Here is a 56,558-nt window from a genome sequence, read left to right on the forward strand (position 1 = left end):
CGTGACGCAAAGCTATCAGTACCACACGGCGGCGAGCACTAGAACGAACGGCTAATGCATAAGTGGTTACTCGAAGGGAGAACAAATGCTTCTCGTCATCTTGATTATTCTGTTGTTGGTATTTGGTTTTGGCGGATACAGAATGGGCCCCGGTGTTGGATATTACGGCGGCGGCGGCATCAGTCTGATCCTGTTGATTCTGATTATTCTGCTTCTGTTGCGAGTGATCTGACGGGTTCACCGGCATTGCTTTGATGATGAAAGGCCAGAGTTTTAAACTCTGGCCTTTTGGTTTGGCAGGGATGCCTCACAAGTGTACGGAGGCGGGATAACCCGGCTCAGTGGCTGCAGCATCTTTTGTGAAGCAGGAGACAAGAATTATGAGAGAAGAACCAGACAGCTTGAAAACCCCCGAGATTGATCAAAAGGAGTTCCCGGGATCGCGAGAATCGGATGAACAGCGCCGAATCGACCAGATTGCGAACGAAATGGCAGAGAAAGGTAACCGTACCGAGCACAAATACGATGAGAATCTGAAAATACCGGCAACTGGACCGGGAGGAATCTCCTGATTCAGCAAAACAAACCGTATGGAACCGGTCAAGTCAAGAAACCCCGCTGTTGTGCAGCGGGGTTTCGATCGTTGAGAGAAGTGGGGACCGGCAGCATCCCGCAGCACGCGTCACATCAATTCTTCGGCTTCTTCTCCGATCCCGGGCCGGGATTGCTGGCATGCACGAGTTCGGGGGTAGACACCGCGCCGAGTGTCATTCTTTGGCGTTCGGTATCGATGCGTCGTGAGCGCCGGAATGGAGGAAGCTTCACGGATGTTCCGGTTTCGAGAGCCTTCATGATTCCCTCAAGAATGCGGACGTCTGCGAAGCCTTCCTCCGCGTCCGGTTCGGGGATTTCTCCGTTCAGAATGCACTCGGAGAAATACTTGAGTTCGCCGCCGAAGTGGTCGGTGTTCTTGAAGGTACGTTCATTCTTTTTTTCGCCAACGGTGGCGACTTGCCTGAGGCCCTGCCCGAACATGTATGCCGGATCGAGTTGAATCGTGCCCTCAGTGCCCACCGCAATGAATGAGTCAGAGGGATTGCCGTAGTAAGAGAGATTGAATTGCGCGAGCCTGTCTTGTGGGAAGCGCAAGGTGACCGCAACTGTGTCATCGAAGTCCTGCGGAAAGCCTGATTGCGGGTGACGGGTTCCGACTGCGGAAACTACTTCGGTGGGTTCGTCTTCAAATATGTAACGGGCCGCATTGACGGGGTAGGGTCCCATGTCAAAGACGGGGCCGGCAAGACTGCCGTGCTTGACGCGATGATTGTCCCGGTCCACGCGCTGCGCAAAGGTGGAAGAAAACAGATGCACCTCGCCAATCTCTCCGTCCCGAATGCGATCGATGGTGTCGAGCGTGGCGGGTTCAAAGTGGAGACGATAAGCGACCATGAGCCTGGCGTTGGAAGACGCCGCGGCATCGAGAATCTCGTTACACTTTTCAACGGAGACTTCGAGAGGCTTCTCCGTGAGCACATGGATTCCCGCTTGCAGTGCCGGAAGGATGAATTCAGAATGACGCCAATTTGGAGTGGAAAGATAGATGGCGTCGAAGGTGCCGGAGGCGATGGCATCAGGAAATTGCTCGTAGCTGAAGACTGCGCTCACACCGTATCTGTCGCCGAGTTGTTTTGCCTTGGTGGCATCCGATGTGACGAGCGCCGTGATCTCAGAATTTCCCGTGTGGTCTACTCCGGGCATCATGTCTTCCTGCGCGATATCTCCGAGGCCGACGATCGCGTAACGGACTTTGGGACCGGATTCGAGCCCTAATGCTTCTTTGATTCCCATGGATATTTCTCCTTCTTCTTTTTGGCTTCAGCGAGCGGCGCGGATGGATTGTGAGAGCGCGCCAAGAGATGTTCGCAGCTACACCTTGGTCGTGAGAGATCTGGCTGTGAGAGCGCCTAAATCAGATCGCGAAAGCAAGTTACCGAGCCTGGCAGCCCTTCTGCTTACTGGGATGCGCAGGCGGAAGTTGAAGTCGAGGGCGCGATCAAGATACACAGCCAAGCCAGAAAAGAAGTCTCACTCCTGAGCAAGTGCTGTAGAGGCGGCGGTGCAGAACCTTATTCAGGGCAGCATGGTTATTGCTCGCATTGCATAGGCTATCAACGTCGTTGCATTTCTATTTCGCACGTTTGATGCGCGGTTCTGCATTTAGACACGAATCAGAAGCTATGTTTCTATTCATCGCATTCGATTGTCGGTGCGCGAGACTGAAAGACTCAGAGAGAGAAAACTCGATTCCGCTGATCTGCTTCCTACAAAGTAGTTGATGGTCATATGCGCTTTATTGCGCCAGAGGAGGTCAATCTGTGGCAGATGCTTCGGATGTCTTGGTAGAACGCCTGATTGCATGGGGAGTCGATACCGTCTTTGGTATCCCCGGGGATGGAATCAACGGAGTATTTGAGGCGCTGCGAAAGCAGAAGGACAGGATCCGCTTTGTGCATATGCGCCATGAGGAGTCTGCAGCTTTTGCGGCGTGCGCCTATGCGAAGTTCACAGGAAGGCTGGGAGTGTGTGTGGCCACTTCGGGGCCCGGCGGCATTCATCTGCTGAATGGTCTGTATGACGCAAAGATGGATGGAGCGCCGGTGCTGGCGATCACCGGCATGCAGCACAGCGATCTGATTGGCACCTTCACGCAGCAGGATGTACAGCTCGACAAGCTGTTTATCGATGTGGCTGTGTATAACGAGCGCGTCATGAGCGGCGCTCACATGGAAAGCGTTGCGGACCTCGCGATTCGCAGCGCATTGAACGCGCGCGGTGTCTCGCACATCACGATTCCCGTTGATGTTCAGGTGCAGGATGCGAACAAAGGACGCTCTTCGCGGGATCCGCAGCATCATACGACCTCAACGCCAGCCTATTTTGATCAGTTGCCGGCACGTGTGGAACTGGAACATGCCGCTGACATTCTGAATCGCGGAAAGAAGATTGCGATCCTCGCCGGACGTGGGGCTCTGCACGCGACGAGCGAACTGGAGGAGATGGCACAGAGGCTCGGAGCGCCCGTGGTGAAAGCTTTGCTGGGCAAAGCATGCGTGCCGGATGACAGTCCTTATACGACTGGTGGTATTGGTCTGCTGGGCACCGCGCCTTCGCAGGATGTGATGGAAGATTGCGACACGCTCTTCATCGTGGGTTCTTCGTACCCTTACATTGAATTTCTGCCCAAGCCGGGCACGGTGAAATGCGTTCAAATTGACGTCGATGCGCAGAGAATCGGGCTGCGTCATCCGGCGGATGTTGGGCTGGTAGGAGATACCCGCACGTGTCTGCGCGCGCTGCTGCCTTTGCTGAAGGACCACGATGGCAGCTTTTTGAAGAAAGCACAGAAGGCCAAGGCAGATTGGCAGAAGCTGCTCGAAGAGCGTGGCACTCGCGACGACAAACCGATGAAGCCCCAGGTGATGGGCTGGGAGTTGGGCAAGCGAATCCCTGCAAATGCGATAGTTACGTCGGATTCCGGGACGATTACGACGTGGTGGGCGCGCTATGTGCCGGCGCTTCGCGGCCAGAAGCATAGCTGCTCGGGAAATCTAGCGACGATGGCCTGTGGGCTGCCGTATGCGATTGGTGCAGCGGTTGCGTATCCTGACCGGCCTGTTTACTGCATTATCGGCGATGGCGGTTTGAGCATGCTGATGGGTGAACTTATCACCGTTGCTGCTTACAAGCTCAACATCAAGATCGTAGTCATCAAGAACAATACGTTGGGGCAGATCAAGTGGGAGCAGATGGTGTTTCTGGGCAATCCAGAGTATGCGTGCGATCTGTATCCGGCTGATTTCAGCGCCATCGCCCGGGGTGCGGGACTGGACGCTATCCGCATCGAGGATGCCAAGACGTGCGGATCACAGCTCGATCTTCTAGCCAACAAAAAAGAGCCGGTCCTGATTGAAGCGGTGGTGGATCAATTTACTCCGCCGATGCCCGCCAAGATTAAGGCGTCGCAAGCGCTCAAGCTCGGGGAAGCGCTGGCGCGGGGTGAGCCGAATGCGACCAGAATTGCTCTCACGAATGCGTATGACAAGGTGAGGGAACTGGTTTAGGGAGTCGTACCCGAGGATTCTGAACACGTAACCGTAGACGGTGCAAATAGATTTGCTGCGTCCAGAAGATAGAGGATGGGGATGGGAATGCCGGAAATGCTCATTGAGAAAGTTGAGATTGCGGCATTCACCATTCCCACCGATGCGCCAGAAGCAGATGGAACTCTATCGTGGGATTCCACGACGCTCGTGCTGGCAGAGATCAGGGCTGGCGGGCAGATGGGTACGGGTTACACCTATGCTCATCCGGCAGCGGCAGCCATGGCGAAACACCTCGCAGAGACCTGCCTGGAGGGGAAGCCGGCATTCGATATTCCGGCATTACACGCAGCCATGTTTGGCAAGGTTAGGAACAATGGTCAACAGGGCCTTTGTGCCATGGCGATTTCGGCGCTCGATGTTGCTTTGTGGGATCTCAAGGCGCGCTTGCTGGATGTTTCGCTGACGCGGTTGCTGGGGCAGAGAAGAAGCTCAGTGGAGGCGTACGGCAGCGGAGGATTTACTTCATACTCGGATGCGCAACTGCGCGCGCAACTCGGCGGTTGGGCTGAGGCAGGCTTGCGCAGCGTGAAGATGAAGGTCGGGTCGGAGCCTGTCGAGGACCCGCGTCGCGTGCGAGTTGCGCGCGAGACTATCGGACCGGATACCGAGCTGTTCGTCGATGCCAATGGGGCCTATTCCGCGCGACAGGCGGTGGCCATGGCGAAGGAGTTCGCAGAGCAAGGCGTGGTTTGGTTTGAGGAGCCGATCAGTTCCGATTATCTGTTGGAGATGAGCCGCGTGCGCGCGGCAGTCGGTTCACGAATGGACATTGCTGCCGGTGAATACGGTTACGATGCTCGCTATTTTCGTCACATGCTGCATGCGGGCGCGGTGGATGTGCTGCAGATGGATGCCACCCGATGCCTGGGATTCACCGGATTTCTACAAGGCGCGGCGATTGCTGCCAGCTTTGGATGCCCCACCTCGGCTCACTGTGCGCCGAGTCTGCACATGCATGTGGGCTGCGCGGCGGAAGGGTTTCGCAATGTCGAATACTTTCATGATCACGTGCGGATAGAGCAGATGCTTTTTGATGGCTTTTTGCCGCAGAAAGACGGGCGGTTGACGCCGGATCTTTCCGCGCCTGGCATGGGGCTGACTTTCAAACACAAGGATGCAAAACAATACGCCGTCTGAGGGAGACGCATGGAAGAAGAACGGGAGGACAACAGGAGCGGACTGCGGAGTGAGAAGGAAGACCACAGTACCGCGTTAACGATGAAACAAGCGGCGAACCTGACAGAAGTAGCTCTCGAGCATATTCGTGATGGGCGCTTTCAACGCAGTCTTTGCCTGATTGCCGCTGGCACGAGTGCTGTCACCGGTCTGGAAGTGGCTTATGAGCACTACAAAGGCAGCTACAGCAATCCGGTGATGTACACGCCAGTGATTCTGAGTGGCGCGGTGAGCGCGGCTGGCGTTCTGGGTTTCTTTAACAAGTGGGCGGCGCGGACGCTGCTGCGTTGGATGTCGTTGATCACGCTCGCCGATGGAGTCATCGGCTTTTTCTTTCATGCGCGAGGCATTGCACGCAAGCCGGGAGGATGGCGATTACCGGTGACGAATATCGTCATGGGGCCGCCGATTGTAGCTCCGCTGTTGTTTGGCACCAGCGCCTATCTGGGCTTCATGGCTTCGTACCTGCGGCGTGAAGACGAAAGGCCGGGCGAGCCGGAGGACGAGGAGCAGAGCGGTCGTAACGGCTGGCGCGAGGAATTGCGCTACGGGCGTTTTCAGAGGCACCTCGCGGTCGTGACCTTTGCGTGGACGCTCTTTTGCGGCTTTGAAACACTTTACTCCCACTACAAGTCCAACTTCAGAATGCGCGTTCAGTGGAGCCCGATCATTCTGACTCCGCTGTTGCTGGCTGGGGCAGCCGGAAGCCTGAAGAGTGAGCGCATCGCCAAGACACTGCTGCCCGCTGCCTCAGCGCTCGCCATGGCGGATGGTTTGATTGGGAGCTTCTATCACGTACGAGGTATCGGCGGCAGGCCTGGCGGCTGGAAGAAGCCGGTGTACAACATCCTGCACGGGCCGCCCATTTTTGCGCCGATGCTGTTTGCCGCGTGCGGATTTCTCGGAATGATGGCCAGCCTTTTACGCAGGGAGAATCGATGACAACGAAACGATCTTTTCCATTTGACTCCGTCCGGGGACGTGAAATTAAAGAGCTGTCACAGCCCGGGTATTACAACGGTTTCAGTGCTCTCGATCAGAAGGAATATTGGGACGAGGCCACGTTGCAAGTGGTGCAAAAGCGTGTAGAGCTGTCGGACCCCATCCGCTTCTTCAATGAAAAAGAGGCTGCCACCATGCAGGCCATTGTGGATCGCCTGGTGCCGCAGGATGACCGTGCGGAGGACCGAACGATTCCTGTTTTGCCGGTGATTGACGGACGGCTCTTCAAGAATCGCCTCAATGGTTTTCGTTACGAAGACATGCCGCCTGATCAGGAAGCCTACCTGAGAGGTGTGCAGGCCATCGATGAGATGGCAATGGGCCGCTACGGGGTCTCTTTTGTGGATGCGTCGGTGCACCAGCAGGAATTACTGCTCAAGTCGCTGCGCGATCAGAAGCCTGATCCCGATCACCACGTGTGGCAGACGATGCCGGTGGGGCGGTTCTGGTCGATGCTGCTTGAGGATTGCGTCACGGCCTACTATGCGCATCCTTGGGCATGGGATGAGATTGGCTTTGGGGGGCCTTCGTATCCGCGCGGCTATATGCGTCTTGAAAATGGTCTGCCAGAACCGTGGGAGAAAGATGAGCGGCGCTATGAATGGAACGCACCCGCGGATTCGGTTTCAGAACTGGAGTTGCCGGGCAACAAGACCTTATCTGGAAACGGAGGCGGACAGTAGAGATGGTATTCTTCAAATCTGAAATGCAGGATGGAAAGCACCGTCTTGGGCCCATGCAATCCATTGAGGTGCCGATGAAGCAGTTCGGCGAAGACGAGACAGTGGATTATTGCATCGTCGGCGTAGGTTCGGCGGGCGGCGTGTTGTTGCAGCGCCTGGCGCGCGCGGGTTTCAAGGTCGTGGGCCTTGAAGCCGGCCCTTTCTGGAATACAGAGAGGGATTGGGTAAGCGACGAGGAGGGTTCGCACGAGCTTTACTGGAACGATCTTCGCATCACCGGAGGCCAGGACCCGCTGGCGCTGGGCTCGAACAACAGCGGCAAGGGCGTGGGCGGCGGCTCGGTGCATTGGGCGGCCTTTACGCCGCGCTTTCATCCATCTGATTTTCGTGTGTACTCAGACGATGGCGTGGGCGCGGATTGGCCCATGTGCTACGAGGATCTGAAGCCCTACTATGAACTGCTCGAACGCGAGATGCCCGTGGCTGGGCCGGCGTACTTTCCATGGGGCGATCCGCACGGCTATACATATTCCCCGCATCCGTCTGGCGGAGTGAGCGATGTGCTGGTACGCGGATGCACCGAGTTGGGGATTCGGACGGTTGCGGGAGGGCCAGTGGCCATTCTGTCTTCGTCGCATGGGGATCGGCCGCACTGCATCTATCGCGGATTTTGTCTGCAGGGCTGCAAGGTGGGGGCCAAGGCCAGCACGCTCATCACGCATGTGCCGGACGCAATCGAACATGGCGCGGAGATTCGCTCATTGTGCATGGCCTCACGCGTGGTGATGCGCGACGATGGACGCGTTGCAGGCGTCGAATACCTGGATCGAAAAGGCAAGCAGCATATGGTGAAGGCGCGCGCCGTGATCGTGGCTGGATACGCGATCGAGACGCCACGGTTGCTGATGAACTCAGCGTGCCCAGGTCATGCGCAAGGACTTGCTAATTCGAGTGGAACACTGGGACGCTACCTGATGGCGCAAGCCGGCAATGTGGTTGCGGGACGATTCGAGCAATTGATTCGCATGTATAAGGCGCCGCCGGCGAATGCACTGACAGAGGAGTTTTACGAGACGGACCCGAAGCGCGGGTTTGCGCGTGGGTTTGCCATTCAGACAGTGGCACCCATGCCCGTCGCCTTTGCCAAGCACATGATGAACGCTCTGGGAGCGTGGGGCTGGGGCATGCGCCGCGTGATGATGGACTACAACCACTGGGCGGCCTTTGGCGTGCTTGGTGAGATATTGCCCTGGGATGACAACCGCGTGGAACTTGCGGAGGCGAAGGACCAGTATGGTTTGCCGGTGGCCAAGGTGACCTTTAACCTGCATGACAATGACAAGAAGCTGATTGAGTTTGCAAAAAACAAGGCCATGGATGTCATGAAGGCGGCGGGTGCGGATCTGGTGGTGCAGGAGGCGCGCTACGCCCACTTGGTGGGCGGTGCGCGCATGGGCGATAATCCGGCGACTTCTGTCGTGGATAAATTCGGGCGCACGCACGATATCCCGAACCTGTTTATTTGCGACGGCAGTATTCTGCCCACGCAGGGATCGGCAAATCCCGGACTGACGATTCAGGCGTTGGCGGCCCGCACGGCGGATTACCTGATTCGGGAAGGGGAAGATATCTTCTTCACCAACCGGCGCAATATGGAAGAGCCTCACACGAGACACGATCTGAGTCCAAAATACACGGCGATGCGGGGCAATCCGCGGATTACGTAGCGAATACGGTTACATAAATGCGCTTCGATAATTAGGGCCGCGGTGTTTTGAGATGCCGTGGCCCCATTGCATGAAGGAAGAAAGTGTTAGCGGCGATTTCTACATTTGCGGCTATGATGCTGGAAGCATGGTCAGAAAGTCCGCCTCAAAATCCAGAAGTCCCCGGCGTGAGAGCTGGTGGCGAACCACTTTGCGGTGGGTTGTCGCGACTGTGGTTTGTCTCTGGTTGCTGGCGGCGCTGATGCTGGTGGCGGCCAAATGGATCAATCCGCCCACGACGGCTGTGCATATGGAGCGAAGAGTCGAGGCCTGGGTTCATCATCGGCCCTATCGTCTGCGTTATGAATATGAGCCGCTCAGCCGCATTTCACCGAATCTGCAGCATGCGGTCATTGCGGCCGAAGATGCGCGCTTTTACCAGCACCACGGATTTGATTGGCATGCGATGGAGTCCGCGGCCCAGCATGATATGGATGGGGGACGGCTGCGCGGCGGCTCCACGCTCGATCAGCAATTGGTGAAGAATCTATTCTTCGGAACAGGCCGCTCGATTGTGCGCAAGGTTGCGGAAGCATCTCTCGTTCCGGTGGCGGAACTGGTGCTGGGCAAGCGCCGCATTCTGGAGTTGTATCTGAATGAAGTGGAGTGGGGGCCAGGCGTCTACGGTGCGCAGGCGGCGTGCGTGTACTACGACCACACCACAGCGCGCAGCGTGAGCCGTGATGAGGCTGCCAGACTGGCCGCGATCCTGCCGGCTCCGCTCAAGTGGAAGCCGCAACGAATGAACTGGTACAGCGCGATTATTCTGAAGCGGATGCGGCAGATGGGCTGGTAACGGGGAAGAAAAGCTGATGCCCAGCGTATATCCGAAATGGAGAAATGAAAGGCCGGCTTCCGCCGGCCTTCTGTCTTTATATGAGTTAATTCTTTTCGCCCGAGTTCAGCTTAGGCAGCTCCGAGCCGTGGCTGAGGGTGATCAGCCCGGACTTGGCATAGGTCAGCAGCTTCTCTCGCGTGTCTGTGATATCAAGATTGCGCATGGTGAGCTGGCCGATGCGATCGCGCGGCGAGAAGGTGCTTTCACCTTTCTCCATGGTGAGGCGCTCGGGCTTGAAGGTCAGGTTAGGCGAGTCGGTGTTGAGAATGGAATAGTCATTGCCGCGCCGCAACTCGAGCGTGACCTCGCCGGTGATGGGGCGCGCGACCCAGCGCTGTGCGCTCTCGCGCAGCATGATAGCCTGCGAGTCAAACCAGCGGCCCTGGTAGAGCAGGCGGCCCAGCTTGCGGCCGTTTTCGTGGTATTGCTCGATGGTGTCTTCATTGTGAATGCCGGTGATCAGGCGTTCATATGCGGCAAAGAGCAGGGCCATGCCCGGAGCCTCATAAATGCCGCGGCTCTTGGCCTCGATGATGCGGTTCTCGATCTGGTCGCTCATGCCGAGGCCATGGCGTCCGCCGATGCGGTTGGCCTCAAGCATCAGCTCAACCGGATCGGCATAGGTGGTGCCGTTGAGCGCTACGGGGAAGCCCTCTTCAAAGCGCACCGTGACCTCCTCGGCCTTGACGGCTACATCGTCACGCCAGAAGGCCACGCCCATGATGGGCTGCACAATGCGAATGGAAGAGGAGAGTAGCTCAAGGTCTTTGGCCTCGTGCGTGGCGCCGAGAATGTTCGAGTCTGTGGAGTAGGCCTTCTCGGCTGACATTTTGTAGTCGAAGCCGCTCTTCTGCAGGAACTCTGACATTTCGGCGCGGCCGCCCAACTCATCAATAAAGGCGGAGTCGAGCCAGGGCTTGTAGACCTTCAGGTCAGGATTGACGAGTAATCCGTAGCGATAAAAGCGCTCGATGTCATTGCCCTTGAAGGTAGAGCCATCTCCCCAGATGTTGACGTCATCTTCCTTCATGGCGGTCACCAGCATGGTGCCGGTCACGGCGCGGCCAATGGGCGTGGTATTGAAATAGGTGACGCCCGCCGTGGTGATGTGGAATGCGCCCGACTGCAGGGCGGCGATGCCTTCGCGCACCAGCGGTTCGCGGCAATCGATGAGGCGGGCGATTTCTGCACCGTATTCGAGAGCCTTGCGAGGAATCGCCTCGTAATCGGTCTCGTCGGGCTGGCCGAGGTTTGCCGTGTAGGCGTAGGGAAGCGCGCCCTTCTGCTTCATCCAGTGCAATGCGGCGGAAGTGTCGAGACCGCCAGAGAAAGCAATGCCGACCTTTTGGCCGGTGGGCAGGTGTTCCAGAATCACAGACATGGTGCGGCTAACCTCAAGTGGAGCAGGAGTGGAGTTCCTCATTGATTTTACGGCAGCGGCTCCTTAAGAATGCCAGCCGCGCCCGGTGTGTTGTGCATGCAACCGTATATTGAAATCATGCTGACTCTTGCTTGCCGCTCCCTGTCGAAAGCTCTGTTGCCACTTGCGCTCTCTGCCTGCCTGACCTCGGCCGGGCTGGCTGCGCCTATTTCGGTACATCCGGTGACGCAGCCGCCAGTGCTGCATCCTTTGGCAATGCAGACGGGCGGGCGCATGCTCATCACACCTGAGGCCAATGCGGCTGAGTTTGGGGGTGAGCAATACACATCGCAGTGGCCGGGCAGCTATTTTCGCGCGGCTTTCAAAGGCAGAGATGTGTATTTTCGTGTGGGCAAGGCGCATGAGATTTTGCACATCCGGGTGGATGGGCAAAAGGTGGGCATGCTGGTGAAGCCGGTGCCGGGCGTTTATGAAATAGACGGGTTGAGCGATGGACCCCACACGGTGGGGGTCTACGTCGCCACTGAAAGCCAGTCTGGGCCAAACACCTTTGATGGATTCGCGATTCCCGCAGGTGAGAAAGGGCTGCGCGTGCCGCGACAGAAGCGCCAGATCGAGTTCATTGGCGACTCCTACACGGTGGGGTACGGGAATCTTTCCCCCACGCGCACCTGCACCACGCAGCAGGTGTGGGCCCGCACGGATGATACGCAGGCCTTCGGTCCTCGGGTGGCCAGGCACTATCACGCGGCTTATCAGGTGAATGCGATCTCAGGGCGCGGCGTGGTGCGCAATTACAACGGCTTTGCCGCTGACACGGTTCCCGAAGCGTATCCGTACACTCTGTTCAACAAGCAGCAGCGGTATGAAAACCCTGCATGGAAGCCGCAGGTGATCGTGGTTGGGCTTGGCACCAATGACTTCACCACGAAGCTGCATGCCGGCGAGCCGTGGAAGACGCGCGCCGCGCTGCATGCGGACTATGAAGCTACGTATGCGAAGTTTCTGCAGTCGTTGCGCGCCCGTCATCCCCACGCGCTCATGATCGTCTGGGCCGCCGATGTTGCCAAAGGAGAAGTCGCTGCTCAGGCCAGCAAGGTGGTCGATCACCTGCAGGGGCAGGGAGACAAGCGCATTGTCTTTGCGGAGATTCGTGGACTCCAGTTCCATGCGTGCGATTCGCATCCGACGCTGCAGGATGACAAGGCGATCGCAGCGAGGCTCATCCAGGTGATTGACGCGCGCAAGGGCGTCTGGCGGCGTTGATGTAAGCCTCAATTTTGATGCGTTGGCTTCGGCTTCAGGGCAGCCGCGGTTTGAGGCGGAGGATCACCTTGCGTTTGCCACGTCTTCTTCCTGCGCTGTCAGCAAGGGCAACACCATCTTCAGAATCACCGGAGCGATCTTCTCGGCCGGGGGATGCTTCGGCGTTTGAAACCACTCCCTGGCGGCGCTGTAGATTGCGGCGCTGGCGGCGGTGGCGCGCATCTGCTCGTCCATGGAAAGGGCCCGCGCCGGGCGGGGCGAGGCTGCTGCGGCGCCCGCCATGCCGGCAGCCAGCACGCGGCGAATGGCTGTGGTAATCGCCTCGTCCACCAGGGGCGCAAAAGCGCTCTGCTTGTTGCAGCGGCCTTCGGCATGACCCTGTACCAGAAAATCGCAGGCCGCCAGAATGATTGCGAGGGCCGCCGAAGGGCAGGTGCCGTCAAAGCTCACATTGCGCTCGGCGAGCAGTTGATGAAAGCCCCCGGCGATGGTCGCCCTCAGCAGGTCGTATTTGTCGGTGTAGTGGTCATAGAAGGTGGCGCGATTGACGGTGGCGGCTTCGGCAATGTCCTGCACAGCGATCTCATCGAAGGCGCGGCTCTGCATCAGCGTAAGCAGCGCGGATTGAAGCATTTGCCGCGTGCGCCGGATGCGTGGATCGCGAACTTCGCAGTCAGAAGCAGGCATGGTCTCTCTTGAGATTAGAGGGGAATGGAGGAAAAAAGAATCTCCTGAATGCGAAGGGTCGTCTACTGAATACGACATATGTCGTTTAACCATCTTATGTTGTTTAGGAGTTTTCGCCTTGTTGACCCTGCTTCGTCTGGATTCGAGTCCGCTGGAAACCTCTGTCAGCCGCGCGCTGACGGACGAATTTGTCGCCGCCTGGAAAGCTGCCCACCCTGATGGGGTGGTGATTGTGCGCGATCTGACGCTGGCTCCGCCGCCGCCGGTCGACGCCGTGTGGATCGGCGCCTGCTTCACTCCGCCGCCGCAGCGCACTGCCGAGCAGAACGACAGGCTCGCGCTTTCGGATGCATTCCTGGAGGAACTGGAGCGCGCCGACGAATATGCGATTGGCGTGGCCATGCATAACTTTTCCATTCCCGCGGTGCTCAAGCTGTGGATCGATCAGGTGGTTCGCGTGGGACGCACCTTTGCCTACTCTGATGGCCGGCCGCAGGGCTTGCTTCAGGGGAAAAAGGCGACCATACTGGCGGCGACCGGTGGAGTCTACTCCGCAGGCACGCCGGCGGAGGGAATGAATTTTCTCGATCCCTACTTGAAAACGGTTCTGGGCTTTCTGGGAGTGCGGGACATCCAGGTGGTCACGGCGGGCGGCACATCGCAGCTACGCAATCCGGATGTGGACCGGGAGGCTTTTCTTGAGCCCGTTCTGCAACGGGTTCGCGAGACGGCCGCCTGAGAGAAGAGCAAGGAGAGAAATAATGAAAGTAATTTCACTGATTGCGCGCATTCTGCTGGGCCTGATGTTTACGGTCTTTGGCCTCAATGGCTTTCTGCACTTTCTGCCGATGGCGATGCCGAAGGGCGTGGCCGGGCAATATATGGGAGTGTTGTTTGTGTCGCACTACCTGGTGGCCGTGTTTGCCGTTCAATTGATCGGTGGCCTTCTGCTGCTGGCGAACCGTTTTGTGCCTCTGGCGCTGACGATTCTGGGTGCGGAGCTGGTCAACATTCTGCTCTTTCACGTGCTGATGGAGCCCTCGGGCCTGCCCATCGCGCTCTTTGCCACGCTGCTCTGGTTCATTACGTTCTTCAGTGTGCGTCAGGCTTTCGCCGGCATCTTCTGGATGAAGGTTCCGGAGCATTCACAGCTATAAGCAGGCTGTTTGTATTACCGCGCTCTGCTCAGGCCGGTGGGGCGCGGCACAGCTCATTTGCCATCCGCACCTCAGGCGGCGTATTGTGGCGGTCAATCGATTTATTTGAGGTGTACGATGCATCGTTTGCCGCGGGCTTTGCCGCGTTTGCTGCTGCGTGGGAGCGCTTCCGCTCTCCTGTTGTGTGGATGTTTTCTGCCCGGTTTCATGCCGCGAGCACAGGCGCAGACAGCCAGTGCGAATGCGCCGCTTCCGATTCCGTCTCCCACGGCTGAGCACCAGAACTTCAAGGTCGCCGTCTACATTCCGGTCAACATTGTTGAGAAGATGCAGGACCCGCATTACCTGGAAAGCACCTGGAAGACCATCTCCAGCCACGTCAAGGTGGACAAGGTCTATATCGAGACCTACCGCAGCCGCAATATCGCGAGCGCGGCCAACCTTGAGCAGGTGAAGAAGTTTTTTCGCGATCATGGTGTGGAGATTGCCGGCGGCATCGCTTTCTCTGACCGCGACAATGGGCAGTTCAAGTCCTTCTGCTATACCAACCCGGCCGACCGTGCGTATGTGAAGCGCGTTTCCGAGTTCACGGCAAAGCACTTCAACCACATCATTCTTGACGACTTCTTCTTCAACAACACCAAGACGCCCTCTGACATCGCGGCGACGGGCAATCAGAGCTGGTCACAGTTCCGTCTGCACCTCATGGATGAGGTCTCGCGCGATCTGGTGGCGGGTGCGGCCAAATCCGTGAACCCAAATGCGCAGGTGGTCATCAAGTTCCCCAACTGGTATCCGGACTTTCACGGCAACGGCTATGACCTCAAGAATGAGCCGAAGATCTTCAGCGGCATCTACACCGGCACGGAGACGCGCGACCCTGTCATCACGGACCAGAACCTGCAGCAGTATGAGAGCTACGAGATCATCCGTTACTTTGACAACGTAGACCCGGGCCACAATGGCGGCGGATGGGTGGATACGTTCTCGATTCGGTATGTGGACCGCTACCCGGAAGAGCTTTGGGACACGATGCTGGCCAAGGCTCCGCAGATCATGCTCTTTGAGTACTCGAATCTGCTGCTGCCTGCCAAGCCTGGCGACCGCGACGCGTGGGCCAATCTGCCCACGAGCTTTGACTACAACAAGCTTTATCCGAATGCCGCGCAGAATCCGCCGGACTTTGCGGCTGTCGCAGGCGATGCGCTGGCTGAGATCGACCCGCTGGTGGGCAAGCTGGGGACGCCGGTGGGCATTGATCTCTACCGGCCCTACTACTCCACGGGCGAGAAGTTTCTAGAGGAGTACTTCGGCATGATCGGCCTTCCGGTCAACGTGGTGCCGGCGTTTCCCAAGGGCGCAAAGATGCTGTTACTGACCAAGTCCGCGCAGGCTGACCCTGACATTGTGAGCGAGATTAAGTCGAACCTGATGGCGGGTGGCGATGTCGTCATCACCTCAGGGCTGCTGAAGGCGTTGCAGCATCGTGGTATTGAGAGCATCGCGGAGTTGAGCACCACCAGCCGCAAGCTGATGATCGATCACTACTGGGGCAACTTTGGCGCGGGCAATGGCGCCGCGCTGGGCGCGACTCCTGGGCAGCGCGAGGTGCTGGTGCCGGCGGTGGACTATGAGACCAACGACGCATGGCCGGTGGTGCGTGGCACTGCGAACGGCCTGGGCGCGCCGCTGCTGCTGATGGATCATTACGGCCACGGCAACCTCTTCGTGCTGACCATCCCGGACGACTTCAACGATCTCTATAACCTGCCGCAGCCCGTGCTTACCTCGATCAAGAGCTACATCATGCAGGATTTTCCTGTGCAGATGAACGCCCCGAGCCAGGTGAGCCTGTTTGCCTATAACAACGGCACCTTTGTGGTGGAGTCTTACCGCAACCACCCCGTCAAGGTGACCCTCTCGGTGCTGGGCAAGGGCAAGCAGCTTGAAAACCTGCTCACTGGCAAGGTGCTGCAGGGCGAGGGAAGCACGCACCGGCACATCTTCCAGATGCCCGGCAACCCGGTGCGCACCAGCTTTACCGTGACGGTGGAGCCGCACAGCTATGTGGGATTCAAAACAGAGTAGCGCACGCGGTCACTGAGAAAGAGCAGATAGCCCGGTATGGCCCGCAGTGGAAGCGGGCCTGCCGGGCTTTTCTCTGCCTGCGCACAGCGCGAAGGGCGCTAACTCAAGTGCCGGATGGCATCCCAGATGTAGTAGCTGAGAATGCCGGCGCCCATGAGGCAGGTGATGGCGGTGGTCAGGTAAACGTACGGGTTGAGCCTGCGGGCCCGGGCAAACATCAGATCCTGCTCCTGCTGCGCATGCTCGGCATTCGCATCGAGGTGGATCTGATCCTCTTCATTGCTCAGCAGCGTGGAACGGTACATGAGCAGCGCGACCAGGATAGTGGCGATTCCGGCCCATACGATCCACAGGATTGGCATCATGTGCATACAACACCTCGTGTTCGGTAGTCGAGCCGGCTCCAGATAACCGGAGGCGAAGTGCAGGACGCCTCGGGGTAGGAGGGGCCGTCGGGAAGCATATTAGTCCTGCACCCGGGGAGTTGCACAGTGATTTTCCACACAATTGTTGACTGGCTGGCAACCTGCATGGATTCGATGAGAATCCATGCCAAGGCAGAGAGCGCGAAGGCTCTGCCGGAGAACAACATGGAAAGCACCACAGGGCGCGCGGCGGCGCGATGGATGGGAATTTGCGGACTGGCGGCGATGTTTATCCTGACGGCGTGCAGCAGCGCCCCGGCCAATCAGCAGCAGAGTGATGCACGCCTGCGCCAGCAGGCGGCGCAGGCCACCGAAAAGGCCAAAGTGGATGCCCGCGTGGCCGCCAAACAGGCGCGGCATGCCGCCAGCGTGGCCGAGCGGAAGATCAATGACGTGGCGCAGGGCGTGCGGGAGGGCATTCGCAAACCCGCGCCCGGAGAGCCCCTGCACCCCGTCAACGTGAACACGGCCAGCCAGGCCGAGCTGGAGACGCTGCCCGGCGTGGGCCACGAGACGGCCGACAGCATTATGGCGCACCGGCCCTATCAAAGCCGCCATGACCTGATCACAAAGGGAGCGATCTCGTCGAGGGAGTACGACCGTCTGGAGGCTGACATCCAGGTGAATTAGGGGCGAATCCTATGCCCGGTTGGGGGCATCATATTGAGTGACAGGCCGTTTTACGCTTGGTGCCCCGGAGGGGTCGGCGTTAAACTGGCAGTAGCATCTTTGGAGGATTTTGACCGATGGCAACCGCAACCGCTGCTCCTGAAACTGTAAAGCCCGCCACCCCGCTGACGCTGACCGACAAAGCGGTCGAGAAGGTGCGGGAGATCATGGCAACGCAGGACCCCCTGCCGTCCGGGCTGCGCATCGGCGTGGTCGGCGGCGGATGCTCCGGCTTTCAATATTCCATGTCGTTTGAGAACCAGGCCGGCATGATGGACAAGGTGCTGAGCTTTGACAATCTCAAGGTCTACGTAGACGCAACCTCGATGATGTACCTGAGCGGCTGCGTGGTCGATTACGTGGAGACGCTCGAAGCCGCTGGCTTCAAGTTTGAGAACCCCAGCGTGAAGAGCACCTGCGGCTGCGGTTCTTCCTTCAGCGTGTAAGCATTCGCGAATTTCTGAAAGACAAAAGGCTCGCTGCGGCGAGCCTTTTGTTATGGCTGCGGATTGGGATTGGAATTGTCACTCGAGCTTCCAGAGTTGCTTGAGTTGCTGTTCGAGTCGCCAAATCCCATATTGTTATCGCTGTTTCCGAAGCCGCTATTGCCGAACCCATTGCCATTGCCGTCGAATGGGCTGTTACTATTCGTGCCGCCGCTGTTGCCCAGGCTGTTGCTGCTGGAGCCGTTGAGATTGCTTGCGCCTCCGCCGAGAATGGAGACCGCGGCTGCGGCCTGATCCTCCACCGGATCGTAGTTGAACTCCCAGCGGTCGTAGTTCGTCTGCTTGCGGAAGGCAATGATGGACGGCTTTTTGAGCGGCGGCACCACCCCGACAAAGGGCACGGTGTTGCCGAAGCCGCCTCCGCCTGAAGAAGAGGAGCCAAATCCACTCGATGAGCTGGAGCTGGAAAATGGGGAGCTTCCGGTCGCCGTGCTGGATCCCGCCAAGCCTGTAACGCCAGTCGTGCCACCGCCGAGGCCGCCTATGGAACTGCCGCCGCCCACGGAAGTGGACCCTGTACCGGAATCAGAGCCGGAGCTGTTGCTGCTATCCCCGTCAGCACTGCTGTTGCCATCGCTGCCGGGCGCGCCGGGAATGCTGCTGTCCTGCGAGATGGCATACATGCCGCCCGAGAGCGCGGTCACATTGGTCGCCGCCGCGCCGGCCGCCGTCAGCGGCTTGCCAAAAAAGCCCAGTGGATGCACATGCGCCTGCCCGTAGAGAACGAGCTTCCAATCGTCTTTTCCGGTGAGCGGGTCTTTGTATTTCTGGCGCAGAAAGCGCAGGTTGTTGGTGCTGACCAGCTCGGAGATTTTGGTGGGGTAGTGCCCGAACTTGATGTAGTAGAGCCGGATGGCCTGCTCGTATTGCCGGCCGCGCTCAACCGTCTCCTGCTCCTTGTCGCGCTGCATCGATCTCGCCAGCCGGGGTGCGGCAATGGCGAGCGAGAGCAGAAGCAAAAAAGTGAGAAAGATGGCCGCCAACAGCACAATGCCCGCCTCAGGATCATTGGGGAGGCGGGGTTTGTGCGCGGATTGTGAGATGCGGCGCTGCATGCTGAAACTCTTGGCCTAGCTGCGCGTGAGCGGCAGGCTCTCCGTATGGTTGTAGAGCAGGTCAGTCACCTGCACTGAGAACGGCAGAATCTTCACGACCTTGTAGCGATGGTCCACAACCTCGCCCTCTGACGCGATGAAGATGTTGTTGCCGTGCAGTAGAAATGCCTTGCGCACATTGCCGCGCGCCTCATAGCCGAAGAACTGCAGATCGATTGGCGGTGGAGGCGGTGGACCCGAAGGGCCTTGCGCAACCTGCTGCTGAACTGGACGCACGGGACCCTTGACCTGCTCAATCTTGACCGGCGGCGCGGAGTTCATCGAGAAGATGTTGCGCCCCGAGCCGGTATAGAGCAGCGACTCGGCTTCGGCCATGACCTCAGGATGCAGCGTGGGATCGAGCTTCGACAGATTCACGGGAACGCGCTCGGCATTTTGCCCGCTGCCGCTGCCGGCCGCTGCGCCTACTGAGGCCGTCGCCGCTGGCGGCGGTGCCGGTACGGGCGAGGGACTCAGGAAGAAGTGATAGACCTCCCAGATGACCAGCCCCACCACAATGACGCCGAGCGTGGCGGCGATGGCGACGTTCCTCTTATTCTCTGTACCGAGCCTCAGCGCCATGCACGCACCTCCGGCAGGGGATTGTGCAGCATCGCGCTGGTATTCTCATCGCTCTCGTCACTGCTGGAAGAAGGCTGCGGGCTGCCCGCAGCCGCGCTCATGTAGGTATCCACGCGCAGGCGCAGATTCACGAGTCCGCCCTGCTGCCCATTGAGCGCAATGCCCGAGATGATGAAGAAGACGTGGTTCTTGTCGCGCTCCAGGTCATTGATAAAGTGCATCAGCGGCGCATATTGCCCGCTCAGGCTTGCGTCGATGCGTACCTGCGTGAGACCGTCGCTGGCCGGGGTCATGGTGTACTGCGCATTGGTGAGCTGCACGTTCTCCTTGGCGGCCAGATTGCCCAGCTCGCCGGCAATGGTGGAGTCGTTGGGTGCAATGCGGTCGCCGATGAACTTGTCCGCGTCCTTGCGGGACTGCCGTACCTTGGCGGGCAAATTCTGGATGTGGCCCATCTGTGCCTGCAGTTGTCCGTAGTGAATCTCCTTCGCCGTGAAAGCGGCGGATTCATCGGAGTGAATGGCGCGCTGCGCCAGCACCACGCGGATTCCGATCACGATATCCACGATCAGCAGCAGGACTACCGCGGCGAGCTGCAGATTCAAAGGAGTGAAAAAAGCGCGGATGCGATTCATCACGGGCACTCCTTTCGCGAACGCACATCGGGCGATGGTTTTGCGGCAGAATGCTTGTGCCGCGCGGCTGCGACGGGCTTTTTGGCATGGTTCTTTGCAGGAGCCTTAGCCGTCCCGTTATCCGTCGCCGGGTGCGGCAGCGGGCGGTAGTCGGCCAGGATGTCAAAGTTCACGTACACCGGCAGATTGGCGCTCACATTCCGCCGGTTGCCGTTGCCGCGGGAGGCCAGTGATTCGCTTGCCAGGCGCGGCGAAGCGAAGTACTTCGAGTGCTCCAGATTGCGGATGAGGTCGATGCCCAGATCACGCGGGCCGAGCACGCGCAGCCGGATCACAACATGCCCATCCGGATGCACAATCGGCTGCAGGCTCTGCACTTCCACGCCGCTGGGCAGCACATTTTCAAGGTCTTCCATGGTTGCCGTCCAGGAGAAGGCCTTGCGCTTGAAGAGCCCGTTCAAAAAGTTTGATTGCCGCAGCGTGGCCGCATTCTCCGGCTGCTGCATCAGCGCGCGATAGCCCTCGCGGCGCTGCTCCAGTTGTTTGATCTGGTGATCGAGTGACTGCACGTGTGCGGTGGCCGCAGTGGCGCTCTGCCGATCCATGTGCAGCAGGTAGGCGAGCACCGTGCCTGCCAGCGCCAGAATCAGCACCCAGAGCCGCAGCCGCTGATAGACGGGGCGCAGCTCCACATAAGGGCGGGAAGCGAGATTGACGGTGATGCGCATCAGCTTGCGAGCGCTCCTGTCACGCCGGCGGTGAGCCCGGCCAGTTGAGGATGAGTGGGTGCGGGCGCAAGATCGCGAATGCGCGGCGCCAGCGGATCGCCATTTTGCACCAGCTCGGCAAAGCTGGCCGCGCCGCCCGGCCCGGCATAGTAGACCGAGGTGGGAATGGACTGCATCGTGTCTTCAAAATAAGCTACCGCCACAGTCACAGATTGCGCCAGCTCCTCCTGCAGCAGATCCGGCTGCGGTGGCAGCTCGAGCGTGCGATGCAGCAGCAGTTCATCCTGGCGGGCAATGGCAGTGGTGATGGAGCCGCCGCTGCGGTTCACCAGCAGTGCGGGTTCGGTGCTCTGCAGGGCCGCCAGTGAGGCCAGCGTACTGGTCATCATTGCTCCCGGCTCGTATCCGGCGGCGCGTATTACGGACTCGTATTCCGCGCGCACCGGGCCGGGCATGGCTACCACCAGCGTGCGAACCTGGGCTGGAAGCTGCTGCAGAATCTGGTAGCTGATGGCGGCATCATCCACTTCAAATGGAACCAGCTTGCGCAGCCGGAAGCGCAGAATGGGCAGCGCCTCGCGCTCGCGGGAGGGCAGCGAGTCAAAGTCCAGCAGAAAGATGCGCGCGGTTGCGTCCGGAACAATCACGGTGACGTTTCGGGTGCGCGCCTCGGTCTGGTCGAGCGCGCTGCGCACGGCTTCAGTCAGCGCGGCTGCCTGCACGCAGTTGGGCGTCTTCAGGCCGGCGGCAATCGCACCCGGCGGCAACGGCGCGGTATGAAACTGCAGAGACTGGTCAGCGCCTTTGGCTGCTGGCCGCCGTGCGGACACGACGCGATCCGCGAAGATTTCGCATGCCAGTTTTGGCCGCTGATGCGTATTGATATTCAAAAAAGGAAGCGATGGAGCCACTAGCGAGCCGCCTCGATAAACGTAACTTTGTTGATTTCCTTTAACGTGGTGAAACCCCTGCGCACGCGGTCAATCGCGCTCTCGCGCAGGAACTGCATGCCTTCCTGCTGCGCCAGACGCCGCACTTCAGAGCTGGGCTTCTTTTCAAGAATGATTTCGCGGATCGGGTCAGTGAGATCGAGCAGCTCGTGAATCGCGGTTCTGCCGCGATATCCAGTACCGCCGCACTCGATGCACCCGGCGCCTTCGCGGAAGGCAAAGCCGCGCCACTCGTCGGGGTTGAGGCCGCCGGTGATCAGCGTCTCGTCGTCGTAATACACCTCATGCGCGCAGAAGTCGCAGATGGTGCGCACCAGCCGCTGCGCAAGAATGCAGTTGAGCGCCGAGACAAAGTTGTAGGCTTCCACGCCCATGTTCAGAAAGCGGCCCAGCACGTCTACCACGTTGTTGGCGTGCACGGTGGTGAACACCAGGTGGCCGGTCAGCGCGGAGTTGATGGCGATCTGCGCCGTCTCCTGGTCGCGAATTTCACCGACGAGAATCTTGTCCGGGTCATGGCGCAGAATGGAGCGAAGTCCGCGCGCAAAGGTGAGGCCCTTTTTCTCGTTGACCGGAATCTGCGTGATGCCGCGAATCTGGTACTCGACCGGGTCTTCAATGGTGATGATCTTGTCTTCGTCGCTCTTGATCTCGTTGAGAGCGGCATAGAGGGTAGTGGTTTTGCCCGAGCCGGTGGGGCCCGTCACGAGCACCATGCCGTAGGGCTCGCGAATGTAGCGCCGGAAGCGCCGCAGATCGTCCTCATGAAAGCCCACTACGTCGAGCGTGAGCTGGCGGAACTTCTCGCTCATCGACTCTTTGTCGAGCACGCGCAGCACGGCGTTTTCGCCATGCACGGTCGGCATAATGGAGACGCGGAAGTCGATCAGGCGCGTCTTGTAGCGCACGCGAAAGCGCCCGTCCTGCGGCACACGCCGCTCGGCAATGTCGAGCTCGCTCATGACCTTGATGCGCGACAGAATGGTCTGGTGGTGCTCGCGCGCAATAGGTGCCATGGCCGCCTGCAGCACGCCGTCAATGCGGTACTTGATCACCACCGAGTCGTCATAGGTCTCAATGTGAATGTCAGAGGCACGGCGCTCGAGCGCGGTGAAGATGGTCGTGTCGACCAGGCGGATGATCGGGCTGATGTCCTCTTCTGAGGTCAGTTTTTCAATTGAGATGTTCTCGTCTGGATTGTCCTCCGATGAGATCACGTCAAAGGTCAGTCCTTCTGAGGCTTCATCAAGCACGCGCTGCGACTGCTCAGTCTTCTTGAGCAGATCGGTGATCTGCGAGAGCGTGGCCACGCGCGTGAGCACGCGCTGCCCCAGCAGGCTTGAAATCTCATCGAGCACCATCAGCCGGCTGGGGTCAGAGACGGCGATCACGATGCGGTCTTCCTGCTGTTCGAGCGGCACAAAGTTGTAGCGGAACATCAACTCCACCGGCACGCTGCGAATGACTTCATGCTGAATGCGAAAGTTCTTGAGGTCGATAAACTCACAGCGATAGCGGCGCGCGAGCGTCTGCGCGTGCGTGACCTCATCCACCTCGGTAGGAATCGCCATGACCGGAATGTCTGCCATTTCTTTGTCTCCTCTCTGCCTTAGCTGCCGAGCGCGCTGGTGCTGCCCAGCGAAAAGATCGGCAGGTAAAGGGCGATGAGAATCACGACCACCACGATGCCCATCACGATCAGAATGGCCGGTTCAATCAACGATAGAGCGGCGGTCAGGGCCGTCTGCACATCTTCTTCAAAAAACTCGGCGACCGAGTTCAGCATTTGTGGCAGGGCGCCGGTGGATTCGCCCACCTCGATCATCTCAGTGGAGAGTGCAGGAAAGACGCGCGTGTTCTTGAAGCTGTTGGCCAGTCCCTTGCCCTCGCGCACACTGCTGACGGAGTTGAAGACCGCCTTCGCAATCCGCTTGCTGGAGATGGAGCGCGCTGCTGTTTCGAGCGACGGCACCAGCGGCAGGCCGCCCATCAGCAGCGTCGAGAGCGTGCGCGAAAACAGCGCCACCTGGTATTTCAACCAGATCATGCCAAAGATCGGCAGGCGGATGCGGATGCCGTCAATGGTGTCAGCGCCGCCGTCGGTGCGGCTCCAGCGCAGCAGCAGATAGACCAGCAGCGCCACGCCCGGCAGAATGTAGAGAATGTAGTGCTGCGTTCCCTTGCCGAAGGCCAGTAGTGCCAGCGTGATGCCCGGCAGCTTTGAGCCCATCTGGTCATAAAGCATCGCAAAGCGCGGTACCACAAACGAGATGAGAAAGATAAAAAGGCCAAAGACCAGCACGATGAGCATCGATGGGTAAATCAGCGATGCCTGCAGCTTTTTGCGAAAGGTTAGCGAAATGCGCTGAAAGGCCAGATAGCGTGTCAGCACCTCTTCGAGGTTGCCGCTTCGCTCGCCTGCCAGAAGCGTGGTCGTGTAGATCGGCGGAAATCCACCCTGCGCGTCGAAGGCACTCGATATGGACTCGCCTGTGCGCACACGCGCGGCCACATTTTGCAGTTGTGCAGCGAAGTGAGGATTCTTCTGGCTCTGGGCCAGCATTTCGACCGAGCTGAGAATCGGCAATCCGGCCTTGATGAGGGTGACAAACTGTTGATTGAAGATTAGAAACGGTTCCAGCTTGATCTTGCGAGCCGTGCCGGTCAGCCCGCGCGGCTTCACCGAGTACACGTAGTAGCCCGCTTGCGAGAAGCGCTGGCGCAACTCCTCTGCCGAGGCTGCGGATTGCACCTGTTCCTGCACGCGTCCGCGCTCATCGGCCATCTTGATGACAAATTCGGCCATAATGCTTGCGATTTCTGCTCTTTCAAGGGTAGCAGTTTGTGTACAGGGATAGACGCCCGGCGCTTGCCGTGCGCTCAAAAGGCTGCGGGTACAGGATCAATGCTCCGCCGTGCGAGGCGGCGCCGCGGAATTCAGCTTTCCAATGCGTCCTTTGGGGCCCACGGCAAAGGGCAGGCTCAGGGCGTTCCAGCTTCCGTTGCCAAGCGGCTGCCAGTTTTGGCCGCCATCGAAGCTGATGTCTGTTCCGTTGGTGCCCACGGTGATCCAGGCGTGCGCGGCTGTGTCCCAGGCCACGGCTGAGCGGTAGCCGTGCGGGGGATGCTGCGCGGCCGTCCAGTGGCGGCCGCCATCGCGCGACCAGGCAGCGGTGCCGGCGGAGTCAGCGGGCCGGGTGTAGTCCCCGCCCACGGCTACGATGGTGCCCGCATGAGCGCCCAGCGAAAAGACGCCTGCGGCTTGCCCCGCGTGAGCCAGCGGAGCCTGTACCGACGCCCATGAGCGTTGCCCGGTTTTGTAGGAGGATGTCTGGCGGTAGACCCAGGCTCCGCCACCCCCGAAGAGCATCGGCTCGTGTGACCCGGCCATGAGCGAGGTATTGCTGGCGGCAAAGGCCCCGCCTGCGTTGTCGTGAACATCCAGTCCGGGCGCTGTTGAGCGCTTCGTTGTGCGCTTCCAGGTGCGGCCGCCATCGGTGGTGGCCAGCAGCACGAAGCGTCCATTCACCGGATCGCCGAGCAGAAACCCCTTGCGGCGGCTCTCAAAGACCATTGCATCCCAGAAGCCCTGCGGGTTGGCGTTTGCGGCCATCTGCTTCCAGTGGTTGCCGCCGTCGTTGGTCTTGAAGATTTGCGAGAGCGCGCCCGGCCCGCTCGACATGACGATGGCGTCCCGGGCGCTCCATGCCCAGATGGCGCGAAAGTCGAGCTTCGCTGCGCCGGGCGGAGTCGCGCACGTCGTCCAATGCCGGCCGCCGTCGAGGGTGCGCAAAATGGTCCCGCCCGAGCCGCTGGCCCAGGCGACTTTGCTGTTCACCGCATGAATGCCGCGCAGGCTGGCCGCCGAGCCACTGGCTTCGAGCGTCCAGACCGATTGCGCGCAACCAGTTAGAGGAAGCAGAAGAGAGATCAGGCAGAGGACAGCGATGCGCACCACGAGCATGCAGGAATCATACGGGAGGGCCGGGCCGCGTAGAACTTCCGGCGCGAGGCAGAAGCACGATTCAGAACAGTCAGGCCGGGAGCTAAGAGCTAACAGCTCAGAGCTGCCCTTCACTCCATGGGCGTCAGGCTGTTCACCACATACACCCCGGCCGGTGGATGAAAGACAAAGGCCGAGCTGGGCGCGGGCACGTTGTCGGTTTCGCCGGAGAAGTCCAGCTCATTCACGATGCCATCAGTTTGGGCCACGCGAATCTGGTGGATGTAGCCGTCGGCCGTCACCTTGAGCGTTACGCCCGCAATGCTCTTCTGCATGCCGCGCGGTACGCCCTGCAGCGTGTAAACGCCGTTTTCTTCGCCGGCGATGTGCAGATTCGGCATCTCTCTCATCAGCTCGGTATGCCCCAGCAGATAGCGCAGGGGCGACTGCAGGTCGTCGAGCTTTTTGGCTGGAACCTTCTGCGCCTCGGTCTGCCCTGGGGTGTAGAAGTAGCCGAACTTGCCGTCGAGCACGTACAGCTTTCCGTCCGGCTGGGTGTAGGTCCAGCGCATGCGCCCGGGCTTCTTGAGCAGCAGTGCTCCTGCCTCGCGCTTGTGCAGGCCCATGCCGGTGTAGCTCTGAACAAAGGCCACTTCGAGCGAGTGCAGCCGGTTGTAGTGCTGGTCTACGCGCGCGGCCAACTCCTTCACGCCGGGCATCGTCCCGCTGGCGTGCAAGGGCAGCGCCGTCAGGGAAGCGATGGCGGCAAAGCAGAGGATGCGGGCCAGCGGCCCGCGCAGCCTGATGCTCATTACTGAAGCGGGACCGTGCAGTTGGTGCCGCCCGAGGGGTCAGACTTGATTTCGCCGCTCATGTCGAGGCAGAAGCCGCGATGACCCGTCTTGCCGACGGCCTGAGGCACGGCGGTGACCTCATAGCTGGTGATCATGTCGTGGTCGTTTACGGTCGTCTTGGTGCAGTTGACGATGTTGAACGTGTACCCAGACTTCTGGCCCGAGGCGAGGTCATTGGGCAGCAGTTGCGCGGCTTGTGCGCTCGGCGGCCCCGACTTGCCTTCGCCCCCGAGGGCTGCAAGAGAACAGGCATAACCATCCTGAGGATAGTTCGCCTCATACTGTGTTTCCGCTTCCTGCACGGCGTGCAGGGACTGCAGAGCTGAGGTCTCATTGGCCTGCGCCCGGATATTCAGCATGTTCGGGATGGCGATCAGCATCAGGATCAGCATGATCGAGATGACGATCAGCAGCTCCATGAGCGTAAAACCGCCTTCCGGTGAGAAGGGGCGTCGAACTTCCGGGCGATGGGGCATCAGCTTCATGGGGTCTCGTTCCTACGTGAAAATCCTAAAACATACAGACGCTCAGAGCCAGAAGACCGTTCATCCGGCAGGAAAACCGCAATTTCTTTCAGCCTTAGATGTTCTTCGATCTGCTTATCTTGTCTGGGGCTCCATCGGCGTCAGCGACTCACGGAAGTACTCCAGGCTCAACCGCAGCCCGGTCTCCAGGTCCACCTTCGGCTCCCAGCCCAGGATCCGCTTGGCCTTGCTGATGTCCGGCTTGCGCTGCATGGGGTCATCCTGAGGAAGCGGACGAAAGACAATCTTGCTCTCAGCGCCTGTGACCCGCAGCACGGCTTTGGCGCACTCCAGGATCGTCCATTCCGAGGGGTTCCCGATATTTGTGGGCAGATGTTCGTCAGAGTGGGCCAGACGCAGAATGCCTTCCACCTCATCGGAGACATAGCAGAAGCTGCGCGTCTGGTTGCCCTCGCCGTACACCGTCAGGTCTTCGCCCTTGAGCGCCTGCACCATGAAGTTGGAGATGACGCGGCCATCGTTCTTTTGCAGGCGAGGCCCATAGGTATTAAAGATGCGCACCAGCCGCGTATCCACCCCGTAATAGCGGTGATAGGCCATGGTCAACGCTTCTGAGAATCGCTTGGCTTCATCGTAGACCGAGCGCGGCCCGATGGGATTCACATTGCCCCAGTAGTCTTCCTTTTGAGGATGGACGGTGGGATCGCCGTAGCACTCCGACGTTGAGGCATGCAGAAACTTTGCGCCGTAGCGGCGGGCAATTTCGAGTGCGTTCCGCGTACCGTCCGAGCCCACGCTCAGGGTCTCCGGCCCCAGCCGCGCATAGTCCACCGGGCTGGCCGGGGAGGCAAAGTTGAGAACATAGTCCACTTTGCCTACATCGAAAGGCTCGACAATATCCTGCTGAACGAACTCAAAGCGGCTCTCGTTGGCCAGGTGTTTCAAATTGGCCAGCGAGCCTGTGCAAAGGTTGTCTACGCCCACGACCGTGTGGCCGTCAGACAGAAGTGCATCGGTCAAATGCGAGCCCAGGAAGCCAGCGGCTCCGGTGATCAATATGCGCATGTGGTTGGGTTCCCTGTGGTTCCAAGATGATCGATTTCAGTTTCAATCGTAGAGGAGGCATCCGTGCGAGGCAACCATGCGTGGGCTCAGGCCATGTGAATTATTCCTCGCCTGTCATCCATTAGCATGAGGAGGCATGAGGCATGAGGCATGGCCATCGCGGGTGGGGCAGTTTGCCGAAGAAGCCGGCTTTGACCGTGCTGGTGTTGCAGCCGTGCCCGCGCCCGGCAGCGACGAGGATCGCACCGAGCGAGCGCGCTTTGAACAATGGATTGCTGCCGGCCACGCCGGCAGCATGGAATACCTGAAGCGCCGCAATGAGGCCGGGCGTCTCGTGCGCTCTTCTCTGCGCGAGGCCGTGCCCTGGGCGCGTTCGGTCGTCGTCTGCGTTACGAATTACAACCGCGAGGCGCCCTACTCCACTGACCCCGCGCCCGAAGGCTCGGGCTGGATCGCCCGTTACGCATGGTCAGGAAGCCATGGCCGCCCCGCCGATTATCACAAGGTGCTGCTCAAACGCCTGGAGCGCGTCCGCGAACGGATGAGCGAGGAGTTTGGCGAGTTTGAAGCCCGCTGCTATGTGGATACGGGTCCGGTGGTGGAGCGCGTGTATGCGCAATATGCGGGGCTGGGCTGGATCGGGAAAAATACCTGCCTGCTGAATCAGGAACTCGGCTCATGGCTCTTTCTGGGCGTGATTCTTACCTCGCTGGAGCTTCCGGCTTCTGACGCTGCAGTGCTGGCCCCGGACCGCTGCGGAAGCTGCACGCGCTGCATCGACGCCTGCCCCACTGGCGCGCTCATCGCCCCCCGGCAGATGGATGCCAGCCGCTGCATCAGCTATCTCACCATCGAGCATCGCGGCGAGGTTCCGCTGGAGTTGCGCGAGGGCATCGGAAGGCAGATCTTTGGCTGCGATATCTGTCAGGATGTCTGTCCGTGGAACAGCCGCCGCCGTGTTCCGGAGCAAGCGGACAAGGAACTGGCGCCGCGCGGGGAGCTGATCAATCCGGCCCTGGCGTGGCTGGCCGAGATGGATGAGTCAGCTTTTGGACGGTATTTCTATGGGTCGCCGGTGAAGCGGACGCGCTACAGCGGCTTCCGGCGCAATCTGGCGATCGCGATGGGAAACAGCGGGCAGGCAGCGTTTTTGCCGCGCCTGCAGGCGTGGGCCCGGAGCGGTGACGCGACTCTGGCCGAGGCGAGCCAGTGGGCGATCAACCGTATTGTGCAGATGGGAGCCGAGAGAAGCGGCCTTTCAGAAAACGAAAAGCCGCTGAACTCATCGACAGGGATGAATCTGCGTCAGGACCTTCCGGACGCATAGTCTGAAACATGAACTTGCGATACGGTGTGGGGAAACCGGAGCCTAGGATCCGCGGACGACGTTGGCGGCATTCAGGCCCTTGGGACCCTGCTGACACTCAAACTCGACTGCTTCGCCCTCATTGAGGGTCTTGTATCCGGAGTCCTGAATCGCGGAGAAATGCACGAAGACATCTTCTCCGGTCGAACGCTGGATAAAACCATAACCTTTTGCGCCATTGAACCACTTGACTACGCCATTCTCTTTCACAGGGACTCCTCTTGTTTTTATTGCCCAGTCCGCTCCCCGTTTCCCCTGAGACGACAAAAGCCACCGTCTTCGCGCCTGTAGCGCGGATTCCGGCAGCTAGGTCGCCTTTCGGCGGATACAAAGAACATCCAAAAACCAATACATCAAAGACGGCCTTCCGAACTTACTGAACCTACGTCTACTTACTAGGTAGCGTCGATCGTGACCTTGTTATGGCAGGAATCGAGGGGCCAAAGCAAGAGAAAAATGCAAAATCCCGGCAAAAAAAGCGAGTTAGCCGTGAATCCGGAGGGCTGCCGGGGGAAGGGTGACGCCGCGCGGGGCCTGGACGGCATTTGGAACTGTCATGGTGCCAGAAGCGGGCTTTGCTACCATCCAACCAGCAGGCTCGCAGGCGGCTTTCCGCCGGGATGGCTCTCTGCTTCCAGTTATGTCTGACGACGAAAAGATTCCGCGCAGCCGGCTCGCGCCCCGGGTTCCACCGCCCAGCCAGTGGTGGCCTCACGTCAAGTCGCTGGCCGAGTACCTCACCCGCACCGAAGTGCATACCTATGCCTTCAGCGTGGCGGCGAATGCGATTCTGTCGCTTTTTCCCTTCATCGTGATGTTGTTCATGATGTCGCGGCAGGTCTTTCACTCGCAGGCCATGACGGCGGTGGTGGGCGACATGGTGAGCTATTTTTTGCCGGCTAACCAGGAGTTTGTCGTCCGTAACATGGCGCTGCTGGTACACCCGCGAGGCCGGGTGCAGGTCTTCTCCATTGTGATGTTGCTGATCTCATCGTCGAGCGTCTTTCTGCCGCTCGAGGTCGCGCTCAACCAGGTGTGGGGCGTGAAGAAGAGCCGCTCCTACGTGGTGAATCAGGTCATCTCTCTGGGCCTTGCCATGGCGGTGGGCCTGCTGGCCGTGGTCTCGGTGGCCTTTACGGCGGCACAGAACACGGTGCTCGCGTTCGTCTTCTTTGGGCATACGCATAACTTCATCTTCAACGGCATTGCGCACTTCTTTCTGGGCATCACGGCGGCTTTCCTGAGCGTGTCGATCTTCTTTCTCGTTTATTGGGTGCTGCCCAACCGCAAACTGCCGGTGCGGGTGGTGCTGCCGACGGCCATTGTGACCGGGCTGCTGTGGGACGGAGCGAAAGAACTGTATGTGATGCTGCTGCCGTGGCTCGATCTGCGCTCGGCCTATGGCCCGTTTGCCGTGTCGGTCACGCTGATGATGTGGGCCTTTCTGACCGGCCTGCTGCTGCTGGGCGGCGCGCACTCCTGCGCAACGCGCCACGCACTTCAAGTGGTGCGTGAAGAAGACCGCAAAGAGGCCATGGAAGAGGCCGCGGCGCACTGAGAAGCTGCGTGAAGTGTGGGCCAGCGCTACGAGGCGCATGCCCGTCAGCAGCAGAAAAGAGCGGCGCGGCGGTGCGTGGATCTCGTACAGCGATTTGCCTGGGGGGCTCATTGTTTGTCCGCGCGGCGAGGCGCGGCTCGGGTAAGCTGAAAGCGTCTTTATGAGCGGAGGGTTTACCTTCGCGCGGCCCACCGGAAATTCCAGAGTCTCAAATGCTGTGCAATTGCTTTACACTCAGGCTACAAAATGAGCCGAATCAGGAATTTTGAAACGCTGGTTTTTGGGAAACTGCGGCGGCCCTCCCCGACGGGGAAGGTGCATCGCGGCGCCTTCTGGCTGTTTCTGGTTTACCTGGCGTTCGGGCTGCTGAGCCTCTTGCCCGGAAGCTGGGGGGACACGTGTACGCTGGTGGCCGACATTGCGCTGCTGGCGCTGATTCCGCTCTGCCTGATTCTGTTTCTGCGCTGGATATTCGGGCATTTCCTGTGGAAGGTGCGCAACCGGCTGATATTGACCTATCTGCTGATGGGGCTGGCTCCGGTGGTGCTGTTTGTGACGCTGGCGGCGATTGCGCTTTATATGTTCTCGGGCCAGTTTGCCATTTTTGCCGGGAATGCGGAGAGCAACGCAGAACTGATGAAGCTGGCTGCGCAGAACCAGGTATTTGCCATGCACGTGGCCAACTCGCTGACGGCCGGCAAGGTTTCCAAGACGATTTCATTGCCGGAGGCGAAAGACCTGCTGGCGGCGGGTGAGTTCGCCGATACGCGGCTGGCCGTGTTTGTGGATGGCAACCATGAGGCCCTGCAGCCTGCGAGCCTGAATGCCAGCGATCTGCAGACTTTGCCGAAGTGGGTGGGGTCTGCGCCCTTTCAAGGGCTGGTGCTCGACCATGATCAGCTTTACCTGCGCGCGGTGGATACAGCCATGGCGGCTGGGCACCGGGTGACGGTGGTGAGCAGCATGCCGCTCGAAGATGCGGAGGTGGACCGCATTGCGGCGGGGTTGGGCTCGGCGATGATCTGGCCGAGCCGCGGGACCGAGTTGAATGATCCTAAAGACGGCGGCATTCATGTGAGGGTGGTGGGAGAGCCGCCGGCGCATGGAAAGCCCGCGGCCAGCATGGATGTGCCGCATGACGCCATCGTAGGCGGCCAACTGCCAGCCAAGCAGCATTTCTATGACATTCCCGTAGCATTTTACGGGCCGCTGGCGGCGACGGACTGGGCGACGGGCAACCTGCATGCGCATGGCGCGAACCTGACGATGCAGTCGCGGCCCTCGCTTTTGTATGCGCGGCTCTTCAACTATCAGCAACTGCTGAATGCTTCGAACACGATGGGCTCGGTGGTGCGCGACGTGCTGATCGGCATCGCGGTGCTCTTCGGGCTGCTGGAATTGGTCGCTTTCTACGGCGCGGTGCGGCTGAATACGACCATCACGCAGTCGATTCGGGACCTGTATGCGGCGACCGAAGCGATTGATCATGGCGACTTTGAGCATCGCATTCAGGTCAAGCGGCGCGACCAGTTGGCGGCGCTGAGCCAGTCCTTCAACGTGATGACGGCTTCGCTGGCGCGGCTGCTCGAGGAGCAGCGCGAGAAGCAGCGGTTGCAGAGCGAGCTGGCCATTGCGCAGGAGGTGCAGGCGAACCTGTTTCCGCAAGGCAATGTGCGGCTGGCCTCGCTGGAAGTGCATGGTTTTTGCCTGCCAGCGCGCACGGTCAGCGGAGACTACTACGACTTTCTGCAACTGGGCGACGATGCGCTGGGGCTGGCGCTGGGCGACATCAGCGGCAAGGGCATTTCGGCAGCGCTGCTGATGGCCTCGCTGCACTCGGCGGTGCGGGCCTACCGGTTTGCGGGCGAGGAGCTGATCTCGGCCGGCACGGTGGCACTGGCCACGGGCGGACGGACGGCCAATGGCGAGCAGGAGATTGAGTGCGGCGAGCTGTTTGAGGAGCCGGCCAAGATTCTGAGCCTGCTCAACCGGCACCTCTACCGCAGCACGCAGCCGGAGAAGTACGCGACGCTGTTTCTGGCGCACTTCGATGCCGATGCCAGCCGGCTGACGTACTCGAACGGGGGGCAACTGCCTCCGCTGCTGCTGCGCGCCAACGGGGCAGTGGAGCGGCTGGACCGTGGCGGCACAGTGGTGGGCCTGCTGGACAACATGGTCTACGAGCAGGACTCGATGCAGATGCATGCGGGCGACATTCTGATTGCCTACTCCGACGGGGTGACGGAGCCGGAGAACGAGTTCGGCGACTTTGGCGAGGAGCGGCTGGTGGACGTGGTGCGGCGGCACCGGCATCTGCCGCTGGAGGTGATCTCAGGCCAGGTGATGCAGGCGCTGCGGAACTGGATCGGAGTGCAGGAGCAGCCCGACGACATTACCCTGGTGCTGGCGCGCGCGGGCCGGATGGAAGCCTGAAGATGGCTGTGTTCTGTTGCGCAAAAATGTGAATTAGAAATCACATTTTTGCGGCACTAAAGCTTGTGCGGGTTTTCTGCTGGCGCTTAAGGGCATTTATATCAGAGATTTAGGCTCGTCTTTGAGTGAATGTGAACGCGCATTCGCTTTTAGCCTGTTTTTTCTTTAGAGGAGATAGCGGAAATCTGGATGATGGGGCAAATGTAAGAAAACAGGCATGTTGCGGTCGCGAAAAATGTGAATATGGATTCACATTGTGGAGCAGGGTGGAAAGTGCGTTCCGCTAACCTATGCCCTGTCTATAGGATAGCGCGAATCGATGGTATTTCCGGCAGGGGTTTCAGGCGCGTTTTCGCTCATGCCGGATTGAGGCGTGGGGCGCGCGCCGGAATGGGTGGGAGGGGGCAGACCCCGCCCGAGCGGAGCCTGGACCCCGGCACCCGAAGGGCTTGTGGCGGGGCAAACCTCTTCGCTATTCGCGGGCTTTGCCGAGGGGCTTGGTGTAGCGGATGAAGTGGCAGCGCTGCTTGATGGGGCCGATGACTTCGGGGGGAATGTCTTCGGTGCCGCAGGCCCGGTAGCCGAGCTTTTCGTAGTAGGCAGGCAGTTCTTCGCGCAGGTTCACGATGGTCATGTCCATGTGGAGCGCGCCGCGCTCGCGGGCGTACTCCTCGGCGGCGGCGACCAGGCGCGCCCCGAGCCCGGTTCTCTGATGGGCGGGATCGACGGCCAGCAGGCCGAAGTAGCCGCGGTCGGCCTTGATTTCGACAAAGACGCAGCCGTGGATTTCTCCGTTTTTTTCGGAGAGGAGGAATTGGCCGCTCTCAAAGTAGGCGCGTGTCTGTTCGGGATTGAGACGCTCGCTGAACTTGAAGAAGCTTTCGACGGCAAAGGCCCGGTTGATGAGCGCCGTGAGCACAGGGAGATCTGATTCCGTGGCAAATCGCAGGTCAGTCATAGGGGAGTATTACCCATAAGGTATTGCATGGAGCGATTGGCTGCAAGTGGTTGTAATAGCAGGGGAAACCCTCGCCGGTTCGCTCGCGGAAGGGCTGTAGCCGGCGGTGCTTTGGGCGGAATGACAAAGAGGGCGGACATGGTGGGAGAAACTTCGGGCGGCGTTTGGGTGCCGGGAAATTACCGGGATTCTTCGCTGCGCTCAGAATGACGCCATCTTTGTCGCGGCTTTCCCTCAGGGGCTAAAGCCCTGGATCTTTGGCGGGTTGGGATGTACGGGCTAAAGCCCGTACCTTTCAACAAGGGCTAAAGCCGTGCCCTGATACAAGAGGCTTCGATTGATTGAGCTTTTCACCCACATCTCTTTGAGATGTGGGGCACCTGTGATGTTTCAAGAGGTTGTCCATTCGAAATTTCGCGGAGAAGCTGTTTGTGGCGAACAAGCAGAGTCTTCGGAGAGATCGAATGGACATTCACCAGAATGCTCGTCTAACGCCTTACAGTCGAGAGCAGTTGGCGAGAAAAGTTATTTGTACCGGGTGCACGTTGAAGCTGGCCGCGGCCAGCTTCAACGTGAGCGCAAAGACGGCCGGCAAATGGGTGCGCCGGTATCGCGCCGAGGGTTCGGATGGCTTGCGGGACCGCAGCTCGCGTCCGCATCGCAGCCCGCGGCGCTTGCCGGAGGCGTTGCGGCTGAGTGTGATTGAGCTACGGCGGGGTTACATGCCGGGGTATCAGATCGCCCGGCGCAGCGCTGTGAGCGTGTCTTCGGTGAGCCGTATTTTGCGGCGCGCGCGGCTGAGCCGATGGCGCGATCTGAACCCGCCTCCGCCGGTGGTTCGCTATGAGCATGCCGCTCCAGGCGACTTGCTGCATCTGGACATCAAAGGCATGACGCGCTTCGGCGAGGTCTCGCTGCGCGGCGACGGCAGGCTGCGGGGCAAGAAGGAACACCCGGGCTTTTTGGCTCTGCATGTGGCCGTCGACGATCACTCGCGCATGGTCTTCGCCCAGATGCTGGCCGATCAGAAGGCGGAAACCACGATCGGTTTTCTGCACGCGGCGGTTGAGTTTTTCGCCAGCCATGGTATCGGCATCCGCGCGCTGCTGACCGACAACGGCAGCAGCTACCGCTCTCGCCAGTTCCGTCAGGCTTGCCAGCAGATGGCCATCAAACACAGCCGCACTCGGCCCTATACCCCCAGAACCAACGGCAAGGCCGAGCGCTTCATCCAGACAGCCATGCGCGAATGGGCTTACGCCAAACACTGGACCGACTCCAGCCAGAGAGATCAACACTTGCAGTCCTGGATCCACTACTACAACCACGAAAGACCTCATGGTAGCCTCAACTACAAACCGCCAAGCAGCCGATCCCAAGAAGGAACAACCTCTTGACCTTCTACAGGCACCCGGTTCGCTTCGTTTGGGCGGGATGACAGGGGATGGGTGTCGCTTTGGATGACCGAGGATAACGGTTAAGGTGATCGCTTGGGTCGGGGCAATATTGCCGGGATGACTGCGAGAAGGATTGAGGGGAGGGATTCCGCGTCCGGATAGATGGACGTGGGGCACCCGTTGTTTGAGGGTGCCCCTTACGTGAGAGAGGTTTGCGGTGCGGACCGGCTAGGATGCGGTGTGAGCCGGAGTCGCGGGCGTGCTGTTCGAGGCCATTTTGGCGGCGTCGGCCTTGATGGCGTTCTCTTCTAGGGCTTCGGCCTTGGGCATGAGGTCAATGGCGGACTGAATTTCGGGGTCCCAGTTGTCGATGGCCTCGTCGCCGGCGGCGGCGTTGAACTGGTAGGTGAGGATCTGATCCTGAATGCTCGCCTTGATCCAGGGCAGGACGCCATTGATGTTGGCGGCGGTGAAGTCAATCTGGCGCGATTTGAGGTAGTTCTCAAAGGCGGTCATGACTTCGTCGTTGACCTGGAAGTCTTTGGCCACGGTGCGGTGCGCCATGTAATTGTCAGCAAAGCGCGTGAAGACGTAATGGGCCAGCAGGAGGGTCTGGAAGTCGTTGTACTTCTCGGGGGTGAGCTTCACGTCAGGCGTGATGCCGCCGCCGCCATAGACCGTGCGGCCTGAATCGGTGAGATAGACCTTGCGGTCCTTGGTGCTCTCGGGCGTGTCGTGATCGTAGTAGTAGTCGTAGAGCGAGACGCCCTTGTAGTTGCGCTGGATGAGGCGTCCGCTGGGCGTGAAGTAGTGGTAGGTGGTGAGGGTGAGGCCGGTGCCGTCAGAGAGCGGATAGACGGTCTGGACGAGGCCCTTGCCGAAGGTGGTTTCGCCGGCGATGAGGGCGCGGTCGTGGTCCTGCAGCGCGCCGCTGACGATCTCAGCCGCGGAGGCGGTGTTGTGATTGACCAGCACGACGATGGGGAAGTGCGTGCCGCCGTTGCCCTGGGTGGCGCGGTAAATCTGCTCAGGATAGGCGCGTCCGCGCTGGGAGACGATGATTTGACCGCGCTTGAGCAGACGGTTACAGACAGCCACGGCATCGACGAGGACGCCGCCGGGGTTGCCGCGCAGATCGAGCACCAGACCCTTGAGGTTCTGGAAGCTGTTCATGGTGTCGTCGAATTCCTGGCCGGTCGTCTCCTGGAACTGGGTGATGTGAATGTAGCCGATGCCGGGGCGGATCATGTAGGCGACATCAATGCTGGGGTTGGGGATTTCGTCGCGGACCAGAGTAAAGGTGAGCGGCTTGTCAAAGCCGTCGCGGATCATGGTGACCTTGACGCTGGTGCCCTTGGCTCCCTTGAGATGATTGGCCACGTCGGCGGAGGTCATGCCCTTGGTGGTGCCGCCCTGAATGGTGTCGATGATGTCGCCGGGCTTGATGCCGGCCTTCATGGCCGGGGAGCCCGCCATGGGATGGACGACGACGATGCGCTCCTGCCCCTGAATCAACTGCGGCTGAATGAGCATGCCCACGCCGTAGTAGCGGCCGTGCTGCTCTTCGCGCATGGCGGCGAAGGCCTTGGGATCAAAGAAATTGGAGTGGGGATCGAGGGTGCGCAGCATGCCGGGAATGGCGCCGTCGTAAATTGCGCGGCCGGGGAGCTTGCCGGTGAGCGGGGTGGCGTAGTTTTCGGCGACCACCTGATAGACGCTGCTGAAGTCTTTGAGCCCGGCCCGGAAGCTGGAGGCGTCGTCCTCTGTCTGGGCGCCGACCTTCTGGTTGATCAACAGGCCCGCGAGACCGCAGACAGCGAAAAAAACGACAAGGGAGAAGGCGGTACGGCGCGCGGAAGAAGACATTCGGATCCGGAGTCCTTCGGTCCCTGAGTAGGGGCCGCAATATCAGGAGTATAGCATTCGGCCTGTACGGACGCGGGGATCGGCCGGAGCAGGGGGAATTGGTTTTGGAGTTTCCTTGGCGTTCGTGGAGTCGCGCATTTAGTATCTGGAGAAGCGCTGCCTGACATGCTGGGTCTTGTTTTCGACGCGGGATGCGGGCGGGCGCGATCCTTGAGACGTTCAGAGTGATGATGCTTCGATCCTTTCCGTTCCGGACGCTGATGGTTGCAACGCTGGCCATCGCCGTCATGCCGCTCCATGGCCAAAGCACCAATAAACAGGGCGACGCTTCCTCGCAGCAGGCCAATGGCCTGCCTTATCCGGGGACAGTGGTCGAGCAGATTGTGGCCCGCGTTGACGATCAGGTGATTGACACCTCGGACTACGAGCGCGCCGAGCAGGACCTGAAGCAGCAGGCGCAGCAGCAGAACATGTCTCAGGCCGAACTGGACCGCGAGAAGAAAGACCTGCTGCGCAACCTGATTGACCAGCAACTGCTGCTGGCCAAGGGCAAGCAGTTGGGCATCACCGGCGAAGACCAACTGGTGGAGCGGCTGGACGCGATCCGCAAGCAGAACCACCTGGACTCGATGACGGCCCTGCAGCAGGCGGTGGAATCGCAGGGGCTCTCCTGGCAGGACTTCAAGCAGCAGATCCGGAACAACATCATCACGCAGACGGTGATCCGGCAGAAGGTAGCGCCGACGATCCGCATTTCTCCTGATGAGATTCAGAAGTACTACGACCAGCATAAGAAGGAGTTTGACCGGCCCGAAGAGGTGCGGTTGAGCGAAATTCTGATTCCGACGCCGAACCCGGATGATGCTGCGCAGGTGGCCGAGGCGAAGAAGAAGGCCGATGGCATTGAAGCCCAATTGAAAGCGGGCGGCGATTTTGCCAAGCTGGCGAAGAGCGATTCCACGGGGCCCACGGCGCCGCAGGGCGGCGACCTGGGCGACTTTCAGAAGGGGCAGCTTGCTCCTGAGCTCGAGAACGCGACGTTTCCGCTGAAGAAGGGGCAGTTTACCGAGCCGATTCAGACCAAGCAGGGGTGGATCATTCTCGAAGTGACGCATCACCAGGATGCGGGTCTCGCCCCGATGAACCAGGTGGAGACGCAGATTGAGAATGCGGTCGGCTACAACAAGATGCAGCCGGCGTTGCGCGCTTATCTGACCAAGCTGCGCAATGAGTCTTATATTGATATTCGGCCGGGCTACACCGATGCAGGCGCGACGCCGAATGAGATGAAGCCCATCTATAGCGCGTATGTGCCGCCCTCAGGCAAGAAGAAGAAGGCTCACATGACGCGCGTGCGCTACGACGCGTATCATCGCGGCCGCCACTATCGTGTGAAGAAGAAGGCAAAGACGGAAGAGGCGAGCGCGCAGACCTCCACAAAGGAAAGCCGCAAGCTGCGCCGCGAGCGCCGCAAGGAGCGCGCGGGCATTCAGAAGCCGGGCAAGAAGGAAAAGATTCGTTTCGGGCAGGCTCCGCGCGAGAACCTGCCGCCGGCACTGGGGCAGCAGCCGGAAGGAGCCGATACCGGCAACGGTGCTGAGGCCAATGCCGATGCGACGCAACCGGCGGCCACCGGCAATGCCGCGAAGAAGCGTTTTGGCAGCAAGTCCAACGAACACCGTGCGAAGAAGGTGGATGACCATCATCCGGCGGCGGTGGTGGGCACGGCGGCCGAGGCCACGATGAAGGAGCAGCAGTCCTCGCTGGGTCTTGAAGGAAACACGGACAAGAAAAAGAAGAAGACGCATCCGTTGCGGGGAGGGCCGAAGCGCCGCTACTCCAAGGTGCAGTTGAAGAAGGACCAGGAGCAGAAGAAGGCCGCGCAGCAGCAGACGCAGCCTTCCTCAACCACTGGGACTTCGACTTCAGACAGCGGAAGCAGCCAGCCGCAGCAGTAGGAAATTCAATAGAACGGGCCTGTTATGAAAGAGCCGATGATCGCCGATCTCGCGCGGTATGAGAATCAGTCGATCACCGGCTTTTTCTGTGCCTCGCAGAAGAGCGTGCGCAATAAGAAGGATGGCGCGCCTTATCTGGCGCTGGTGCTGGCCGACAGTACCGGGCAGGTTGAGGCCCTTCTGTGGGACATGACCGATTGCCGCGGCGAGTTTTCGCAAGGCGACGTGGTGAAGGTTCGCGGGCAGGTGGGCCGCTATCGCGATAAATTGCAACTCACACTTTCACAAATCCGCAAGGCTGAGCCGAATGAGTTCACACTGGCGGATTTTGTGAGGGCGACCGAGCGCGATGTGAACGAGCTGTGGCAGGAGCTGGAGAGCTGGGTGGCCAGCTTTACCGACGCCGATCTGCAACGGCTGGTGCGGGCCTTTCTGAATGACGCGGAGATTGGCGGCGCGCTGCGGGAGGCTCCGGCAGCGAAGAGCATGCATCATGCGTGGATTGGCGGGCTGCTGGAGCACATTGTGTCGCTGGTGGGGCTGTGCGACCGCGTGGCGAGCTACTATCCTGGGATTCATCGCGACCTGGTGCTGACGGGCGCCATGCTGCACGACATTGGCAAGCTGGCCGAGCTGCGCTGGGGCATGAGCTTTGACTACACGCTGCCGGGACAGTTGCTGGGCCACATCACCATGGGCGTGAACATGGTAGAGCGGAAGATTGCGGAGCTGGGGGATTTTCCGGCAGAGAAGCGCGTGCTGGTGGAGCACATGATTCTGAGCCACCATGGCCGGTATGAATATGGGTCGCCGAAGCTGCCGATGATTCCGGAAGCGATTCTGCTGCACTATCTGGATGACCTCGATGCGAAGATGCAGACGGTGACGAACGAGTTTGCGCGCGCTGCGGCGAGTGGCCGGGATGCGGCGGAGATGACCGAATGGGTGCGGTCAATGGAGCGGCCGCTGTTGAATACGCGGGCCTATCTGGCCACGGCGGAGAAGCCGACTGCGAGCGAGGATACCGACGCCGGTACGTGAGAGATGGATGCCTTACCTTTTGAAGACTGAGCCCGATGTGTATTCGATTGACGACCTGGAGCGCGACCGCGAGACGATCTGGGACGGGGTGGGGAATCCGCAGGCGGTGGGCTACCTGGCGCGCATGCCGATTGGCGAGATGCTGGTGATCTACCACACGAGCGGCGAGAAGCGCGCGACCGGGCTGGCCAAGTGCGTGGCCGTGAATGCGGAGAATCCGAAGGTGCCGGAAGTGCGGATTCGCTTTGTGAAGAAGCTGAAGACGCCGCGCACGCTTGCGGGGATGAAAGAGATGAAGCTGTTTGCGGAGTCTCCGCTGGTGCGGCAGGGCCGCCTTGGAGTGGTGCCGCTGACGGCGGCGCAGTATGAGTGGATCGCGGGCCAGTAGTCTGCGAGATGATGCGCGGCGGCGGCCCGGAGATGGGTTGCCGGTAAAAGTCATCTACAATCAATATTGAAAAAATGTCTATGCTTCGATTTTCTACAGCCGGGGAATCCCACGGCGAAAGCCTGATTGCGCTGGTGTCTGGTATGCCGGCGGGCGTGCCGATTGATCAGGATTTCGTAAACCGCGAACTTTGGCGCCGCCAGCAGGGCTATGGCCGTGGCGGCCGCATGCGCATTGAGCAGGACACGGCTCACTTTTTGAGCGGCGTGCGTCATGGCAAGACGATCGGCTCGCCCATCGCGATGGAAATTGAGAATCGCGATTGGAAGAACTGGACCGAGATTCTTCCCGTAGAGACGGGCGATGCGAGCAAGCACAAGGCGGTGGCTTCGCCGCGCCCGGGGCATGCGGACCTTGCCGGGGCGCTGAAGTATGACTTTGCCGAAGCGCGGTATGTGCTGGAGCGTGCCTCGGCGCGCGAGTCCACGGCGCGTGTGGCGGCGGGCGCTGTGGCGAAGTCGCTGCTGCTTGAGCTGGGCATCGATGTGGCGAGTCATGTGGTTCGCGTCGGCAATGTGGAGATGGAGCGCACGGCGACGTGGGCTGAGATTGCCGCGTTGCGCGAGTTGGATGAAGTGATGCTTGGCTGTGTGGATGCCGAGACCGAGGCGCGCATGAAGGCCGAGGTGGATCGCGCGCTGCTGACCAAAGACACGATTGGCGGTGTGTTTGAGGTGGTGGTGCATGGCGCGCCGGCTGGCATTGGCACTTATGCCAATTGGGATGAGCGGCTGGATGGCGTGCTGGCGCAGGCGGTGATGTCACTGCAGGCGGTGAAGGCTGTGGAGATTGGGCGCGGTGTGACGGCGGCGGCCTCGATGGGCTCGGATGTGCACGATGCCATCGGCTATGCGGCGGAGCTGCCTGAGGGCGCGCACACGCGCTTCACTCGCGAGCGGAACAATGCGGGCGGCATTGAAGGCGGCATTTCAAATGGCGAGGATGTGGTGGTGCGCGGCTATCTGAAGCCGATCTCGACGTTGCGCCAGCCTCTGGCCTCAGTGCGGTTTGACACGCGCGAAGAGACGAAGGCGGCGTATGAACGCAGCGACGTCTGCGTGGTGCCGGCGGCCGGCGTGGCTGCCGAGGCGATGGTGGCGCTGGCCTTTGGACGGCTGCTGCTGGAGAAGTTTGGCGGCGATTCGCTGCGCGAATTGAAGCGTAACTATGACGGTTACCTGGAACAGATTCGCAGGTTTTAGTGATGATTCGACCGATTGTGAAGTATCCCGACCCAGTGTTGCAGCAACCGGCAGAGCCGGTGACCGAGTTTAACGAGGAGCTGCGCGCGCTGGTCGATGACATGTTTGAGTCGATGTATGAGGCGAAGGGCATCGGGCTGGCCGCGCCGCAGATCGGCATTTCGAAGCGGCTGACGGTGATTGACCTAAGCTTCAAAGAGAATCCGGACGAGAAGATTGTGCTGATCAATCCGGAGATTATTCATCGCGAGGGCCGCCAGTATGAGGAAGAAGGCTGCCTGAGCCTGCCGGATATTCGCGAAAAGGTGGTGCGCGCGGAAAAAGTAACTGTGCGTGCGCAGAATCTGGATGGCGAGTGGTTTGAGATGGATGGCGAGGAGCTGCTGTCACGGGCTTTTCAGCATGAGATCGATCATCTGGACGGGGTGCTGTTTATCTTTCGCATCAGCGCGCTGAAGCGGGACCTGGTGCTGCGGCGCATTCGCAAGATGCAGCGCGCGGGCGAGTGGTAGCGCGATGAAGCTGGTATTTTGCGGCACGCCCGCGTTTGCTGTTCCTACGCTGGAGGCGCTGCTGCAGGCCGGGCACGATGTGGCGCTGGTGGTGACGCAGCCGGACCGGCCGAGCGGACGCGGCATGCAAGTGTTGGCTCCGCCGGTGAAGCAGACGGCGCTGGCCGCGGGGCTGCCGGTGGTGCAGCCGGAGAAGATCAAGAACAATCTGGAATTTCGCGCGCAACTGGAGGCGATTGCTCCGGATGCAATCATTGTGGTGGCGTATGGGCGGATTATCCCGAAGTGGATGCTCGATCTGCCGCGCTACGGCAATCTGAATCTGCATGCTTCGCTGCTGCCGAAGTATCGCGGGGCCGCGCCGATTCAATGGGCCGTGGCGATGGGTGAAACGGTGACGGGCGCGACGACGATGCGCATCGACGAGGGCCTGGATACGGGCGATATGCTGCTGCAGGATGAGATGGAGATTCCGCCCGCGATGACGGCGGAGGAGCTGTTTCCGCTGCTGGCGGAGATGGGCGCTCCCCTGATGGTGGAGACGCTGGCCGGGCTGGAGCAGGGCACAGTCACGCCGCAAAAACAGGATGAGGCGCAGGCAACGCTGGCGCCGATATTGACGCGTGAAGATGGACGCGTGGATTTTGCACGCAGCGCGGCGGAGATCTATAACCGCTGGCGGGGTTTTCAGCCGTGGCCGGGTGCGTGGACGATGCTGGGCGGCAAGAAGCTGACGCTGCATCGCATGCTGTTGGCCGAGCGCGAGGATCGCGCGGAGCCGGGTATGGTGCGTGTGCATGCGGGGCGGTTGTTTTTCGCCTGCGGCGATGGCGGCTGGCTGGAGATTGCGGAGCTGCAACTTGAGGGCAAGAAGCGTATGCCGGTGACGGACTTTTTGCGAGGGAACACGCTCGCGCCAGAAACGCGGCTGGGCGCATGATTGCTCCGGCGCGCCGGGTGGCGTTTGATTTGCTGCAACGCATGGCCACGAGCGATGCGCATAGTGACGAGTTGCTGCGCACGATGAAGGTGAATGCGCTGGCAGCACAGGACCGCAACCTGGTGACGACGCTGGTGCTGGGCACGCTGCGCTGGCAGCCGGCTTTGGATCAAATACTGTTACAGTTTTTGACGCGGCCCGATCAGCGGCTTTCAGAGCCGGTGCGCGCGGCGCTGCGGCTGGGTGCGTTTCAATTGCTGCATCTGGATCGCGTGCCCCCGCATGCGGTGCTGAATGACAGCGTGGAGCTGGTGAAGCTCTCGAATGAAGCCTACGCAACCGGGCTGGTGAATGCGGTGCTGCGCAAGGTGATGCACATGCCGCGCGGAGCAGGGATGGATGCGGCGGCGGCGCACCCCGCGTGGCTGGCCGCGCGCTGGCGGCGGCACTTTGGGGCCGAAGCGGCGCAGGCGATTTGTGAGTATGACCAGCAGGCGAGCCCGGTGGCGTTGCGTGTGCAGAGTGCAAATCCTGCAGAAGAGCTGACGGGCGAGGGCGTGGAGTGCGCGCCGGGCGAGTGGCTGAATGACGCCTGCCGGGTGTTGCGCGGCGATGTGGCCAGAACGCAGGCCTTTGCCGAGGGCCGCGTGCGCGTGCAGGACGAAGGGTCGCAACTGGTGGCAGAGCTGGCGGCCGCCGCGATGCCGGAGGCGAAGCGGGTGCTGGATGCGTGCGCTGCTCCCGGAGGCAAGACGGCTGTGCTGGCCGAGCGGCTGGCGGAGGCGCGGATTGTAGCGCTTGAGATCAGCGAGCGGCGGCGCGAACAGATGAAGCGCAATCTGAAGGCCTACGAAGGGCGTGTGGAGTGCGTGGCGGGAGATGCGTCGGCGCTGCCTGCAGAGCCAGAGTATGACCTGATTCTGTGCGATGCGCCCTGCAGCGGCACGGGAACGATGGCGCGGAATCCGGAGATTCGGCTGCGGGTGTATCCGGAGGACCTGACGCGGCAACAGGCGCGGCAGGTTGCCATTCTGCGTGGTGTGGCCGGGGCACTGAAGCCCGGCGGGCGCGTGGTGTATGCGACGTGTTCGCTGGAGCCGGAAGAGAATGAAGATGTGGTGCGCGCGGTGGCGGCGCGCGTGGGGTTGCGGGTGGTGGAGATGACTCCGCTGGTGGAGCAACTGGCCGCCAGGGGTGTGCTGACAGAGCGCGGGCGGGAAAATGTGCTCGCCGCAATTACAAATGACCAGTTGCGCACGCTGCCCGGGGTGCATCCCTGCGATGGTTTTTTTGCCGCGGTGCTGGAGCGGGTGGACTAAGCGCTATTTTGCAACTGTGAGAGTGACAGTTGTGCCGGGCGTGACCTGGTAGCCGGCCAAAGGCGTCTGCGCGAGTACAGAACCGGTCAGGACGGGCGGCCGGGGAGCGGCGGTGGAGTTTACGCTGCCGACGGGCGGGATAGCCACGGCGACTTCTTTGACGGGCGCGAGCCGCAGGCCGGCATGGGTGACGGTGAGCGCGGCGCCGGTGAAGATTTTTCCTACAAGATTGGGCATGACGAGCGCATTTTGCGTGGGGGTGTCTTCGTCTGCCGGGGCGGCGACGAGCAACTGTACGTTGGGGCTGGCGACGTCTTTGGCATGCGCCGTGGGCGTTTGCGCCAGCACGGCACCGGAGACCGCTTGCGGCCACGGAAGGTAGGCGACCGAGCCGAGATCGAGTCCGGCGCGATGCACCTCAAGCATGGCGATGCGGTCCTGCATGCCGGTGAGCGCAGGAACGGTGACCTTTTGCGCGCCCAGGCTTTCCGTGACGCGCAGCGGCCAGCCGGTGCGCACGCGAGTGCCGGGGGCCGGCGTCTGGTCCATGATGTCACCGGCGGGAATGGCGGCGGAATAAAAGTGATTGGCGACCTGCATGCGCAGGCCGAGATGGGCGGACTCGCCATCGGCCTCGGCGATGCTTTTGCCGCGCATGTCTGGCACGCTGACCTCAGCGCCATGAATCACGAGCTGCATGGTGATGATGGCCGAGGTGAGCGCGACGGCGACCAGCAGCAGCATGATGCCGAGGATGCGGAAGAGCGATTTCACGCAGTCGTCTCCGCGCCGCCGCGAATGATCTCGATGGAGTAGTCGATTTTGACAGACTGCTCCAGCATCTTAGAGACGGAGCAGTACTTGTTTTTGGAGAGGGATACGGCGTCTTCGGCGGCCTTTTGCGTGACATCGCCCTCGATGCGATAGGTGAGGTGAATGTGCGTGAAGACGCGCGGCGGCTGCTCGGCCTGCTCGGCGCGGGCGCTGACGGTGAGGCCGCGAATGGGCTCGCGCTTCTTTTGCAGAATGCCGGCGACATCGACGGAGGTACAGCCGCAGAGCGCGGCCAGCACGGCTTCCATGGGGGAGGGACCGGCTTTGTGTTCGGCCGTGGTGTCGAAGAAGATGGTGTGATTGCTCTCGGTGTTGCCGGCGTAGAGCGAGCCCTGTTTCCATTCTGCCGATGCGATCATGGTGATTCTCCTTCCCATGTGTGGCTAATTGGATGCCTTTGCTACCCGTGATGATTGTCGGTTGCGGGCTCGGGATGAATCAAGACGCGATCGACTTCGGGGCAGCGCAGCTTGAAGCGGTCTTCCAGCGCGGTGATGATGGCGTGTACGCGCTGCATGGGCAGATCGTCGGGCAGAGTGCAGTGGCAGGAGAGGCTGATGGTTTCTCCGGCGCGGCCCACGAGCACCTCGTGAATGTCGATGACTTCGGGCAGCGTGGCGGCGGAGGCGCGCAGCTCGGCTTCCATGTGTTCGTCCTGCGCGAGGGCGACGGGCTTCTCAATGGTGGCCGGCTCGCTCTCGATGTGGGTGAGCACGGACTCGACCTGGGGCAGCTCGACGCGAATCTGGTCTTCAATGCCGCGCACGAATTCGTGGGCCTGGCGGAGCGGCATGGTTTCAGGCACCTCGATGTGCTGCTCGACGTGCAGGCCGCCTTCATAGGACTGCACGCTGACGTCGTGCAGCATGACATTGTTGCGCGAGGCGACGGCGCGCACCTTATCAAAGATGCTCTCGGCGCTGGTGGAGCGGGGAACGGTGTGGATGACCACATCGGCTCCGGGCACGATGCGATGCACGGCGCGCGTGGCCTCGGCAACTAACTGCTCGCTGCGCTGAAAGGTGAGCTGGCGCGGCATGGAGAGCGTGAGATCGGCGAAGTAGCGCGTGCCGGAGCGGCGCATGCGAAGCTGGTCCACGGTGATGACGCCTTTGGTGGCGCGCACCTCGCGCAGCACGCTCGAGAGGGTTTCGCGCGGTACGGCGTCAGTGAGCACGTAGATGGCGCGGTGGGCGATCTTCCAACTGAGGTAGACGATGATGCCGGAGACCAGGATGGCGGCGACGGGATCGGAATAATGCAGCCAGCCGAGATGGAAGCGGCGGCCGAGATGCGAAGAACTGATCCAGGAGGCGATGAGGCCGAGGAAGACTGCGGCGGTGGCCCAGATGTCGGTGCGGAAGTGGAGCGCGTCCGCCTCAAGCGCGGCGCTGCCGTGGCGCTGGGCGACGGTGTGCATCTGATGCGAACGCCAGAGATCAACGCAGACAGAAACGGCCAGCACCAGAAGCGGCCAGAAAGAGTAATGAATCTGGACCGGATGAAAGAAGATGCGGCGGCAGGCGTCGGTGGTGATCCAGATGGCGGAGGCGACCATGAGAAAGGTCTCAATGAAGGCGGAGATGTTCTCAAAGCGCGCGTGGCCGTAGGGGTGGTTGGCATCCGCGGGGCGATCAGAGATGCGCACCGAGACAAAGGTGAGCGCCGAGGCGAGCAGATCGACGCCGGAGTGAATGGCGTCAGAGAGAATGCCGAGGCTGCCGGTGGAAAGGGCAACAGCCAGCTTGAGCGCCGTCATGGTGCAGGCAGCACTGATGGAAAGCAGCGCGGCAGAGCGCTTTTCCATTTGCGCATTGGGCTGCATGCGCACAGAAGAGCCGGTATTGGCCTGAAGCGGCATTGCTCTTTAGCGTAACCCGGGCGATGCGGTATTGGCACTGCCTTTGACGCCGCGATAGAGACCGGCGATGCCGAAGGTGTAGGGCGTCCAGGAGACCTGCGTGAAGCCGACGGCGCGCATGAGGTCGAGCATTTGCGGCGGGGGCGGGAACTTCTCGACGGAGGAGGGCAGATAGGCGTAGGCGCTGCCCATTCCGGAGAGGCGTCCGCCGATGGCAGGAAGCACGCGGCGGAAGTAGAAGGCGTAGAACTTGCCGATGAGCCCGGTGGGTTCGCTGAAGTCAAGAATGCCCAGCTCGCCGTTGGGGGCGAGCACGCGGTGGAACTCCTCCAGCGCGCCGCGATAGTTGGCGATGTTGCGGAAGCCGAATGCGCTGGTGATGAGGTCAAGCGAATTGCCGGGCAGGGGCAGATGCAGGGCATCGGCCTCAATGGGGATGGCATTGGCGTGGCGGGCGGTGAACTTTTCCGCGCCACGGCGGAGCATCTGGTGGGAGAAGTCGCCGGCGAGCACGGGCGCGGCGTTGGCCGGACGGCGGCGCAGCAGCGCCATGGTCATGTCGCCGGTGCCGCAGCAGATATCGAGCACGCGAGCCTGCGGGCGCGCGAGAATGTGGCGGAAGGTGCGCGCGGCGCGCCACCACCAGAAGCGGTCAATGTTGCAGGAGAGCACGTGGTTGAGCAGGTCATAGCGCGGGGCGATGCTGTCAAACATGCTGCGCACGGCGGCTGCGGAGGCCTGCTCGTCGAGCGTGCCCTCGGGGCGTGCGCCGGGAGTGATGGAACTGCTCATGCGCCTACCTCGCGAAGCTGGCCTGCTTCGCGGACCCTCTGCAGCAGCCATGCGATGACGGCGCGCAGCTCGGCCTCGGTGACGTCTTCGACGATGGTGGCGTGGCCGATTTTTTCGGCGAGGACGAAGCGGCGGGTTCCGGCGCGGTTCTTCTTGTCGCGCGCGGTGGCCTCGAGCAGCGCCTCTGCTTTTGCGCGGAAGCGCGGCAGCGGGCCGTAAGCGAGAATGACGCGCTGCATGCGCTCAGATTGCGCGGCGGTGAGCAGGCCGCGCATGCGCGAGAGCTCAGTGGCGGCGAGCATGCCCCAGCCCACGGCCTCGCCGTGCAGCAGGCCGCGATAATGTGTAACCGTTTCGATGGCGTGGCCGAGGGTGTGGCCGTAGTTGAGGATCATGCGCAGGCCGCCCTCGCGCTCATCCTGCTGGACCACGTCGGCTTTCATGCGGACGGCGGCGGCGATGACACGGGTGAGCGCGGCGTCGTCCGCGGCGAGGATGGTTTCGGCATTGCGCTCCATGTAGCTGAAGAGCGCGGCGTCGCGGATGATGCCGGCTTTGACGCACTCCTGCAGGCCGGCGCGAAGTTCGCGGGGCGGCAGGGTGTGCAGCACATCGACATCGGCAAAGACGGCGCGGGGATGGTGAAAGCTGCCGATGAGGTTTTTGCCGGTGCTGAGATTTGCGCCGGTCTTGCCGCCGACGGATGAGTCCACCTGGGCGAGGAGCGTGGTGGGAATCTGTACGTAATCGATGCCGCGCATGTAGATGGCGGCGAGGAATCCGGTGAGGTCGCCGAGGATGCCGCCGCCGAAGGCGATGAGCAGCGAGGAGCGGTCGGCGCCGGATTCAGAGAGCGCGGTGGCGAGCTTTTCGACGCTGGCCATGCGCTTGTGGGCTTCTCCGGCGGGGAGAAAGAGGACTTCCGGCGAGGATTTTCCAAAGCCGGAGAGCAGCTTTTTGCCCCAGAGCGCCCAGATCTCGGGTGAGGTGACAATGAAAATGCGGCTGTTCGGAGCGGTGAGCTTCCTGAGCCGCGAAGCGACTTGCGGGAGAAGTCCGCTGCCGAGGTAGACCGGATATTGGACGCCGGGAGTGGTGACCTGAATGGTGCGCACAGTACTTTCATCGTATCGCAGCAGGGCGGCCGGCTTTGCGGTGAATGGTACCCGGCAGGCGAGGGTTTTGCAGCGGCAGCAAGGCCGGAGCATCTGTTGTGATGGGAGAAGTGGTAGTTTCAAAATTTATGGCCGAAGCAGCAGAGTTTGACTTTGTAGTGGTGGGCGCGGGCATTGCGGGATTGCGCGCCGCGATTGAGCTGGCCGATGCGGGCCGCGTGCTGGTGCTGACCAAGGAAGCGCTGGGCGAGTCGAACACCTCGTATGCGCAGGGTGGCATTGCCGTGGCGATGAGCGGCGCCGAGGACGTGGCGCTGCATCTGGAAGACACGGTGGCGGCCGGCGACGGGCTGGTGGATCGCGAGGCGGCGCGGGTGCTGGTCGAGGAGGGTCCGCTGCGGGTGGAAGAGCTGCTGGCCTGGGACACGCGCTTTGACCGCGAAAACGGCGAGCTGCTGCGCACGCTGGAAGGCGCGCACAGCCGTCACCGCGTGTTGCACGCCAACGGCGACGCCACGGGCGCGGAGATTGGCCGCGCGCTGCTGGCCCACGCCGAGGCGCACGCGCGTGTGACGCTGCGCGAGTGGACGCTGACGACCGATCTGCTGATGGATGGGGATGAGGCGGTGGGCGTGGTGATGATGGATCGCGACGGCCGCCAGACGCAGGTGCGCGCGCGAGCGGTGCTGCTGGCGAGCGGCGGCGCGGGGCAGGTGTATAGCGACACGACGAATCCGGCCGTGGCCACGGGCGACGGCATTGCGATGGCGGCGCGCGCGGGCGCCAGGATTGCGGACATGGAGTTTTACCAGTTTCATCCCACGGCGCTCAGCCTGCCGGGGGTGGCGCGCTTTCTGCTGTCAGAGGCGCTGCGCGGCGAGGGCGCGGTGCTGCGCAATGCGGCGGGCGAGCAGTTTATGGAGCGCTACCACGCGCTGAAGGAACTGGCTCCGCGCGATGTGGTGGCGCGAGCCATCACACGCGAGGGGATGGGCGAGCGCGGTGAGGCGCGGCCGGTGTACCTGGACATGCGGCATGTGACGGGCGTGGATTTGGCGGCGCGGTTCCCGGGGATTTCAGCTTTTCTGACGCAGCATGGGCTGGCGCTGGGGCGGGATCTGATTCCGGTGCGGCCGGCGGCGCACTACCTGATGGGCGGCGTGCGCACCGATGTGGATGGGCGCACCTCGCTGCGGCGGCTGTATGCGGCGGGCGAGGTGGCCTGCACGGGCGTGCATGGGGCGAACCGGCTGGCGAGCAATTCGCTGCTGGAAGGGCTGGTGTTTGGCGCGCGCGCGGCGCGGGCGATGCGCGATGAGGCTGCGTTGCGGGCCGGGGAGGGCCGCGTGCCGCAGGGTGGCGTGATGCCGGGGATTTCGCGGGCGGATTTGCAACAGACAATGTGGCAAAAGGCCGGGCTGCTGCGCGATGCGGCCGGGCTGCGCGAGGCGCAGGCCCTGCTGGAGCAGGGAGGCGAGGCGCGCGCGGAGGCTTCGCGCGAGGCGCTGGAGTTGCGGAACCTGTGGGAGGTGGCGCGGCTGATTGTGGCTCCGGCGCTGGCGCGTGAGGAGAGCCGGGGCGCGCATTTCCGGAATGATTTTCCTGAGCGCAGGGATGCGGAGTTTCAGAAGCACTCGGATGTGGTGAACGGCGTGGTGCGGTTTGTTTGAGCCGGCGGGGGAGCGATGCAGATACGCGCGGACGATGTGCTGATTGTGGTGGATGTGCAGAACGACTTCTGCCCGGGCGGCGCGCTGGCCGTGCCGGAGGGCGACGCGGTGATTCCGGCGATTCTGGAGATTGCGCCCAAGTTTGAGCATGTGGTGCTGACGCAGGACTGGCATCCGGCGGGGCATGGGTCATTTGCGAGTAGCCATCAGGGACGGCATCCACTCGAAACGGTGACCATGGCTTATGGCGAGCAGACGCTGTGGCCCGACCATTGCGTGCAGGGCACGTGGGGTGCCGAGCTGCACGCGGAGCTGAAGCTGCCGCAGGCGGATCTGATTTTGCGCAAAGGGTTGCGGCGGGATGTGGATTCGTATTCGGCGTTTTTTGAGAATGACCGCGTGACGCCGACCGGCCTTGAAGAATACCTGCGGGAGCGCGGGCTGAGGCGTGCGTTTTTTGCGGGGCTGGCGTATGACTTTTGCGTGGGGTATTCCGCGCTGGATGCGCGGCGGCTGGGGCGCGAAGCGGTGGTGCTGCGCGAGGCCTGCCGCGCGATTGATGCACGAGGCTCGGCGGCGGCGATGGAGCGGCGGCTGCGCGAGGCCGGGGTGGTGGAGATGCCATCGGCCCTCTGAAGCGGATGGGCGGAAGGAATGACCGCAGTGTGTGGAACTGAAGGAGAGCAAAATGCCGGACTTGATGCCTGCTATTTTCTTTGGACATGGGAACCCGATGAATGCCCTGTCGCGCAACGGATACACCGAGGCGTGGCGCCGCATCGGGGCAGAGGTCCCGAAGCCCCGGGCGATTCTTGCGATCTCCGCGCACTGGTATGTGCCGGGAACCGGGGTCACCATCAGCACTTCGCCGAGAACCATCCACGATTTCGGAGGCTTTCCGCCGGAGCTGTTCCGCGTGCAGTACCCCGCGCCGGGCGACCCGCAACTGGCGCGGCGCGTGCAGCAATTGCTGGCCCCCATGCCGGTGGACCTCGACAACTCCTGGGGACTCGATCACGGAACATGGTCGGTGCTGGTGCATGCGTATCCGATGGCGGATGTGCCCGTGGTGCAGCTCAGCATCAACGAGTCGCAGACCGCGGCGTTTCATTTTGAGATCGGCAGAAGGCTTGCGCCGCTGCGCGAAGAGGGCGTGCTGATCCTCGGCAGCGGAAACCTCGTCCACAACCTGCATGCCTACGCATGGGGCCGGCACATGCCGGAGCCTTATGACTGGGCCATCCGGTTTGAACTCGACGCCCGGCAGCGGATGTTCACCGGAGATGTGGAAGCGCTGGTCGCCTACGAAAAGCTCGGCAAGGATGCGCTGCTTTCCATTCCGACGCCGGACCACTACCTGCCGCTGCTCTATGTGATGGCGACGCAGCAGCCGGGAGAGAAGATTGGCTTTCCGGTCGAGGGCGTGGATGGTGGGTCGATCTCGATGCTGTCGGTGTCGGTGGGGTAAGGGGATTGGCTTTATGGCTGTGGATGGTGAGTGAGTTGGAAATTGGGCGCTGATTAAGATCGGGAAAGGCAGTTGTCCGAGATGCCGACGATACGGCAGTGTGGATCGAGGGGGCCTGGCGCGTTTACCAACAGTAGTGCAGACCAGCGGAGCTAGTCCTTCTCGACCGTTTCTCGTCGTACCAAATCAGCCTGAGGTTGATGCCTGGGAACGCCTCGCGTATCGCTGGATGTGGAAACGGATCATCGAGGCAGATCACCCAGTTATCGATGCCAATGTTGAACCGGAATAGCGTGTACGTCTGTGCGACTTCGACCAAGCCATAGGAGTACAAATGAACCTCTTCAAGTTCCTGCCCGTCCCATGCGGCGGCAACGGCTTGTCTGAGGTCCCGAAGTCGCCCTTGGGTGTAGTAGAAGATAGGCCATAACCCATCGAAGTCTCCGTAACGAGCATAACGGCGGACCCCGTCGAATCGGCGATTCCGTGCTTGGACAGGATCGTCTATTCCGAGTATGCCGAGCCCCACCTTGCCGAGGAATCGACCGAGCATGTGAAGCTTCTTCGGAGTGAGTACCATCTTGAGGTCCGTTTTCCTTCCTTCTAAGATGGCGCGAACCATCTCGCTGTCGTCGATATCGACCGAGATGGATCCATCATCGTGCGCGGCAAATCCGATGTTGTCGTGGCGAGCATGACGATCCGGGATTGTACCCTTGTCTTGGCTCGGCTGCCCAACATCCACGGCCGGCAGCTTTCCCTTCTTCGTAGCGATCTGGAGGAATGTCCTCCAGAATGCTAGCGGGGTTTTATCAAGAACATACCGTTCAACCTCTTTCCCGAAATATCGCTGGCATGCGTCGCAGACTTCACCTGTCAGAATTAGGTCATCGTTCCCGAGAGACTCCGGTATTACATGCTCCTTCGTGGAGAATGGACCGTTCGAACCGCAGTAGAGGCAGGACGTCATAACTGGTGAATTCCTTCACATATTTTAGTGTGATCGTCCAAAGTGTTGAGAGAGGTCTGATCAGTAGCGAAAAGTCCGCGAGAAACCACAAATGCAGTCCATTTGACCGTAGAACGGGCTAGCCTGACATGTGCGCGCAGTCGTCTGTTGTCGCCAGCAGCCCGACGCACTTAGAGTCATTGACCACATCTGCGGAGATAGGCGAGCGCTCCTAGTCATTCAGGCCCTTGCCGGCGAGGATGCGGGGACGGAATTTCTCGACGCGGGCGGCGCGGGTGGCGGATTGTTTGGCGGCGGCGATCTGGTAGAGGTAGCCCTTCTGGCGGCCGGGGTGAGGGCGGCGAAGCCCTTCTGCAGCGCGGGGCCGGCGTCGAGGCGGGCCTGCAGCTCCTGCGGCACTGCGAGTGGCGCGGCCGGGCGGGGCTTGACCTTTGCTCCGGCCTTCTCAAGCTCGATGGCCTGCTCGATGAAAGCGCGGATGAGCGGGCGCTGGCGTGTGATCTCCGCCAGGGAGCGGAAGCGGAGCTGGCGCGGGCTGCAGCGGGCTTGTCCTCTCGACAAAACAAAATCGCACAGAAATAATGAATTGAGCCGTATGGCATCGTATGGATTGCCTGCGCCTGCCGGACTTGTCTGGAACCGGCGGGAACCATTCGCGAACCTGTCCTGAAGCTGCGTTGAAGACCTTTTGAGGAGCCCTCCCTTATGCCCGTGCCGCGCCGTTTTTGTCTCTTGTGTGTTCGTTTGCCTCTTGTGCTGACGCTGGCGGTGCTGCTGCTGGCGGGCTCCCAGCGTGCGTGGGCGCAGGCGGCGGCGAGCCTGCAGGGGGTGGTGACCGATGCCTCCGGCGCGGCGGTGGCCGGGGCGCGTGTCACGGTGGAGGAAGTGAATACGGGCGCGCGGCGCAGTGCGGTGACCGATGCGCGCGGCGAGTATGAGGTGCCGTCGCTGCCGGTGGGCGAGTATCGCGTGACGGCGGCGCGGGCCGGCTTTGCGCGCGAGGTGCGGACGGGCATTCATCTGGCGGTGGAGCAGGCGGCGACGGTGAATCTGCGCCTGCGGGTGGGCAGCGTGCGGCAGCAGGTGACGGTGCATGCGGACGCTTCGCCGCTGAGCCTGACGGCGGGCGATGTTTCGGGGCTGGTGCGCGGGCAGCAGGTGAAGCAGTTGCCGCTGAACGGACGCAGCTATGACGAGCTGATGACGCTTGATCCGGGCGTGGTGAACTACACAGCGGAGAAGACGGGCGGCATCGGGGTGTCGAACTCGACGGTGGGAAACAACTTTGCGGTGTCGGGCAACCGGCCGCAGCAGAACCTCTACCTTCTGAATGGCGTGGAGTTCACGGGCGCGGCCGAGGTGAACATGCAGCCGGGCGGCACGAGCCAGTTGCTGCTGGGCGTGGATGCGGTGCGCGAGTTCAACGTGCTGCGCGACTCCTATGGCGCGGAGTATGGCAAGCGGCCGGGCGCGCAGGTGCTCATTGTGACCGAGGGCGGCACCAACCAGTGGCATGGCGATGCGTATGAGTTTTTGCGCAACAGCGCCCTCGATGCGCCCAACTATTTTGACAAGAGCGGCACGCCTCCTTTTCAGCGCAACCAGTTTGGCGCGGCGCTGGGCGGGCCTTTAGAGCGGAACCGGGCGTTTGTGTTTGCGAACTACGAGGGCTTTCGGCAGCACCTGCACCAGACCGGCGTCGATCTCGTTCCGGACAACAACGCGCGCAACGGATATCTGCCGTGCAAGCTGGTGAGTCCGACGCCGAATCCCTGCCCGGCCTCGGGGCTGGTGGATGTGGGCGTGGCGGCGAGCGTGCAGCCGCTGCTGGCGCTGTGGCCCACGCCGAGCGCGGGTGCGGCAGACCTGGGCGGCATCTCAGAGGCGTACAACAGTCCACTGCAGACCATTGAGGATGACTTTGGCACGATGCGGCTGGACCGCGTGTTTTCAAAGCGCGATAGCTTCACGGGCGTGTACACGATTGACGCGAGCGACGATGTGACGCCGACGAGCACCAACCTCTATAGCACCGATCTGGAAGACCTGACCGAGCATGTGGCGAGCCTGGAAGAAACGCACGTGTTTGGCGAAGGGTGGGTGAATACGGCGCGGGTTGGATTTTCGCGGGCGGCGTATGACTTTACCGGCGAGCCGACGCCGGGGACTCCGGCGGCAGGCGTGCCGGGGTTTGTGGCGAGCCATCCGGTCGGCGCGGTGGTGGTGGGCGGCAGTGCGGCGGCGAATCCGGCGGCGCAGGTGGGGCTGGCCGGCAGCAACGTGGGCAGCAATCTGCATGTGCGGCGGAATCTCTACACCATCGAAGATCAGGCAACCCTGACGCGCGGACGGCAGACGCTGAGCCTGGGCGTGTGGCTCGAACCGCTGCAGTCCAATGAAGAACTGGCGCTGCTGCAGTATGGGCAGGCGACCTTCAGCGGGTTGCAGCAGTTTTTTGAGGGCACGGCGGGCAGCTTCTCGTATGATCCCGCGCCGACGGAGCTGAACTGGCGCTCGCTGCTGGGCGCGTATTACGTGCAGGATGTAGTGCGGTTGACGCCGCATCTGACGGCTTCAGTGGGTTTTCGCGAGGGCTTCACGACGGGCTGGAATGAGGCGCATGGGCGGGCGGCGACGTATGTGTTTCAGAATGGCGTAATTCAGACGGCTCCGCATGTGGGCGATCACACTTTCACGGTGAACCACG

The 56,558-nt window shown here is 61.1% G+C and carries 54 protein-coding genes (1 of these 54 only partly in view); 29 read left to right on the top strand and 25 right to left on the bottom strand.

Translation table 11 applies throughout. The features are described 5' to 3' along the window. The first annotated feature begins 85 nt into the window (after positions 1-85). A complete protein-coding gene (locus ACP_RS17810; protein WP_015898134.1) occupies positions 86-232 on the top strand; it encodes a DUF3309 family protein in 147 nt (48 codons plus the stop codon). A 109-nt stretch (positions 233-341) separates the two neighbouring features. Further along, positions 342-572: a hypothetical protein gene (locus ACP_RS14655; protein ID WP_169305991.1), complete on the top strand. Its 231-nt coding sequence runs from the start codon at positions 342-344 to the stop codon at positions 570-572. A gap of 115 nt (positions 573-687) precedes the next feature. Here the strand turns inward: ACP_RS14655 and ACP_RS14660 are convergent, their stop codons facing one another. Beyond that, entirely contained in the window at positions 688-1,848 is a 1,161-nt protein-coding gene (locus ACP_RS14660; RefSeq protein WP_015898136.1) for a Gfo/Idh/MocA family protein, read from the bottom strand. Between the two features lie 527 nt (positions 1,849-2,375). Between ACP_RS14660 and ACP_RS14665 the strand changes: the two genes are divergently transcribed. The 6 genes from ACP_RS14665 (at position 2,376) to mtgA (ending at position 9,586) form a co-directional block, all read left to right on the top strand. Beyond that, positions 2,376-4,121: a thiamine pyrophosphate-dependent enzyme gene (locus ACP_RS14665; protein WP_015898137.1), complete on the top strand. Its 1,746-nt coding sequence runs from the start codon at positions 2,376-2,378 to the stop codon at positions 4,119-4,121. Positions 4,122-4,208: 87 nt separating this feature from the next. Further along, a complete protein-coding gene (locus ACP_RS14670; protein WP_148215175.1) occupies positions 4,209-5,300 on the top strand; it encodes an enolase C-terminal domain-like protein in 1,092 nt (363 codons plus the stop codon). A gap of 9 nt (positions 5,301-5,309) precedes the next feature. Continuing rightward, positions 5,310-6,281: a hypothetical protein gene (locus ACP_RS14675; protein WP_148215176.1), complete on the top strand. Its 972-nt coding sequence runs from the start codon at positions 5,310-5,312 to the stop codon at positions 6,279-6,281. Then, the gene (locus tag ACP_RS14680; RefSeq protein ID WP_015898141.1) at positions 6,278-7,024 is read left to right on the top strand and encodes a gluconate 2-dehydrogenase subunit 3 family protein; all 747 of its coding nucleotides are present in this window, start codon (positions 6,278-6,280) and stop codon (positions 7,022-7,024) included. The genes ACP_RS14675 and ACP_RS14680 overlap by 4 nt, the downstream gene beginning before the upstream one ends. Before the next feature lie 53 nt (positions 7,025-7,077). Continuing rightward, on the top strand, positions 7,078-8,751 hold the full coding sequence (locus tag ACP_RS14685) for a GMC family oxidoreductase (protein WP_148215314.1): 1,674 nt from the start codon (positions 7,078-7,080) through the stop codon (positions 8,749-8,751). 127 nt (positions 8,752-8,878) lie between these two features. After that, positions 8,879-9,586, top strand: coding sequence for a monofunctional biosynthetic peptidoglycan transglycosylase (gene mtgA / locus ACP_RS14690; RefSeq protein ID WP_015898143.1), 708 nt, complete (start codon positions 8,879-8,881; stop codon positions 9,584-9,586). Between the two features lie 85 nt (positions 9,587-9,671). Here the strand turns inward: mtgA and argG are convergent, their stop codons facing one another. Next, positions 9,672-11,009, bottom strand: a complete 1,338-nt coding sequence (gene argG / locus ACP_RS14695) for an argininosuccinate synthase (RefSeq protein ID WP_015898144.1) — start codon at positions 11,007-11,009, stop codon at positions 9,672-9,674. 117 nt (positions 11,010-11,126) lie between these two features. Between argG and ACP_RS14700 the strand changes: the two genes are divergently transcribed. Next, a complete protein-coding gene (locus ACP_RS14700) occupies positions 11,127-12,275 on the top strand; it encodes an SGNH/GDSL hydrolase family protein (protein WP_083770631.1) in 1,149 nt (382 codons plus the stop codon). 63 nt (positions 12,276-12,338) lie between these two features. Here ACP_RS14700 and ACP_RS14705 read toward each other — a convergent pair whose 3' ends face one another. Then, the gene (locus ACP_RS14705; protein ID WP_015898146.1) at positions 12,339-12,962 is read right to left on the bottom strand and encodes a TetR family transcriptional regulator; all 624 of its coding nucleotides are present in this window, start codon (positions 12,960-12,962) and stop codon (positions 12,339-12,341) included. Between the two features lie 118 nt (positions 12,963-13,080). Between ACP_RS14705 and ACP_RS14710 the strand changes: the two genes are divergently transcribed. From ACP_RS14710 to ACP_RS14720, 3 genes are all read left to right on the top strand, one after another. Then, on the top strand, positions 13,081-13,701 hold the full coding sequence (locus ACP_RS14710; RefSeq protein ID WP_015898147.1) for an FMN-dependent NADH-azoreductase: 621 nt from the start codon (positions 13,081-13,083) through the stop codon (positions 13,699-13,701). A gap of 22 nt (positions 13,702-13,723) precedes the next feature. Then, a complete protein-coding gene (locus tag ACP_RS14715; RefSeq protein WP_015898148.1) occupies positions 13,724-14,119 on the top strand; it encodes a hypothetical protein in 396 nt (131 codons plus the stop codon). 207 nt (positions 14,120-14,326) lie between these two features. Further along, positions 14,327-16,207: a hypothetical protein gene (locus ACP_RS14720; RefSeq protein ID WP_052294837.1), complete on the top strand. Its 1,881-nt coding sequence runs from the start codon at positions 14,327-14,329 to the stop codon at positions 16,205-16,207. A gap of 98 nt (positions 16,208-16,305) precedes the next feature. On the opposite strand, the gene ACP_RS14725 is transcribed toward ACP_RS14720, so the two are convergent. Further along, a complete protein-coding gene (locus ACP_RS14725) occupies positions 16,306-16,572 on the bottom strand; it encodes a hypothetical protein (RefSeq protein ID WP_148215177.1) in 267 nt (88 codons plus the stop codon). A gap of 225 nt (positions 16,573-16,797) precedes the next feature. Between ACP_RS14725 and ACP_RS17470 the strand changes: the two genes are divergently transcribed. Both ACP_RS17470 and ACP_RS14735 read left to right on the top strand, forming a co-directional pair. After that, positions 16,798-17,262 carry a ComEA family DNA-binding protein gene (locus tag ACP_RS17470; protein ID WP_015898150.1) on the top strand — a complete coding sequence of 155 codons (465 nt, stop codon included), beginning with the start codon at positions 16,798-16,800 and terminating at the stop codon, positions 17,260-17,262. 116 nt (positions 17,263-17,378) lie between these two features. Then, positions 17,379-17,747 carry a HesB/IscA family protein gene (locus ACP_RS14735; RefSeq protein WP_015898151.1) on the top strand — a complete coding sequence of 123 codons (369 nt, stop codon included), beginning with the start codon at positions 17,379-17,381 and terminating at the stop codon, positions 17,745-17,747. A gap of 50 nt (positions 17,748-17,797) precedes the next feature. On the opposite strand, the gene ACP_RS14740 is transcribed toward ACP_RS14735, so the two are convergent. The 11 genes from ACP_RS14740 to ACP_RS14790 all read right to left on the bottom strand — a co-directional run bounded on the left by ACP_RS14740 (position 17,798) and on the right by ACP_RS14790 (position 28,143). Then, complete coding sequence (locus ACP_RS14740; protein WP_015898152.1) at positions 17,798-18,862, bottom strand: hypothetical protein; 1,065 nt, start codon at positions 18,860-18,862, stop codon at positions 17,798-17,800. Between the two features lie 15 nt (positions 18,863-18,877). Next, positions 18,878-19,483 (bottom strand): hypothetical protein, encoded by a 606-nt coding sequence (locus ACP_RS14745; protein ID WP_015898153.1) that lies wholly within the window; start codon positions 19,481-19,483, stop codon positions 18,878-18,880. Beyond that, on the bottom strand, positions 19,474-20,118 hold the full coding sequence (locus ACP_RS14750; RefSeq protein WP_015898154.1) for a hypothetical protein: 645 nt from the start codon (positions 20,116-20,118) through the stop codon (positions 19,474-19,476). The genes ACP_RS14745 and ACP_RS14750 overlap by 10 nt, the downstream gene beginning before the upstream one ends. Continuing rightward, positions 20,118-20,846, bottom strand: coding sequence for a PilN domain-containing protein (locus ACP_RS14755; RefSeq protein ID WP_015898155.1), 729 nt, complete (start codon positions 20,844-20,846; stop codon positions 20,118-20,120). The genes ACP_RS14750 and ACP_RS14755 overlap by 1 nt, the downstream gene beginning before the upstream one ends. Beyond that, complete coding sequence (pilM, locus tag ACP_RS14760; protein WP_169305992.1) at positions 20,846-21,676, bottom strand: type IV pilus biogenesis protein PilM; 831 nt, start codon at positions 21,674-21,676, stop codon at positions 20,846-20,848. Before pilM ends, ACP_RS14755 begins: the two co-directional genes overlap by 1 nt. 80 nt (positions 21,677-21,756) lie before the next feature. Next, on the bottom strand, positions 21,757-23,385 hold the full coding sequence (locus tag ACP_RS14765) for a GspE/PulE family protein (protein WP_015898157.1): 1,629 nt from the start codon (positions 23,383-23,385) through the stop codon (positions 21,757-21,759). Positions 23,386-23,405: 20 nt separating this feature from the next. Then, on the bottom strand, positions 23,406-24,602 hold the full coding sequence (locus ACP_RS14770) for a type II secretion system F family protein (protein ID WP_015898158.1): 1,197 nt from the start codon (positions 24,600-24,602) through the stop codon (positions 23,406-23,408). A gap of 96 nt (positions 24,603-24,698) precedes the next feature. Then, positions 24,699-25,760, bottom strand: a complete 1,062-nt coding sequence (locus tag ACP_RS14775) for a WD40/YVTN/BNR-like repeat-containing protein (RefSeq protein WP_015898159.1) — start codon at positions 25,758-25,760, stop codon at positions 24,699-24,701. 110 nt (positions 25,761-25,870) lie between these two features. Further along, positions 25,871-26,551, bottom strand: a complete 681-nt coding sequence (locus ACP_RS14780) for a LolA family protein (protein ID WP_015898160.1) — start codon at positions 26,549-26,551, stop codon at positions 25,871-25,873. Then, positions 26,551-27,078 carry a type IV pilin protein gene (locus tag ACP_RS14785; RefSeq protein WP_238525578.1) on the bottom strand — a complete coding sequence of 176 codons (528 nt, stop codon included), beginning with the start codon at positions 27,076-27,078 and terminating at the stop codon, positions 26,551-26,553. Before ACP_RS14785 ends, ACP_RS14780 begins: the two co-directional genes overlap by 1 nt. A gap of 114 nt (positions 27,079-27,192) precedes the next feature. Next, entirely contained in the window at positions 27,193-28,143 is a 951-nt protein-coding gene (locus ACP_RS14790; protein WP_015898162.1) for a UDP-glucuronic acid decarboxylase family protein, read from the bottom strand. A gap of 136 nt (positions 28,144-28,279) precedes the next feature. Between ACP_RS14790 and queG the strand changes: the two genes are divergently transcribed. Then, a complete protein-coding gene (gene queG / locus ACP_RS14795) occupies positions 28,280-29,470 on the top strand; it encodes a tRNA epoxyqueuosine(34) reductase QueG (RefSeq protein WP_015898164.1) in 1,191 nt (396 codons plus the stop codon). A 42-nt stretch (positions 29,471-29,512) separates the two neighbouring features. Here the strand turns inward: queG and ACP_RS14800 are convergent, their stop codons facing one another. Continuing rightward, the gene (locus tag ACP_RS14800; protein WP_041839627.1) at positions 29,513-29,719 is read right to left on the bottom strand and encodes a cold-shock protein; all 207 of its coding nucleotides are present in this window, start codon (positions 29,717-29,719) and stop codon (positions 29,513-29,515) included. A 346-nt stretch (positions 29,720-30,065) separates the two neighbouring features. On the opposite strand from ACP_RS14800, the gene ACP_RS14805 reads away from it, so the two are divergent. Both ACP_RS14805 and ACP_RS14810 read left to right on the top strand, forming a co-directional pair. Continuing rightward, positions 30,066-31,067, top strand: a complete 1,002-nt coding sequence (locus ACP_RS14805; RefSeq protein WP_238525579.1) for a YihY/virulence factor BrkB family protein — start codon at positions 30,066-30,068, stop codon at positions 31,065-31,067. A gap of 246 nt (positions 31,068-31,313) precedes the next feature. Continuing rightward, a complete protein-coding gene (locus tag ACP_RS14810) occupies positions 31,314-33,500 on the top strand; it encodes a PP2C family protein-serine/threonine phosphatase (RefSeq protein ID WP_015898167.1) in 2,187 nt (728 codons plus the stop codon). A gap of 472 nt (positions 33,501-33,972) precedes the next feature. Here the strand turns inward: ACP_RS14810 and ACP_RS17475 are convergent, their stop codons facing one another. Then, positions 33,973-34,458 carry a GNAT family N-acetyltransferase gene (locus ACP_RS17475; protein WP_015898168.1) on the bottom strand — a complete coding sequence of 162 codons (486 nt, stop codon included), beginning with the start codon at positions 34,456-34,458 and terminating at the stop codon, positions 33,973-33,975. A gap of 464 nt (positions 34,459-34,922) precedes the next feature. Between ACP_RS17475 and ACP_RS14820 the strand changes: the two genes are divergently transcribed. Next, on the top strand, positions 34,923-35,855 hold the full coding sequence (locus ACP_RS14820) for an IS481-like element ISAcp2 family transposase (protein ID WP_012680514.1): 933 nt from the start codon (positions 34,923-34,925) through the stop codon (positions 35,853-35,855). 228 nt (positions 35,856-36,083) lie between these two features. Here ACP_RS14820 and ACP_RS14825 read toward each other — a convergent pair whose 3' ends face one another. Continuing rightward, positions 36,084-37,721: a S41 family peptidase gene (locus tag ACP_RS14825; RefSeq protein WP_015898169.1), complete on the bottom strand. Its 1,638-nt coding sequence runs from the start codon at positions 37,719-37,721 to the stop codon at positions 36,084-36,086. A 227-nt stretch (positions 37,722-37,948) separates the two neighbouring features. Between ACP_RS14825 and ACP_RS14830 the strand changes: the two genes are divergently transcribed. The 7 genes from ACP_RS14830 to ACP_RS14860 all read left to right on the top strand — a co-directional run bounded on the left by ACP_RS14830 (position 37,949) and on the right by ACP_RS14860 (position 45,141). Next, positions 37,949-39,679 carry a peptidylprolyl isomerase gene (locus tag ACP_RS14830; protein WP_052294839.1) on the top strand — a complete coding sequence of 577 codons (1,731 nt, stop codon included), beginning with the start codon at positions 37,949-37,951 and terminating at the stop codon, positions 39,677-39,679. Between the two features lie 36 nt (positions 39,680-39,715). After that, positions 39,716-40,720, top strand: a complete 1,005-nt coding sequence (locus ACP_RS14835) for a 3'-5' exoribonuclease YhaM family protein (RefSeq protein WP_238525580.1) — start codon at positions 39,716-39,718, stop codon at positions 40,718-40,720. 7 nt (positions 40,721-40,727) lie between these two features. Next, entirely contained in the window at positions 40,728-41,108 is a 381-nt protein-coding gene (locus tag ACP_RS14840; protein WP_015898172.1) for an EVE domain-containing protein, read from the top strand. Between the two features lie 80 nt (positions 41,109-41,188). Further along, positions 41,189-42,370, top strand: coding sequence for a chorismate synthase (gene aroC / locus ACP_RS14845; RefSeq protein WP_015898173.1), 1,182 nt, complete (start codon positions 41,189-41,191; stop codon positions 42,368-42,370). Between the two features lie 2 nt (positions 42,371-42,372). After that, the gene (gene def / locus ACP_RS14850; RefSeq protein ID WP_041839628.1) at positions 42,373-42,882 is read left to right on the top strand and encodes a peptide deformylase; all 510 of its coding nucleotides are present in this window, start codon (positions 42,373-42,375) and stop codon (positions 42,880-42,882) included. A gap of 4 nt (positions 42,883-42,886) precedes the next feature. After that, positions 42,887-43,822, top strand: a complete 936-nt coding sequence (gene fmt, locus ACP_RS14855; RefSeq protein ID WP_015898175.1) for a methionyl-tRNA formyltransferase — start codon at positions 42,887-42,889, stop codon at positions 43,820-43,822. After that, a complete protein-coding gene (locus tag ACP_RS14860; protein WP_015898176.1) occupies positions 43,819-45,141 on the top strand; it encodes a transcription antitermination factor NusB in 1,323 nt (440 codons plus the stop codon). The genes fmt and ACP_RS14860 overlap by 4 nt, the downstream gene beginning before the upstream one ends. 3 nt (positions 45,142-45,144) lie before the next feature. Here ACP_RS14860 and ACP_RS14865 read toward each other — a convergent pair whose 3' ends face one another. From ACP_RS14865 to aroB, 5 genes are read right to left on the bottom strand one after another with little or no spacing between them, the layout of a single operon-like run. Further along, entirely contained in the window at positions 45,145-45,915 is a 771-nt protein-coding gene (locus tag ACP_RS14865) for a PASTA domain-containing protein (protein ID WP_015898177.1), read from the bottom strand. Then, complete coding sequence (locus tag ACP_RS14870) at positions 45,912-46,334, bottom strand: OsmC family protein (protein ID WP_015898178.1); 423 nt, start codon at positions 46,332-46,334, stop codon at positions 45,912-45,914. The genes ACP_RS14865 and ACP_RS14870 overlap by 4 nt, the downstream gene beginning before the upstream one ends. 41 nt (positions 46,335-46,375) lie before the next feature. Beyond that, on the bottom strand, positions 46,376-47,836 hold the full coding sequence (locus ACP_RS14875) for a cation-efflux pump (protein ID WP_238525581.1): 1,461 nt from the start codon (positions 47,834-47,836) through the stop codon (positions 46,376-46,378). Between the two features lie 6 nt (positions 47,837-47,842). Further along, positions 47,843-48,628: a ubiquinone/menaquinone biosynthesis methyltransferase gene (locus tag ACP_RS14880; protein WP_015898180.1), complete on the bottom strand. Its 786-nt coding sequence runs from the start codon at positions 48,626-48,628 to the stop codon at positions 47,843-47,845. After that, complete coding sequence (gene aroB / locus ACP_RS14885) at positions 48,625-49,743, bottom strand: 3-dehydroquinate synthase (protein WP_015898181.1); 1,119 nt, start codon at positions 49,741-49,743, stop codon at positions 48,625-48,627. Before aroB ends, ACP_RS14880 begins: the two co-directional genes overlap by 4 nt. A gap of 128 nt (positions 49,744-49,871) precedes the next feature. On the opposite strand from aroB, the gene nadB reads away from it, so the two are divergent. From nadB to ygiD, 3 genes are read left to right on the top strand one after another with little or no spacing between them, the layout of a single operon-like run. Beyond that, the gene (nadB, locus tag ACP_RS14890; RefSeq protein ID WP_015898182.1) at positions 49,872-51,413 is read left to right on the top strand and encodes an L-aspartate oxidase; all 1,542 of its coding nucleotides are present in this window, start codon (positions 49,872-49,874) and stop codon (positions 51,411-51,413) included. 15 nt (positions 51,414-51,428) lie between these two features. Then, positions 51,429-52,049: a bifunctional nicotinamidase/pyrazinamidase gene (pncA, locus tag ACP_RS14895; RefSeq protein WP_015898183.1), complete on the top strand. Its 621-nt coding sequence runs from the start codon at positions 51,429-51,431 to the stop codon at positions 52,047-52,049. A 52-nt stretch (positions 52,050-52,101) separates the two neighbouring features. Continuing rightward, positions 52,102-52,881 carry a 4,5-DOPA-extradiol-dioxygenase gene (gene ygiD, locus ACP_RS14900; RefSeq protein WP_015898184.1) on the top strand — a complete coding sequence of 260 codons (780 nt, stop codon included), beginning with the start codon at positions 52,102-52,104 and terminating at the stop codon, positions 52,879-52,881. A 124-nt stretch (positions 52,882-53,005) separates the two neighbouring features. On the opposite strand, the gene ACP_RS14905 is transcribed toward ygiD, so the two are convergent. Then, entirely contained in the window at positions 53,006-53,851 is an 846-nt protein-coding gene (locus ACP_RS14905; protein ID WP_015898185.1) for an HNH endonuclease, read from the bottom strand. Between the two features lie 211 nt (positions 53,852-54,062). After that, positions 54,063-54,152, bottom strand: coding sequence for a hypothetical protein (locus ACP_RS18850; protein WP_083770687.1), 90 nt, complete (start codon positions 54,150-54,152; stop codon positions 54,063-54,065). A 452-nt stretch (positions 54,153-54,604) separates the two neighbouring features. Here ACP_RS18850 and ACP_RS14915 point away from each other — a divergent pair, with 452 nt between their 5' ends. Beyond that, a protein-coding gene (locus ACP_RS14915) for a TonB-dependent receptor (RefSeq protein WP_238525708.1) crosses the window boundary here: on the top strand, positions 54,605-56,558 show its 5' portion. Its footprint extends 1,301 nt past the window's final position; only the first 1,954 of its 3,255 coding nucleotides appear in the window; it begins with the start codon at positions 54,605-54,607; its stop codon lies beyond the right edge, outside the window.

This window comes from Acidobacterium capsulatum ATCC 51196 (genome assembly GCF_000022565.1).
Taxonomy (GTDB): Bacteria; Acidobacteriota; Terriglobia; order Terriglobales; family Acidobacteriaceae; genus Acidobacterium; species Acidobacterium capsulatum.

Excerpts from the sequence above, each read along its gene's own strand:
- ACP_RS14740 (WP_015898152.1), bottom strand. The coding sequence starts at position 18,862 with ATGCAGCGCCGCATCTCACAATCCGCGCACAAACCCCGCCTCCCCAAT.
- ACP_RS14785 (WP_238525578.1), bottom strand. The coding sequence starts at position 27,078 with ATGAAGCTGATGCCCCATCGCCCGGAAGTTCGACGCCCCTTCTCACCG.
- pncA (WP_015898183.1), top strand. The coding sequence starts at position 51,429 with ATGCAGATACGCGCGGACGATGTGCTGATTGTGGTGGATGTGCAGAAC.
- ACP_RS14675 (WP_148215176.1), top strand. The coding sequence starts at position 5,310 with ATGGAAGAAGAACGGGAGGACAACAGGAGCGGACTGCGGAGTGAGAAG.
- ACP_RS14705 (WP_015898146.1), bottom strand. The coding sequence starts at position 12,962 with ATGCCTGCTTCTGACTGCGAAGTTCGCGATCCACGCATCCGGCGCACG.
- ACP_RS14700 (WP_083770631.1), top strand. The coding sequence starts at position 11,127 with ATGCTGACTCTTGCTTGCCGCTCCCTGTCGAAAGCTCTGTTGCCACTT.
- ACP_RS14905 (WP_015898185.1), bottom strand. The coding sequence starts at position 53,851 with ATGACGTCCTGCCTCTACTGCGGTTCGAACGGTCCATTCTCCACGAAG.
- ACP_RS14780 (WP_015898160.1), bottom strand. The coding sequence starts at position 26,551 with ATGAGCATCAGGCTGCGCGGGCCGCTGGCCCGCATCCTCTGCTTTGCC.
- ACP_RS14875 (WP_238525581.1), bottom strand. The coding sequence starts at position 47,836 with ATGCCGCTTCAGGCCAATACCGGCTCTTCTGTGCGCATGCAGCCCAAT.
- def (WP_041839628.1), top strand. The coding sequence starts at position 42,373 with ATGATTCGACCGATTGTGAAGTATCCCGACCCAGTGTTGCAGCAACCG.
- ACP_RS14660 (WP_015898136.1), bottom strand. The coding sequence starts at position 1,848 with ATGGGAATCAAAGAAGCATTAGGGCTCGAATCCGGTCCCAAAGTCCGT.
- ACP_RS14840 (WP_015898172.1), top strand. The coding sequence starts at position 40,728 with ATGCCTTACCTTTTGAAGACTGAGCCCGATGTGTATTCGATTGACGAC.
- ACP_RS14820 (WP_012680514.1), top strand. The coding sequence starts at position 34,923 with ATGGACATTCACCAGAATGCTCGTCTAACGCCTTACAGTCGAGAGCAG.
- aroC (WP_015898173.1), top strand. The coding sequence starts at position 41,189 with ATGCTTCGATTTTCTACAGCCGGGGAATCCCACGGCGAAAGCCTGATT.
- fmt (WP_015898175.1), top strand. The coding sequence starts at position 42,887 with ATGAAGCTGGTATTTTGCGGCACGCCCGCGTTTGCTGTTCCTACGCTG.
- ACP_RS14870 (WP_015898178.1), bottom strand. The coding sequence starts at position 46,334 with ATGATCGCATCGGCAGAATGGAAACAGGGCTCGCTCTACGCCGGCAAC.
- ACP_RS14830 (WP_052294839.1), top strand. The coding sequence starts at position 37,949 with ATGATGCTTCGATCCTTTCCGTTCCGGACGCTGATGGTTGCAACGCTG.
- ACP_RS14670 (WP_148215175.1), top strand. The coding sequence starts at position 4,209 with ATGCCGGAAATGCTCATTGAGAAAGTTGAGATTGCGGCATTCACCATT.
- ACP_RS14715 (WP_015898148.1), top strand. The coding sequence starts at position 13,724 with ATGAAAGTAATTTCACTGATTGCGCGCATTCTGCTGGGCCTGATGTTT.
- ACP_RS14685 (WP_148215314.1), top strand. The coding sequence starts at position 7,078 with ATGCAATCCATTGAGGTGCCGATGAAGCAGTTCGGCGAAGACGAGACA.
- argG (WP_015898144.1), bottom strand. The coding sequence starts at position 11,009 with ATGTCTGTGATTCTGGAACACCTGCCCACCGGCCAAAAGGTCGGCATT.
- ACP_RS14775 (WP_015898159.1), bottom strand. The coding sequence starts at position 25,760 with ATGCTCGTGGTGCGCATCGCTGTCCTCTGCCTGATCTCTCTTCTGCTT.
- ACP_RS14770 (WP_015898158.1), bottom strand. The coding sequence starts at position 24,602 with ATGGCCGAATTTGTCATCAAGATGGCCGATGAGCGCGGACGCGTGCAG.
- ACP_RS14755 (WP_015898155.1), bottom strand. The coding sequence starts at position 20,846 with ATGCGCATCACCGTCAATCTCGCTTCCCGCCCTTATGTGGAGCTGCGC.
- ACP_RS14835 (WP_238525580.1), top strand. The coding sequence starts at position 39,716 with ATGATCGCCGATCTCGCGCGGTATGAGAATCAGTCGATCACCGGCTTT.
- ACP_RS14725 (WP_148215177.1), bottom strand. The coding sequence starts at position 16,572 with ATGATGCCAATCCTGTGGATCGTATGGGCCGGAATCGCCACTATCCTG.
- ACP_RS17475 (WP_015898168.1), bottom strand. The coding sequence starts at position 34,458 with ATGACTGACCTGCGATTTGCCACGGAATCAGATCTCCCTGTGCTCACG.
- ACP_RS14790 (WP_015898162.1), bottom strand. The coding sequence starts at position 28,143 with ATGCGCATATTGATCACCGGAGCCGCTGGCTTCCTGGGCTCGCATTTG.
- ACP_RS14765 (WP_015898157.1), bottom strand. The coding sequence starts at position 23,385 with ATGGCAGACATTCCGGTCATGGCGATTCCTACCGAGGTGGATGAGGTC.
- ACP_RS14680 (WP_015898141.1), top strand. The coding sequence starts at position 6,278 with ATGACAACGAAACGATCTTTTCCATTTGACTCCGTCCGGGGACGTGAA.
- ACP_RS14750 (WP_015898154.1), bottom strand. The coding sequence starts at position 20,118 with ATGAATCGCATCCGCGCTTTTTTCACTCCTTTGAATCTGCAGCTCGCC.
- queG (WP_015898164.1), top strand. The coding sequence starts at position 28,280 with ATGAGGCATGAGGCATGGCCATCGCGGGTGGGGCAGTTTGCCGAAGAA.
- ACP_RS14880 (WP_015898180.1), bottom strand. The coding sequence starts at position 48,628 with ATGAGCAGTTCCATCACTCCCGGCGCACGCCCCGAGGGCACGCTCGAC.
- ACP_RS14735 (WP_015898151.1), top strand. The coding sequence starts at position 17,379 with ATGGCAACCGCAACCGCTGCTCCTGAAACTGTAAAGCCCGCCACCCCG.
- ACP_RS14720 (WP_052294837.1), top strand. The coding sequence starts at position 14,327 with ATGCCGCGAGCACAGGCGCAGACAGCCAGTGCGAATGCGCCGCTTCCG.
- ACP_RS14860 (WP_015898176.1), top strand. The coding sequence starts at position 43,819 with ATGATTGCTCCGGCGCGCCGGGTGGCGTTTGATTTGCTGCAACGCATG.
- nadB (WP_015898182.1), top strand. The coding sequence starts at position 49,872 with ATGGCCGAAGCAGCAGAGTTTGACTTTGTAGTGGTGGGCGCGGGCATT.
- ACP_RS14805 (WP_238525579.1), top strand. The coding sequence starts at position 30,066 with ATGGTGCCAGAAGCGGGCTTTGCTACCATCCAACCAGCAGGCTCGCAG.
- ACP_RS14825 (WP_015898169.1), bottom strand. The coding sequence starts at position 37,721 with ATGTCTTCTTCCGCGCGCCGTACCGCCTTCTCCCTTGTCGTTTTTTTC.
- ACP_RS17470 (WP_015898150.1), top strand. The coding sequence starts at position 16,798 with ATGGAAAGCACCACAGGGCGCGCGGCGGCGCGATGGATGGGAATTTGC.
- ACP_RS14810 (WP_015898167.1), top strand. The coding sequence starts at position 31,314 with ATGAGCCGAATCAGGAATTTTGAAACGCTGGTTTTTGGGAAACTGCGG.
- ACP_RS17810 (WP_015898134.1), top strand. The coding sequence starts at position 86 with ATGCTTCTCGTCATCTTGATTATTCTGTTGTTGGTATTTGGTTTTGGC.
- ygiD (WP_015898184.1), top strand. The coding sequence starts at position 52,102 with ATGCCGGACTTGATGCCTGCTATTTTCTTTGGACATGGGAACCCGATG.
- mtgA (WP_015898143.1), top strand. The coding sequence starts at position 8,879 with ATGGTCAGAAAGTCCGCCTCAAAATCCAGAAGTCCCCGGCGTGAGAGC.
- ACP_RS14745 (WP_015898153.1), bottom strand. The coding sequence starts at position 19,483 with ATGGCGCTGAGGCTCGGTACAGAGAATAAGAGGAACGTCGCCATCGCC.